Genomic DNA, 55,386 nt, shown 5'->3' with positions numbered 1-55,386 from the left:
GCTCGACGGCCGATCCAACGTTGATGAATTCGACGACCGCTCCATTCTCGTCATGTAGGGAAATCTCGCTCACGATGGCTTCGCCCGTTCCCGAGACGGTCTGCACCGCGCCGCCGTCCTCGAGCTGCGTGACGGCGACGGTCGCATTTTCCTTCTCGGCGATTAAGGCGTTGTACAGGTCGATGACCTCAGAGGGCGAGCCATCCTTGATCAGTCTTCCTCGGTCGAGCAATACAGCGCGGTCACAAAGTGCCTGGACAGCCGAATTGTCGTGCGAAACGATCAGCAAGGTGGTGCCTTGCTCCTGGAATAACCGAATTCGTTCGAAGCATTTGTGTTGAAAATACGCATCACCGACCGACAAGGCCTCATCGACAATAAGAATCGCTGGACGGAAGGCGGTGGCCACACTGAATGCCACGCGCATCTGCATGCCACTGGAATATGTCCGGACAGCCTGGTCGAAATAGTCGCCGACCTCGGCGAAGGCTTCTATATCAGGCATCGCGGCGGCAATCTGCTGACGGTCGAATCCCATGAGGCCGGCGGAATGGAAAACGTTTTCCCTGCCCGTCAGTTCAGGATTGAAACCCATGCCCAATTCAAGAATCGCGGCGATGCGACCGACCACCTCGACGCTCCCTTCCGTGGGCGGCAGTGTTCCGGTGATCATCTTCAGCAGCGTGCTCTTACCAGCACCGTTCTGGCCGATAATGCCGACCGCTTCGCCAGGCGAGACTGAAAACGAGACTTCGCGTACCACCCAATGCTGAGACGCGGGACGGGACACCAGGCCGAACCACCGGGCGAACCGCTGGAACTCGCTGGTGTACTCATGGAACGCCTTACCGACGCGATTAACCTTCAGTACCGCGCTCATAGGACGTCCACCATTTCGGCATTGGCACGACGAAACAGGAACAGCGAAAGCGCCAGCAACAACAAGGATCCCACCGCAATATACGCCAGGTGCTCAAGATGGGGCGATGTTCCGTAGAGCAACACGTCCTGGAATCCAGAAGCGATGAAATACATTGGGTTCAGGTGGATGATGTGTTGGAACTGCTCCGGCAGGATCGCGGGCATGTAGACGATCGGCGTCATCCAGAACCAGAGTTGCAGGACGACGACCATGACCTGTCCGATATCGCGGACAAAGACGTTCAAGATGCCCAGGATCAGACCGAGGCCCACTGAAAACGCGAGGTTAATGGGGATCAGCACAAGCAGCCACAGCATATTGGCGCTCGGCATGTGGCCGACAAGCAGGAATACGCCAACAGCGGCAAGCAGCAAGAGGAGGTTGTTCACGAGCGCTGAGCCAGCGACTATGAGAGGCAAGCTGATGCGCGGGAAGACTATTTTTTTGAGCAAGTTGCCGTTGTCGACAAAGATCGTGAGGCAGCGGCTCACTGTCTCCGCGAAAAGCGACCATGCCACCATCCCAGAGATCAGGTAGATAACGTATGCGTATTTGTTGTCGGTGCCCGGAAGACGGCTGCCCATGATTCGCGAAAGTACGACGGCATAGATCGCAACCTGTGCAAGTGGCTGCAGGATCATCCACAGCCCTCCCAGCTTGCTGCGCGCGAAGCGCATCTTGAGGTCGTTGCGGATGGACGAAAAGATGAAATGGCGGTAAAGCCATACCGCGCGAAGAAGATTTTGCATGGGCTAGACCCCCGGCCAATCAAGGGACGCTTCGTTGACACCCGCACCGGATGTGAAATACACATTCTCACTTGGCACGGATTTGCAAGTGCGCGCCCCTGGGCTGCCTGGATTTTCCGCGAAAAGACGTGATGTCAGCGTGGGGCCCCATGCTCCACGCCTGTCAACGGCACGCAAATCAGTGTTCCAACGCATGCGCGAGTTCCGCCCGCAGGTCATTGACATCCTCCACGCCAACCGAAAGACGGATCAGGCCGTCACTGATGCCAAGGCGCTTGCGGTTAGCGACCGGCACCGATGCGTGGGTCATCAGCGCGGGATGCTCGATCAGGCTCTCCACACCACCGAGCGACTCGGCCAGCGCGAACAGTTCGCAGCGTTCGAGCATGCGGCGTGCCTTGCGCAGCCCTCCCTTTAACTGGACCGAAACGATGCCGCCGAAGCCTTCCATCTGACGACGCGCGAGGACATGCTGCGGGTGCGACTTCAGCCCTGGGTATATCACGCGCTCGACGGCCGAGTGCTTCTCGAGCCAGCGAGCCAGTTCCAGTGCGGAGGCGCAATGCGCCTGCATTCGTAGTGAAAGCGTTTTCAGGCCGCGCAGAGCAAGGAACGAGTCGAACGGACCGGAGACCGCGCCGACGGAGTTCTGCAGGAAAGCCATCTGCTCGGCGAGTTCCTGAGTCGCCGCTACCACTATCCCGCCGACCATATCGGAATGACCATTGAGGTATTTGGTCGCCGAATGCAGTACCAAGTCTGCGCCTAATTCGATCGGCCGCTGGACGATCGGTGAGCAAAAAGTGTTGTCGACCACCAGGAGCAGGCCATGCTTCCTGGCGAACGCCGCCACTTTCGCGAGGTCCACCAACTTCAACATCGGGTTGGTTGGCGTTTCCGCCCAGATCATTCGCGTATTCGGCTTCAGGGCAGCCCGCAGGGCCGCGCCATCGTTCAGGTCAATGAAGTCGAAATCCAGCCCCGCCGTGCGGCGGCGAACCCTTTCAAAAAGACGATACGTGCCGCCGTACAGATCGTCCATGGCGATGACATGGCTGCCGGAGTCCAACAGGTCCAGCACGGTCGCTGCCGCGGCCAGGCCCGACGCGAACGCGAAGCCCCCCACGCCACCCTCGAGATCGGTCACGCAGCGCTCGTAAGCGCCCCGCGTCGGGTTCTGGGTGCGCGAGTATTCGTATCCCTTGTGGCGCCCAGGACTCTCCTGAACGTATGTGGAGGTCGCATAGATCGGCGTCATGATCGCGCCGGTGGAAGGGTCGGGGGCCTGCCCTGCGTGGATAACGCGGGTCGCCAACGCCAATTTTCCGCCTTTCGCTGTCTTCTTCATCAGTCCGTCCGTCCGGGGCCGCCCGAGCAGCCAAAGCCCCGTATCTTACCGCCCGCCCCCCATGAAACCTATTGGTCCCAGGGTCCGCGTTCACGATACCGTGGCACGGAACGCTGGCGCCAATCTCAACGCTATTGAGATGAAGGCGAAGCCAACCCAGCCATTCGCTTTGTGCACTAACCCGTTCCAAGGCATTATCTCGCGCTCGACGCTGCCGGCCTCGAAGCCGTATTCAAGGAGTTGACCCATGATCCCGCCGTCCGACGGCAACTGCATTCTCGTGACAGGCGGCGCCGGCTTCATCGGTGGCAATTTCGTTCTGGCGGTCCGTGCGTCCGGACGGATGGTCGTGAATCTGGACAAGCTCACCTATGCCGGCAACCTCGACACACTGGCTACCCTGAGGGGAGACGTGGGCCATGTTTTCGTTCAGGGTGACATCGGCGATCGCAGCCTCGTAGGGCGCCTCCTTGCCCAATACCGCCCTGTCGCCCTGATCAATTTCGCCGCGGAGTCACACGTAGATCGCTCGATCGACGGCCCGGCTGCCTTCATCGATACGAACGTGGTCGGTACCCTTGCCCTGCTGGAGGCCACGCGGGATTACTGGCGCAGCCTCGACGAACACGCCGCCGCCGCCTTCCGGTTCCTTCATGTGTCCACCGACGAGGTCTATGGGTCGCTCGGCGCTACGGGTCGATTCACCGAGGAAACCGCGTATGCGCCCAATTCGCCGTACGCGGCATCGAAGGCTGCCTCAGACCATCTGGTCCGGGCGTTCTTCCATACGTACGGCCTCCCCGTGCTGACTACGAATTGCTCGAACAATTACGGCCCGTTCCAGTTTCCGGAAAAGCTGATTCCGCTGGTGTTGAACCGTGCGCTGGCGGGCGAATCGCTTCCCGTCTACGGAGATGGCGGCAACGTTCGGGACTGGCTCCATGTCGCCGATCATTGCGATGCCCTGCTGACAGTGCTTGCCCGAGGCATCCCCGGCCGGACATACAATATCGGCGGGCATGCCGAAAGGCGAAACATCGACGTGGTCCGGCACATCTGCACCCTGCTCGACCGACTCGCGCCACGCTCAGAGGGACGGCATGAGTCACTGATCGAGTTCGTCACTGATCGGCCAGGCCACGACCGCCGTTACGCCGTCGACACCACGCGGATCCAGAGGGAACTAGGCTGGACACCCGGTCACAGCTTCGAATCCGGGATCGAGGCCACCGTGAAGTGGTACCTCGCCCATCGCGATTGGACGCAGCGCGTACTGAATGGAAGCTACCGGATGGAGCGCCTGGGCGCATGATCACGAAAAAGGGAATCATACTCGCCGGCGGTTCCGGAAGCCGTCTCTTTCCGGTGACCCGGGCGCTCAGCAAGCAGCTTCTGCCCGTCTACGACAAACCAATGATCTATTACCCCCTGGCGACGCTAATGCTGGCGGGCATCCGTGACATCCTCGTTATCAACACACCACATGAGCGCCCCCTGTTCGAGCGATTGCTAGGTAACGGCTCGCAATGGGGTGTCCGCATCAACTACGCGGAACAACAGAACCCGGATGGACTGGCACAAGCCTTCCTGATTGGACGCGAATTTATCGCTGGCGATCCGTGCTGCCTCATTTTGGGCGATAACATCTTTCATGGGGACGGCATGATCAGCCACCTGACCAGGGCGGCGACCGCCGGCATGGGCGCAACCGTGTTCGGTTACTGGGTGGGAGACCCCGAGCGCTACGGTGTGGCTGAATTCGATTCGGAAGGTCGCATAGTGGGAATCGAAGAGAAGCCCGAGAAGCCGAAGTCGAACTACGCGGTCACCGGCCTCTATTTCTATGATGGACGAGTTTCGGAGTTCGCTGCGAGGCTACGGCCCTCTGCACGCGGGGAACTCGAGATCACCGACCTCAACCGGCTCTATCTCGAAGAGGGCTCACTTCGCCTTGAACGACTGGGGCGGGGATTCGCCTGGCTAGACACAGGCACGCACGACTCCCTGATGGAAGCGGGAATGTACATTCAAACTCTCGAAAAGCGACAGGGGCTGAAGGTTTGCTGCGTGGAAGAGGTGGCGTTTCGCCAGGGCTGGATCGACGCAGGCCAGATGTGCGCATTAGCCGATAGTCTCGGCAAAACCAGCTACGCCAGCTATCTGCGGGCTGTGGCCACTCAACCATCAAGATCATGAAAGTCCGTGCCACGTCGCTCGACGACGTCCTGATCATCGAGCCCCGCGTTCATGTGGATGAGCGCGGCTATTTCTTCGAGAGCCACCATGCGGAACGTTACCGCCTGGCTGGTATCGACGCCGCCTTTGTACAGACCAACGTCTCGCAATCCTCGCGCGGAACATTGCGTGGGTTGCATTACCAACATCCCCATGCACAGGGAAAATTGGTGACCGTGATAACAGGTGAGGTCTACGATGTCGCCGTGGATATCCGACGGGGATCGCCAACGTTTGGAAGCTGGACCGCCGTGATGCTCACAGGTGAAAATCACCTGCAACTGTGGATTCCGCCAGGCTTTGCTCACGGATTCTGCGTGGTATCGGACGCCGCTACCTTCATGTACCAGTGCACAACTCTCTACGATCCCGTGGCGGACGCCGCCATTGCCTGGGACGATGACGAACTCGCCATCGACTGGCCGGTTACCGATCCGCTACTGTCAACGAAAGATCGCACCGCCGCCAAGCTTCGGGACGTGGCCAGTGCGCGCCTCCCGGAATACCTGTCGTGACAATTGCACTGCTTGGCGCAGGTGGACAACTGGGAACGGCGCTGCGAAAAATCACAGGCCAGACACCGCATGAATGGGTATATGCAGACCGTCATGCGGATACCACGCGACTGTACGCAAGCACGACGCTCGATCTAACCGATGAAGTAGCCGTCTTTGCCTTCCTGGAACAAAACCGCCCGCGAATCGTGATTAATGCGGCAGCCTGGACGGCAGTTGACCGCGCCGAAACTGAAGAGGCGGCGGCGACCGCGGTGAACGGGGCGGTTCCTGGCACTATCGGCCGGTGGGCCAGGGAAAACTCGTCCCTTGTCATCCACATCTCGACCGACTATGTCTTCGATGGGAATGCGCGGACTCCATATCGCGAGAGCGATCCTACGGGACCATTGAACGCCTACGGTCGCAGCAAGCTCACCGGGGAAGCTGCTCTGCTCCAAAGCGGCGCCGCCCACCTCATCTTGCGTACCGCGTGGCTGTATTCTGCGACCCATCCGTCATTTCTTCGGACCATATTGCGTCTCGCAAACGACAATGCGCAATTGCGCATCGTCGCCGACCAACACGGCACGCCGACGTCCGCCGATACGCTCGCGCGGGCGATCATGCGCGCCGCTGAGCACTGGCTCGCGGCATCGACTGAAGCGCAGGCCTCGGTCGAGGGCACCTACCATGTCGTCGCCGACGGCGAGACCACCTGGCATGGATTTGCCACGGCCATCGTGGAAGGCGCATTCCAGCGTCGTTTCCTTGAACGGCGACCGACTGTGGTACCGATACTGGCCAGCGATTACCCTACTCCGGCCCGGCGGCCGAGCTACTCTGTACTGGATAACATGCGTTTCAAGACCGTTTTCTCGTGTGACCTGCCCCGCTGGGAGATAGGGCTCGAGGACACGCTGGATAACTTGCAACTTAAGAATGGATCGGAGTAATTCATGCTCATTCCCCTCATCCTGAGCGGCGGCAGCGGCACCCGCCTCTGGCCCGTGTCGCGGAAGAATCTGCCCAAGCAATTCTTGTCGCTCACGAGCGATGACACCTTGTTTCAGCAAACCGTAAAGCGCGCAATGCGCTTGCCCGATGCAATCGCTCCGATCGTGGTCGCGGCCGACGACCATCGCTTCCTGGTAGCCGAGCAACTCCAGGAGCTAGACCTCAAGGGAACCAGTATCCTGCTCGAGCCGGTCGCCAGGAATACCGCCCCCGCAATCGCCGCGGGCGCCCTGCAGGCGCTCAAGCGCCATCCGGAAGCCCTCATGCTGGTCCTTCCGGCCGATCACCTGATCGGCGACGACGCCATGTTCGCGGAGGCGGTGGAAAAAGCTCGCCCTGTCGCCGAAGAAGGCTGGTTGGTTACGTTCGGCATCCGCCCGGATCGTCCCGAGACCGGCTTCGGTTATATCAAGCGCGGCGACCATCTCAATGACGCCTCATTCAAAGTCGCCCAGTTCGTCGAGAAGCCGTCATTCGAAGTGGCCGAGCGCTACATTACCGCCGGCGATTTCGACTGGAATTCGGGTATGTTCCTGTTCCGCGCATCGCGCTATCTCGAGGAGCTGGGCCAGCATGCGCCGGAGATGCTCAGAGCAGCGACAGACGCATTCGAACGCGCAAATACCGATCTCGACTTCATTCGTCTGGAAACCGAAGCATTCACCAGCGCGCCAAACGATTCCATCGATTATGCCGTGATGGAGAAGACGTCACGCGCAGCCGTCGTGCCGGTGAGTTGCGGATGGAGCGACATCGGTTCCTGGGATGCGCTGTGGACGTCGGCGGACAAGGATGAGAATGGTAATCGCCTGGAGGGCGACGTCATCGCCATCGGCACCCAAGGCTCGCTGATCCGCTCGCACAAGCGGCACCTCGTTGCCACCGTCGGTCTCAGCGACGTTGTTATCGTTACGACCCCCGATGCAACCCTGGTGGCGCGACGTGATGCTTCTCAGGACGTGAAGAAGATAGTCGACCAGCTCAAGACCGCCGATCGCAGCGAACACGAACTGCACCGTGTGGTCCGCCGTCCATGGGGAAGCTACGATTCCCTTGAGGCTGGCGACCGGTTCCAGGTTAAGCGTATCGTAGTCAAACCAGGCGCCGCTCTCAGTCTGCAAATGCACCATCATCGCGCAGAACATTGGATCGTCGTTTCGGGCGTGGCCGAGGTGACCTGCGACGACAAAGTATTCCTCCTCGCCGAGAACGAAAGTACGTACTTGCCGCTTGGCAGCCGTCACCGTCTGCGCAATCCGGGCAAAGTCCCGGTTGAGCTCATTGAAGTGCAGTCCGGCAGCTATCTTGGCGAAGATGACATCGTTCGCTTTGACGACGTCTACGGCCGAGCCTGAGTTCCGGCTCGTGAGAAGAATGGGGTCTCGACTGCCTGAATCGAAACTCCTCTGACACGTAGACGCCTACGCGGCCGCAAGCATGAATGCCCTCGGAGATCCCGAGGGCATTTCTTCTTCAATGCGAGATCTCAGCCGAAGGTATCGCGTCGATGGGCTCACCGACGGCCTTGGTTTTTCGCTGGATCTTCTTGCGGAAGGCCTGCACCCGGTCGTCCACCATGGCCATTGGGAAGCTGATCGCGATAGAGACGATGATCTGGAGGGCTACCATTCCACGCAGGCTAGGCGTAAAAATTCCCTGTATGCGCAAATGATCGAACGCAAAAAGTACCGGAACGTGGCAAAGAAACAGGGGGTAAGAAAGCTTGCCCAGCCATACTTCGAGCCCCCGGTGGACAGGCTTTACGTCGGCGAGCGCCCATAGCCAGACAATGCCACCCAGTAAACCGACCAGCGTCTCGAAGGCATACGGTTGATCGATGGACGCAGGGAAAAATGAGAGCGCCACCAGGTGCGCTAGCGCAATGCCGCACACCGACAAGACGATTGTCCGGGACCTGCCATTCTCATCCGTTCGCATATCGAACACGATGGACCCGAGGATGAAGAAGAAGAGGGTACCCGGCAGCCACTTGTAGCCCCAGTCAAAAGCGCTCAGATATCCGAACGATGCCAGCGCAAATACTGCGTAGCTGGGTAAGATTAGCGAGTATTTCAACCGCGGGAAGACGACCAGGAGCGGGAGAAGCAGATAAAACTGAACTTCGCTGCCAAGAGACCATGTGGCGGGATTCATGATCGTCGGGTGAACGTTGAGCCATACGACGGTCAAATTGACCAGCCATGACTTGGCATCGAGATACAACTTGCCGTAATGCGTCAAGGCGGTGAACGCCAGGATCAGCACGAGCGACAGTGCATAGAGTGGATAGATACGGAAAAAGCGGTCGATGTAGAACCGCCAGGTATTCGCCAACGTATTTCCGAAGTTATGCCTGAATGAATACGTCATGACGTAGCCGGCGATCAGGTAGAACACCATGACTGACATGGCGCCGAAATGAAAGTTTGGTGTCAGCCCCATATGGCTGAAGGCCACGGCAAGAGCGAGTGCGAATCGGAGGATCCCGAGCATGGCGTTCTTTTTTCCACGAATAGGTGACGGCTGGCGATGATACCTTGTTCAACCAGCTGCCATTACGGGCCAACGACAAAACCCGGAAGTCCAGCGACCCCAGAGGGATGGTTGAAACGACGTCTCAATGGATCAGGGCAGAGAGCTCTTCGGTCTTAGCCACCATCAAGGCGTGGTTACCCCGCGACTCCACATTGAGCCTCAACAGCGGTTCCGTGTTGGATGACCGAAGATTGAAGCGCCAGTCGCCAAAGTCGGCACTGACCCCGTCCACGCGATTGATCGTCGGTTGCTCCGCCTTGTAGAAATCCATGACACGAGAGACGGTGCCAGGCGCGTCATCAACAACGAAGTTGATCTCACCACTGCACGGATAAGCCGCCATTCTCTCTGCGAGCATGTCCTTGAGGCTGGTCCCCAGCTTTGAGACACGCTCGGCAACCAGCAGCCAGGGAATCATGCCTGAATCACAATACGCGAACTCACGGAAATAATGGTGCGCGCTCATCTCGCCACCATAAATGGCATCCTCTGCCCGCATCCGCTCCTTGATGAACGCGTGACCCGTTTTGCTCTCGATCGGAATGCCACCAGCCCGTGTCACCATGTCGATCGTGTTCCAAGTCAGGCGCGGATCGTGGATGATCTTCGCGCCTGGGGATTTCTCCAACAATTGTGCCGCGAGCAACCCGACAATGTAGTACCCCTCGATGAATTCACCTTGCGCATCGAAGAGAAAGCACCGGTCGAAATCACCGTCCCAGGCGATGCCGAAATCGGCGCGGTGGGTGACCACCGCCCGGGCCGTCGCATCCCGGTTTTCGGGCAGAAGCGGGTTGGGAATGCCGTTCGGAAAACTGCCGTCCGGCTCGTGATTAACCCGCACGAATTCGAACGGAAGATGTGGAGCCAGCAGGTCGACAACTGCGCCAGCCCCACCATTACCCGCGTTCACTACGACCTTCAGCGGACGAAGGGTTTTCGTGTCGACGTAACCAAGAAGATGATTGATATAGGCGGACTTGTCGTGGTCTTGGATTACCTTACCACGCGTAGCGGCTACCTCTTCGAAGGCGTCCTCTTCGACCATCTTTTCGATGTCCCGCAAGCCGGTGTCCCCGCTGATCGGACGCGCGCCCTGGCGCACCAGCTTCATCCCATTGTAATCGATGGGATTATGGCTGGCTGTAACCATGATTCCACCAGCAACTTGTCGATTGAAAGTCTGGAAGTAGACCTCCTCCGTACCGCACAGGCCGATGTCGACCGCATCGCACCCTTCGTCGTTCAGGCCACGAATGATCGCCTTCGCGAATGCGGGGCTATCGCGGCGAATGTCATAGCCCACGACGACGGTGCCCATTTCGACCGTGCGAGCGAATGCACGACCAAGGCGGTAGGCGATGGTCTCGTTGAGCTCGTCAGGAACGCGACCGCGAATGTCGTATGCTTTAAAACATTTCATTGCTGGTGATCCGATAGCGTGCAGGTATCCATTGTCGGTCAGTGCGCCGCGTTGCTCAAGACGAATTGTGGCGATCCGACCCCTTGCCTCGCCTGAGTCACAGTCCGCTCCGGTAATGGCAAACTGAATGATCCCGCTTACGTATATCGGACGGCCGTGTTCCACGCGGTTACCCCGCATCCACCTCGCCAATCACCCGTGCGGGCACCCCCACAACGATTGCCCGCGCCGGCACGTCCCGCGTCACCACGGCGCCCGCGCCCACCATTGCATACTCGCCGATCACGACGCCGGGCAGGATGGTCGCCCCACCGCCGATAGAGGCTCGCCGCCGAATATACGTCTGCGCGAAGGTTTCCGGCATCGACCGCGAACGCGGAAACCAATCGTTGGTAAACGTCACATTGGGCCCAATGAATACATCGTCCTCGAGCCGCACCCCATCCCAAAGCTGCACCCCACTCTTCACGGTCACCCTGTCGCCCACCACCACGTCGTTCTCGACGAAGCAATGCGAACAGATATTGCAGTCCTCACCAATAACGGCCCCCGGAAGAATCACGACGAACTGCCAAACCCGCGTACGCCGACCGATGTGCAGGGTCTGCACATCGGCCAGCGCATGAATGAACGCCTCGTCGCTCACTCGACTGTAACCGACTTAGCCAGGTTCCGCGGCTGATCCACATCCGTGCCACGCTGGACCGCCACGTGGTACGCCAGCAACTGCATCGGTACGGTGAACACGGCCGGCGCGATCAGGTCGCCGCCGCCGTCCACGCGCACCATGGCGACGTGTTCGGTGCCGTCTTCCATTTCCGCCCGCTCATCCGCGAACACGATCAGCTCGCCGCCACGCGCGCGCACTTCCTGCAGGTTGGACTTCAACTTATCCAACAGCGGCCCATTCGGTGCCACCGCCACGATGGGCATGTTCTCGTCCACCAAGGCCAGGGGCCCGTGCTTCAGTTCGCCGGCGGGATAGGCCTCCGCGTGGATGTAGGAGATTTCCTTGAGCTTCAGCGACCCTTCCAGCGCCACCGGGAACTGCGCACCGCGCCCGAGGAACAGGGCGTGCTGCTTGTTGATGAAGTGATCGGCGATCTCCAGCACGGCGGGCTCGGTCTGCAGCGCATTCTCCAGATAACGCGGCAGCGACTGCAGCTCCTTGCAGTGTTCGAGGTAACGCGCATTGTCCAAGCCGCGCCGGCGGCCGAGATCCAGCGCCAACAACGCGAACGCGGCCAACTGCGTGGTGAAGGCTTTCGTCGAGGCCACGCCGATCTCCGGGCCTGCCCGGGTCATGAGGCGCAGGTCGGACTCGCGCACCACCGATGACTCGGGCACGTTGCAGATCGCGAACGTGGCGAGGTAACCGCGACGGCGCGACTCGCGCATGGCAGCCAGCGTGTCGGCGGTTTCGCCGGACTGTGATACCGCCACGAACAACGTGTTCTCGGGGACGACGACATCGCGGTAGCGGTACTCGCTGGCCACCTCGACCACAACGGGAATGCGCGCCAGCTGCTCGATCCAGTACTTCGCCACCATGCCGGCGTGGTAGCTGGTGCCACAGGCGACGATATGGATGCCACGGGTCTTGTCGAGGATGGGGTCGGCATCGATACCGAAGATGTTCGGCAGCACGCCGTGCGGCCCGATGCGGCCTTCGAGCGTATCGGCCACGGCGCGCGGCTGCTCGAAGATTTCCTTCTGCATGTAGTGGCGGTATTCGCCGCGCTCGACGGAGTCGGCGCTGATTTCGCTTTCGTGCGCCGTGCGGTCGACGGGGGTGCCGTCCAGCCCGAAGACGGCGACGCTGTCGCGAGTGATCTCGACGACGTCGTCCTCTTCCAGGTACATCATGCGGTTGGTCACCTTGATGAGCGCCTGCGCGTCGGAGCCCAGGAAGTGCTCCCCGATGCCGATGCCCACGAGCAACGGACAACCGCGCCGGGCACCGACGATGCGCTCCGGCTCGTCCAGGCTCATCACGGCGATGGCATAGGCACCTTCCAGCTCGCGTACCGCGGCAGTGACCGCCTCGCGCAGGGACTTGCCCGCCTGAACGTGCTCGTCGATCACGGCGCCCATGACCTCGGTGTCCGTCTCGGACAGGAAGGTGCGACCTTTCGCCTTGAGCGCGTCGCGCAGCGAGGCGTGGTTCTCGATGATGCCGTTGTGCACGATGGCGATGCGGCCCTGCACATGCGGATGCGCGTTCTTCTCGCTCGGCACGCCGTGCGTGGCCCAGCGGGTATGGGCAATGCCCGTACCGCCCGGGACCGGATCCGCATCGTAGAGGGCTTCCATCTCGCGCACCTTGCCCTTGGCGCGCACGCGGCGGATCTCGCCGCCGTCGGCGATGGCCATGCCGGCGGAATCGTATCCGCGGTACTCGAGGGCCTTCAGGCCCGCGATGAGGATGGGCGCGATATCACGCTGCGCGACAGCGGCGACGATTCCACACATGACGCTTCCCCTGTTCCTTAGTTGACTTTGCGACGCAGGTAATTCAGCAGGTCGATGCGGGTGATCAACCCCAGGAACTGCTCCCCGTCGACCACGATGGCGACATGACCCTTCTCGAAAACCGGCAGCAGCGCCTCGATGGGCGCCGTCACCTGGAGCATTTCCGGCGAGGCGATCATGGCGGTCGAGACCGGATCGCGGAATTTCGCACTGTCGGCGTGCACGTGCAGGAGCACGTCCGATTCGTCGAGGATGCCGACGAGCCGATCGTCTTCCATCACCGGAAGCTGCGACACGTCGTACAGCTTCATGCGGTTATAGGCTGTGATCAGCAGGTCCTGCGGCTTGACCACGACCGTGTCCCGCTGCGCATAGGGGCGCAGGATCAGGTCGCGCAGGTCGCCGTGCTGCTCGCGCTCCAGGAAGCCGTTGTCCAGCATCCAGTAGTCGTTGTACATCTTCGACAGGTACTTGTTGCCGGTGTCGCAGACGAGCGTGACCACGCGCTTCGGCGTGGTCTGCTCGCGGCAGTACTTGAGCGCCGCGGCCAGCAGCGTTCCGGTCGAGGAGCCGCCCAGGACGCCCTCCTTCGCCAGGAGTTCGCGTGCGGCGAGGAAGCTTTCCTTGTCGCTGATGGCGTAGGCTTTCTTCACCATCGAGAAGTCGCTGATCGAGGGCAGGAAGTCCTCGCCGATGCCTTCGACCATCCAGCTGCCCGATTTCTCCGAGAGGGTGCCCTCGTTGATGTATTGCGCGAGGATCGAACCGACCGGATCGGCCAGCACGATTTCCGTGCTCGGCGAATGCTCGCGCAGGTAGGCGGTGAGGCCACTCATGGTGCCTGACGAGCCGCAACCGACGACGATCGCGTCGACCTTGCCGCCGAGCTGTTCGAGGATTTCCGGCCCGGTGGTCTGGACGTGGGCCAGCGGATTGTCGGGGTTGCCGAACTGGTTGATGAAATACGCCCCAGGGGTTTCGCGCGCGATGCGCTCGGCCATGTCCTGGTAGTACTCGGGATGCCCCTTGGCCACGTCGGACCGCGTCAGGACAACTTCCGCGCCCATGGCCTTCAGGTTGAAGATCTTCTCGCGGCTCATCTTGTCGGGCACCACGAGCACCAGGCGGTAGCCCTTCTGCTGGGCGACCAGGGCGAGGCCCAGCCCCGTATTGCCCGCCGTGCCCTCGACCAGGGTGTCGCCCGGCTTGATCTTCCCGGCGCGCTCGGCGCCTTCGATCATCGAGCGGCCGATGCGGTCCTTGACCGAACCGCCGGGATTGGCGCTTTCCAGCTTCAGGAACAGTTCGCAACGGCCCGCATCCAGGTGTTGGGCGCGCACCATCGGGGTGCGGCCGATCAGTTCGAGGATGCTGTCGTGAACACTCATTGGAACTCCGTGGTTGATTCGGCGCGATCCCGCGATCGCGCCCGTTGGGCCACATGATAAAGGGTGCGCCACTGAACCGATGCCCGGCTTCTCGGCCGAGCCAAAACGGTGTATGGACCGGCTGGCGGACGGGTCGGTTCCGTAAACGGGCGCCGTCGGGCGCGGACAACGCGGAACATGTAGTGCTGTGGCGAAGTTTCCTCGCCGCCATGGCGGCTCCTACAGGGGGCGGTGTGGCGAAAAAAAACGGGCGCCCGAGGCGCCCGTTTTTCATCATGTTCGGCCCGGCCGGGCGTCAGTGTCGCGACTGCTGCCAGCGGTCCCACATTCGCTGGAGTTGCTCCTTGGCCTGCAGCTTCTCCCGCTTCATCTGGGTGAGAGTCTCGTCGCCCAGCGCCAGGCAGCCTCGGCCGGCGTCTTCGAGCTTGGAATCGAGCTCCTTGTGGCGGAAATAGAGACGGCGAGTCTCGGCATCGGCATGGATGAACTTCTCGACGTCGTCACGCTGCTGGTTTTCGAACATATCGATCTCCTCGCGGTGGGATCGGTCCGCTGCGGACCGGTCGTGAGGGGAGCCATGCGGGCACGATCCGCGCATCGGCGGTCGGGGAATGGCGATGCTATGTGCCTGGGTTGACGTACGCATGCTCCGGCAGGACCGCCACGTGTTTTTTCCGTGACGGGAGGTCCAAGCTACTCCGCTGTCGGGGACCTCGCAAGAGCGATTTTCCTCAAAAAATCGCTAAAAAATAGTTGCTGGCGCAACGGTTTACGTAGCAGGTGCCGCGCCTTGCGGGAGCCGCTTCAGCGGCGAAGCTATCGCCGCTGAAGCGGCTCCCACAAGGGCTTAGTGCCCGCCCTTCTTCGGCTTTTTCTCCGGCGTCGAGGCCGGGGCACCGCCGTCGGAGGAGTTGATGTCGCGCATGGCGCGGGCAGCCGCCTCCGCCAAAGCGGCCTGCTTCTTCGCCGCGTTGGCCACGCGAGCCTGGGCCGCTGCGACCTGGCGAGCCTTCTCGCCCTCGGCCTTGGCCTGCTCCAGCGCCTGCGAGTACTCCACACCCTGCTGCTGCAGGCGGGCGGCCTCTTCCTGGATCATCTGGTTCTGCGCGCGCTGCTGCTCGAGCTGACGGCGCGCCATTTCGGCGTCGAGGCGGCTTGCCTCGAGCAGGATGGCGTCGTGCTCGCGGTCCAGTTGGGCGCTTTTCACCTGGGCGTCCTGGTACTGGGCCATGGCCTTGGCGATGTCCACACGGCGTTCCGCGATGTAGAGGTAATGCCCGTGCAGCTTGTCCTTAGGCTTGAACTGCGCCATCTGGCCGATCGCCTCACGCGCGCGGGCCTGTTCGGCCTGCGCGTAGCCGCCCAGGGCCGGGTCGGCCGAGAGCTGGTCCAGGCTGGAAGTGAGGCGCCGGACGTCGAGGTCCTCGGTGGCGGCGATGGCCGATCCTGCGGAAACGGCAAGAACCAGGGCCGAAAGGAGGATGGTGGAGCGCTTCATCACTGGCCTCCCTGGTTGTTCAGCGGCTGGGTTTCGCCGCCGGCGGGCGGCGGCGTGGTTTCGACCGGCTCGGGCAGGACGGTTTCAGTCTCCTGCACGTTGTTCGGGATAGGCACGGTGTCGTTGGCGTGGTTGTCGATCATCTCCACGCGCATGCTGGAGTTTTCCTTGCTCTTGGCCGTGTTCTGGGCCCGGGCGGCACCCAGGCGGGCCTTCGCGCGCGCTAGTTCGCTGTCCGCCCTGGACTCGTCGGCCAGCAGGGCGGCCTCGTCGTACTTGCGGCTGGCCATGGCCGCCTGGGCCTGGCGGAATTTGCTCTGCGCGTAATCCAGGTCCACCGGCGCATAATCGGCGGCGCCCGCGTCGCGCGCTGCCTGCAGCTGGGCAAGCGCCTGGTTCATGGCGCCGTCCGGCGGCGGCACGCTGGCGCAGCCAGCGAGGGTGGCGATAGCCAGGGCCAGGGAGACCAGGCCAATGAGCCGACGGCCCCTGGACAGGGCCTTCGACGGCAAGATGTGCACCATCACTCGTTCCTCGTACAGATTTGCGAGATATTGTCGATATACAGGTCAGTGAGACCGTCTTCTCGATTGTAATGCGAACGCCCGGGGGTTTAGGTGGATATCGGTTATTTCCTGAAACTAATGGTGGACAAGGGCGCGTCGGACATGTTCCTGACGACCGGCGCCCCCGTGAACATCAAGGTGGAAGGCAAGCTCTACCCGCTCGGTAACACCGGCCTGCCCAGCGGCATGGTCAAGAAAATCGCCTACTCGCTGATGGACGAGGGCCAGGTGCCGCAGTTCGAGCGCGACCTCGAACTCAACATGGCCCTGGCCGTGAAGGAAGCCGGGCGCTTCCGCATCAACGTGTTCAAGCAGCGCGGCGAAATCGGCATGGTCATCCGTGCCATCAAGAGTGAGATTCCGTCGCTGGAGGAACTGCGCCTGCCGGCCATCTTCCGCGACCTCATCATGGAGCCGCGCGGGCTCATCCTCGTGGTGGGCGCCACCGGCTCGGGCAAGTCCACCACCCTGGCGGCCATGCTCGACCACCGCAACAGCAACAGCTCGGGGCACATCCTCACCATCGAGGACCCGATCGAGTACCTGCACCGGCACAAGCGGTCCATCGTGAATCAGCGTGAAGTGGGGCTCGACACCCACAGCTACCACGAGGCGCTGAAGAACGCGATGCGCGAGGCTCCCGACGTCATCATGATCGGCGAGATCCGCGACACCGACACCATGGAGGCAGCCATCTCGTTCTCGGAGACGGGCCACCTCTGCCTGGCCACGCTGCACTCGAACAACGCCGACCAGACGCTGGAACGCATCCTCAACTTCTTCCCGGAATCCGCACACAAGAACGTGCTGATGAACCTGGCCCTCAACCTGCGCGCGGTGATCAGCCAGCGCCTGGTCATCGGCAAGGACGGGCGCCGCATGCCGGCCACGGAAGTCCTGCTCAACACCCCGCTCATCCGCGACATGGTCCGCCGCGGCCAGATCCACGAGGTGAAGGACGCCATGGACCGCAGCCTCCAGGAAGGCATGCAGACTTTCGACCAGTCCCTGTATCGCCTTTACAAGGAGGGGCAGATCACGCTCGACGAATGCCTCAACAAGGCGGACTCGCGCGACGGCCTGGCGCTGAAGATTCGTTTGTCGGAAGGGGCTTCCGGAAGCGAGTTCGCGTCGAGCGACCCGTACGGCATCGGGGTCTGACACCAACCTGTGGGAGCCGCTGTAGGAGCCGCTATAGCGGCGAGAAGCCTACGAAGCCGTGAAGCGGTGAGGCAGGCTCCCTTCGCGAGAAGCAACGAAGCCATGAAGCGGCGAGGCAAGTCCCCCTCGCCGCTATAGCGGCTCCTACACGTTCTTCGGCGCGTCTGGCTGAACTTCGGGCGCGGCGCGTTGGAAAGCCTCCAGCCCCTGGCAGGCGTCCACCACCCGCCGGATGGTCGGGTACGGCGTGAGGTCCACACCCCAGCGCACGGCGTTGTAGTACTGCGGCACAAGGCAAGCATCCGCCAATCCGGGGGTATCGCCGAAGCTGAAGCGACCAGCCGTGCCATCGGCCAACAGCTTTTCCAGCCCGTCGAACCCATGCGCGATCCAGCGCCTCGACCACGCCTCCTTCGCCGCCTGGTCGGCACCGAACTCACTCTCCAACGCCTTCAGCACCCGCAGGTTGCCTAGCGGATGGATATCCGTACCTACGGCCTGCATGAGTTCGCGGACCTTCGCCCTTCCCTCCGCGTCCCGGGGCATCAGCGGAGGCTCGGGACGGGTCTCGTCGAGATACTCCATGATTGCCATCGACTGCCGAATCACCTTTTCATCGTCGACGAGGGTGGGAAGCTGCGCCTGCGGCGATACGCTGCGGTATGCCTCCTTGAGGTGCTGCCCTCCATCGTTGACCAGGTGCACCGGGCGGGCTTCGTACTCGAGCCCCTTGAGGTTCAACACGATGCGAACACGATAGGCGGCGCTGGAGCGCCAATAGGTGTACAGGGCAAGGGACATGCGGGCCTTCCTCCGGAGCGACGGAGGATTCTAGCGGCGCCCCGGAAGAAAGCCTTGCCGCGGTGCCGCGCGAGGCCGATTTGCGCCCATCCATCCCTGCCACGGACAATAGCGGTCTTCCGTCCCTGAGCTGGAGCCCATCGTGTCCGTCATCCGCATGCAAGACCTCGACCTGCGCGGCAAGCGCGTGCTGATCCGCGAAGACCTGAACGTTCCCGTCGAGGACGGAAAGATCACCTCGACCCAGCGTCTGGACGCCTCGCTGCCCACGATCGTGGCCGCACGCGACGCGGGTGCGAAGGTCATGGTGATCTCGCACCTCGGCCGGCCGAAGGAAGGCCAGTTCGACGAAGCATCGTCGCTGAAGCCGGTGGCCGAGTGGCTCGGTGCCAAGCTCGGCAAGGAAGTGCGCCTCGTGCGCGATTACCTCGACGGCGTGGACGTCGCCGATGGCGAGGTCGTGGTGCTAGAGAACTGCCGCATGAACGTCGGCGAAGGCAAGGACGACGAAGCGCTGGCGAAAAAATACGCCGCGCTCTGCGACGTCTTCGTCATGGATGCCTTCGGTACGGCACACCGCGCGCAGGCCTCCACGCACGGGGTGATCCGCTTCGCTCCCATCGCCGCCGCCGGCCCCCTGCTCGCGAAGGAACTCGACGCACTCGGGAAGGCGCTGGAAAATCCCGACCATCCGCTGCTCGCCATCGTCGCCGGCTCCAAGGTCTCGACCAAGCTCGAACTGCTGCAGAACCTCGTCAATCGGGTGGACCAGCTCATCGTGGGCGGCGGCATCGCCAACACCTTCATCCTCGCCGCGGGCCACAAGGTCGGCAAGTCGCTCGTGGAGGCGGATCTGCTCGACACGGCGAAGAAGATCATGGCCGATGCGAAGGCGCGCGGTGCCGAAGTGCCCGTGCCGACCGACGTCGTCGTCGCCACGGAATTCGCCGCGACCGCGAAGGCCACGGTGAAGCCGGTCGATCAGGTCGGCGACGACGAGATGATCCTCGACATCGGCCCCGACACCGCCAGGCGCTACGCGGACCTTATCGCGAAGGCGGGCACCGTCGTGTGGAACGGCCCGGTGGGCGTGTTCGAGTTCGACGCCTTCGGCAAGGGCACGGAAACGCTCGCGCGCGCCATTGCCTCGTCCAAGGCGTTCTCGATCGCAGGCGGCGGCGACACTCTGGCCGCCGTCGACAAGTACGGCATCGAGGACGGCGTCTCCTATATTTCCACGGGCGGCGGCGCGTTCCTGGAATTCCTCGAGGGCAAGGAACTGCCGGCCGTGGCCGCGCTGAAGGCACGGGCGGAAGCGAAGTAATGCTCGTCCTGTTCGACCTCGACGGCACACTCATCGATTCCGAACTCGGCATCCTCTCCGGCGTGCGCCATTCGTTGGCCAGCGTCGGGGCGGAAGCACCCGACGACAGCGTGCTGCGCTCCTGGATCGGTCCACCCCTGCGGGTGAGCTTCGGCGCTGTGCTCGACGGCGACAGCGAACGCGTGGAAGCCGCCGTCGAAGCCTATTCGCAGCGCTTCCGCGAGGTCGGCTGGTCCGAACACACCGTCTACGAAGGCGTCGGCGACATGGTCACTGCCCTTGCCGGCGCCGGCCACCGTCTTGCGGTGGTCACCAGCAAGACGCGCGCACACGCCGAACCGATCATCGGGCACCTGCCCTTCGGCCATTTGTTCGAACGGCTTTATGCCCCGCCGCCCAGCACGGCGCACAGCGAGAAAGCGGAAATGATCGCCGCTGCCCTAGCCGACTTCGGCCACCCGGCCGACGACACACTCATGATCGGCGACCGGCTCTTCGACATCGAGGGCGCGGTTGCCAACGACGTGCGCGGTGTCGGCGTGCTGTGGGGCTTCGGCGATCGGGAAGAGCTGGAAGGTGCCGGCGCGTGGAAGGTGGTGGAGGCGCCTGCCGAGATCGTGCTGCTGGCCGGGGAAGTCATCGCGGGGTGAGTCGGGTTTACGCGCGAGCGGTTACTCGCGCGGATGACCTACACGTCCGTTCGGCATTGGCCGATGTTCTGACGGGACGGTGTTGTCTAGTTTCGGTGGACGCGCATACGCGTACCTCCGGAGACACCTCATGAAGCCCGTGCTGGTCGTGTTCGCCGCCACGTGCGGCGTTATCGCAGCCGAGTCTGGTCACGCTTCTGCGTGTAACGGCGCGAAGGCACAAGCCGTTCCGCCATCGCAGTCCACAGCACCCAATGTCGGAACGTCGGGGATTCCGCCATCGACCAGCGGCTCAGCCGACGCGGGTAAAGACGCCTCGCAGACTTCGTGGGAGTCGCCATTGGCCCGTGATGTCTCGAATGCGCGTCGTGACAATCCATATGCCGCGCATACCTCCGCACAAACGAGCTATCCGGGACTAGCCGCTCGAGTTTTCACAAAGGCCACCATCTTCGCGCTGACAGCGACCGGAAAGGTTTCAGGCGCCGGACGCGATACCACTGGCGACATCGGAAAGCCCCCTATTGGCATTCACAACGGTCTTCGACGACCAGCCATACAGGGACGGATCAAGTAGCTGTGTCTCCGCTTGCAAGCACCATCAACGAAGCACGCCAACGCGTTGTGTGCATACGTCGCGTTTTCTGGCGGGTATTCCTTCCATTCGCCGTCACGCGCCTGCTGATCCTCGTCGTCTTCTCGTCAGCACCAGTCTTCTTCAACACCCCGACAGGTCAACGGGCCCCGGACGGGACTGCTGTGGTTAAGCTGACTGGCGCACAGATCCAAGAGTCAGTTACCCGCCTCGCGATCGTCAACGATGCCGCGTGGTATCACTCCATTGCACGGGATGGATATGAGAAGCGACCCTTCGACACAAGTCGACAAACGAACTGGGCGTTTTTCCCACTTCATCCGATGATATGGCGGTCGGTGGCGGCAGCCACTGGCGAGTGGATATGGTCGGGCGTTCTCACCGCCAACGTTTTCTTCTTCTTGGGGCTTGTACTTCTCTGGCAACTCGCCATCAGGTTCACGAATGACGCTCGCCATGCGGACGGTGCGGTGCTGTTCGCATGCATTTGGCCAACCAGCTATTTCATGTCGCTGCCTCTATCCGAGTCCCTGTTCTTTTTGACCGTCTGCGCATCGCTCCTGGCGGCATCGGCAGGAAAATTGAGGGCCGCGGGCGTGTTGGGAGCCTTCGCTTCCGCGGCCCGCTTCAATGGAATATTTCTATTGCCGGCCATAGCCGCTGGCTGGCTCAAGGGTGAACGCCGTTTAATGGACCTGACGGGCCTCGCGTTCATCGGTGGTGGTCTGTTGATGTACATGACCTACCTCTGGTTCGTTACAGGGAATCCACTGGCATTCAAAGATATCCAGGTGTCTTGGGATCGCCACTTGAGTGCTCCATGGTCCACGCTGCTCGACTACCTCGGGCAACCACATAAGATTGCGAAGCCGTGGAACTTCCAGACATTGAATTTTTCAATGGCGATCCTCGCGATTTTCAGCATAGTCAGTTGCTGGCGACGTGGCTGGCACGAGTTGGCGCTATTCACTGCCTTGACGCTGTTGGCTCCGCTATCCACTGGTACGCTCACATCACTTGCGAGGTACCTGAGCGTGGCACCAGGCATCTTCCTCGCCCTCGCCGCATGGACAGAGCGCTTCCCAAGACTTGGCCAGTGGCTGATAGGCGGCTTCTGCTTCGCCTTTGCCCTCATGTGCGTACTTTTCGCGCAGGGCGTCAACGTCGCTGGTGCCTAACGGCGCCTACAAGGCTTCGCGTTTACCTCCACACATTCGAACGCATGCACCTGATCCAAGCACATCAAATTTCTCCTTAGTCTCTCCGAACGCCGAAGTGGCGTGCTTCAACTGAATTTGGAGAATTAATTTAATGTACTCGAGAAAAATCCTTGGGGCTGCATTGCTTATAGCGACTGCTTGCGTCTCTCTACCAGAAGCGGAGGCAGCGGTTCTCAAAGGTGGCGAATCATTGGGACCTGGCCAGCGACTCTATTCGGAAGACGGGCGCTACTTTGCGACATTGCAAACCGATGGCAACTTCGTGGTCTACCGTGCTGACGGACAAGTTATCTGGGCAACCTACACTCATGGGCGGGGCGTGGTCCGCGCCACGATGCAAACGGATGGAAATTTCGTTCTTTACGATAGCAACGGACATGCCACTTGGTCGACCAGGACCAATGGGCCATGGCACATGTTCACCGTTAGCGAGCACGGCCAAGCGATGATCTTGACTCCTAAAGACTGGTGGCAATCCAAAACCGGCAACAATCACTTCGCTCAAGGTACCCTATGGCTTTACTTTCAAACCGGGCGAAATCCATCGAACCGGAGGACCGCACACCCTCGCGTTCCAACATGACGGAAACATGGTGCTTTCGCGTCATGGCCAACCCATATGGATATCGAATACCGGTGGCGCGCAATTGGCCCAGATCAATTATGGCTTACGGATTTCCCAAGGAAATGAAATACGGTTCCAAGCCAGAGCGCGTTACAAAGGTCTGCCATCGCCCGGTACGGCGCTCGAATTCAAGCTCGGATATCTTGCACTGTTCCCCAACGGCAATCTCGTCGCTTATCGCGCCGTACCAGTTTGGGCGACCAAGGAGTATGACCGACAACCGGGTTTCTTAGGCGACGGCCCGTACTGCGTAGGCAATCCCCACGCTTGCGGCAAAAAGCTCCACGAAAAGCTCCACCACGGCACCTGACGCAAAGAGGCCCCCTTTCGGGGGCCTCTCGCTATCGCTTGTCCAACGCCTTACTTGATGACGCTCTTCACCGCATCCACCACCGCCGTGGTCGTGATGCCGAAGTGCTCGTACAGCTTGTCGATCGGTGCGGAAGCGCCGAAGGTGGTCATGCCCACGGCCTTACCGTCGAGGCCGATGTACTTCGCCCAGAAGTCTTCGCTGGCCGCTTCCACCGCCACGCGCGCACGGCACCAGGAGGGAAGCACACCCTCGCGGTATTCGATCGGCTGCGCATCGAATTCCTCCGTGCAGGGCATGGAAACGACGCGGACGGGTACGCCCTGGTCACCGAGAGCGTGAGCGGCCTCGACGGCGATGCCCACTTCCGAACCCGTGGCGATGATGATCGCCTTGAACTTCTCGCTCGGTTCGAAGAGGACGTAGCCGCCCTTTTCGATGTCCGCGACCTGCTGCTCGGTGCGCGGGTTGTGCTTGAGGTTCTGGCGCGAGAACACGAGGCAGGACGGATTGCCGGCGCGCTCGATGGCCTTCTTCCACGACACCGCGGATTCGACGGCATCGGCGGGACGCCACACGCGATTGTTCGGAATGAGGCGCAGCGAGCCCAGGTGCTCCACCGGCTGGTGGGTGGGACCGTCTTCGCCGAGACCGATCGAATCGTGCGTGTACACGTGGATGGCATGCGCGGGAATCAGCGCCGACATGCGCACGGCGTTGCGCGCGTAATCGGAGAACACCAGGAAGGTGGCGTCGTACGGAATGAACCCGCCGTGCAGCGCAAGGCCATTGGAAATGGCGCTCATGCCGAACTCGCGCACGCCAAAGTGGATGTAGTTGCCTTCGCCACCCGCGGTGGCAACGTTCTTCGAGCCCTTCCAGATGGTGAGGTTCGACGGAGCCAGGTCGGCGGAGCCGCCGATCAGTTCCGGCAGCAAGGGGCCGAATGCATCCAGCGCCATCTGCGACGCTTTGCGCGACGCTACCACCGGGCCCTCGGCCTGCATCTTCTTGATGTAGGCATCCACGCCGTCCTTCCAATTCGACGGCAACTCGCCGGCGAGACGACGCTTGAATTCGGCGGCGAGTTCCGGATGCGCCTTCGCATAGGCTTCGAACTTCTCGTTCCAGGCGTTTTCGGCCTTGGTGCCGGCGTCCTTCGCGTTCCAGGAGTCGTACATCTCCCGGGGAATCTCGAACGGACCGTACTTCCAGCCCAGCTTTTCGCGCGCGGCCTTCACCTCGTCCGGACCGAGCGGCGCGCCATGCGACGACTCCTTGCCTTCCTTGTTCGGCGCGCCAAAACCGATCACCGTCTTGCAGATCACCAGCGACGGCTTTTCGCTCTGCGACGTGGCAGCCGCGATCGCCTTCTTGATGGCGTCCGCGTCGTGGCCGTCGACCGGCTTGCCGTCGTCGCCCAGCACCACGTTCCAGCCGTAGGCGCGGAAACGTGCCGGCGTATCGTCGGTGAACCAGTCGTGCACTTCGCCATCGATCGAGATGCCGTTGTCGTCGTAAATGGCGACGAGCTTGCCGAGCTTCAGCGTGCCCGCAAGCGACGACACTTCATGGGAAATGCCTTCCATCAGGCACCCGTCGCCGATGAACACATACGTGTGGTGATCGACGATGTCGTGACCCGGACGGTTGAAGCGCGCAGCGAGGATCTTCTCGGCGAGCGCGAAACCGACGGCGTTCGCCAGGCCCTGACCGAGGGGACCGGTGGTCGTCTCGACGCCGGGCGTGTGGTGGTATTCCGGATGACCCGCGGTGCGATAACCGAGCTGACGGAAATGCTTGAGGTCCTCGATGCCCAGGTCGTAGCCGGTGAGGTGCAACAGTGCGTACTGCAACATCGAGCCGTGGCCGTTCGAAAGCACGAAGCGGTCGCGATTCGGCCAATGCGGATTCGAGGGGTTGTGGTGCAGGAAATCGCCCCAGAGCACTTCGGCGATGTCGGCCATGCCCATCGGCATGCCCGGATGACCGGATTTGGCGGCTTCCACACCATCCATGGCCAGGGCGCGGATCGCATTGGCGCGTTCGCGGCGTGTCGTCATCGGCGTTCTCCAGTAAGGGGCGGCGGAAAAAACGCGATTGTCGCGCATTGCCTGCCTGCTTGTCGTGGACGAACCGACCGCGCCTTTGAAGTTAACCCCGCCTTAATGTTTTGACCCCGTTTTTTGAATCTCTTCAGGTTGCAGGGACTCTAATCGACCACGGTCATCGACTTCCCCCTCCCCTTCAATGGTCGGTGGCCGCCCCGAAAAAAAGAGGAACATTCCCATGAAAAAGGCAGCTCTTGCCCTTGCAGTCTCTTGCGTCTCGCTTTCGGCCATTCCGGCCTTCGCCCAGGACAGCAACCCCGCCGTGAGCGGCAACTATCAGCCCAGCCAGGCCGTCGGTAGCGGCAACTGGTTCATTGGCGCCAACGTCGGCCGTACGAACGGCAGCGACACCGGCGGCTTCGGCAGCGACACCAATGGTTTCAACTTCCTGCACGGCGAGAAGGGCCGCCGTACGGGCTACGGCCTGCTCGGCGGTTATCGCTGGAAGGTCGGTCCCGACCTCGGCCTCGGCGTCGAGGCCGGCTACGCGGACCTCGGCAATTACCGCGTAAAGAACGTTTTCGAGTCCGACCAGGACGTCAACCAGAAGTCCACGCGTAACGCCCTGCGCGGCTGGATGGTCGGCGTGAACGGCAAGATCAACCTCGTGCCTCAGTGGTACATCAGCGCGCACGGCGGTTACTTCCGCGCCAACGACAACAACCAGAACTACAACAACAGCGTGGGCCAGGACCTCGGCTTCTCCAGCGGCGGTCGTGCGGATCGCGGCAGCTGGTACGCCGGCCTCGGCACCGGTTGGGACGTGAACGAGCACTTCGGCGTCGGCGTCTCGTACGACTACTTCCACGCTGATGCCGGCAAGGTGCGCAACAATGCCACCGGCGAAGTCTCGCGCGGCCTGAAGCGGTCCACCGGCATCGTCTCGCTCGCGGGCGAGTACCGGTTCTAAATCGTTAAATCCAACGGTTGAGCCACGGCACCACCCCTGCCGTGGCTTAATCGTTTCTTAATACTGAACTTATCGGTATTGAATCTTTCCCACCCCGCCCAATCTATCCCTTCACGCACGGCACCCCCGCTCGTGCGCCAGCGCGCAAGGCATTCCCCCAATGGCCGTGCGCGCCGCGAAGAACAATAAGCAGGAGAGATCCACCATGAAGAAGACCCTTATCGCCCTCGCCCTTGTTGCCGCCGGCGCTGCCGCGGCGCCCGCTTTCGCGCAGGACGCCAATGGCGCGGGCGGTTGGTTCATCAACGGCAACGTCGGTCGCACGTCGGTCGACAAGGGCCGCTACGACGGGCACGACACGGGATATGCCCTCAATGGCGGTTACCGTTGGGCCGTCAGCCCGTGGGCTGCGCTCGGTGTCGAAGCCGGTTACAACGACCTGGGCAACATCAACGCCAAGAACTTCTTCAACGGCGATCGCGTGGTCGACCGCAGGAAGTCGGAACTGCACGGCTGGACGGCCGGCGTGAACGGTCATTTCAACATCGATCCGCAGTGGTATATCAGCGCACGTGCGGGTATCTACGGCTGGAAGGGCCACGGCACCAGCAACAACGACATCGACCGCCGCGACCTCGACAAGACCAGCTGGTACGCCGGTGCGGGCGTGGGCTACGACTTCAGCAACAACTGGAGCCTGGGCATCAACTACGACCACTACGACGCGAAGAAGGACGGCCTCGACCTGTCGACCAACATGACGTCGATCTCGGCGGAATACCGCTTCTAAGCAACATCGGGAATGTGGGAGCCGCTACAGCGGCGAGAAGCCCACGGAGTGAAGAAGCGGCGAGGGGATTGCCCCTCGCCGCTTTTTTATGTGGGCCCGCTGTAACGGCGAGGCAGATTGTCCTCGCCGCTATAGCGGCTCCTACAGGAGGCCGGCGCTTAGCGCTTCTTCCACTGGCCCAGCGCAGCGGCGCCGTTTTCCTGGGCACGCGCGTAAACCGCTTTCTGCGCTTCCGCCACGTTCTTCTGCTGGTCCTTCGACCAGATATTCAGCGCCTCCGCCACCAGTGCACGGCCGTACGAGAAGCTGACCGGCCACGGGTGCGGTCCCATCTGGTTGATCAGGTTCAGGTGCTCGGTAGCCTGCTCGTCGCTCTGGCCGCCGGAGAGGAACACGATGCCCGGCAGCGTGGCCGGCACGCACGACTTGAGCACGCGAACCGTGGCGTCGGCGACGTCTTCCGCGGAAACCTGTGCGTCCTTCGGAGCATATTTGCCCGGGATCACCATGCTCACCTTCAGGATGGTGCCCTCGAGCATCACGTTCTGCTCGTACAGCGCGTTGAACAGGCTGCGCAGCACCGCTTCGTGCACTTCATAGCTCACGTCGATGTCGTGCTTGCTTTCCGGATCGTCCATCAGGACTTCCGGCTCGACCATCGGCACGAGGCCGGCTTCCTGGCACAGCGCCGCGTAACGCGCCAGCGCATGCATGTTCGCCTCGATGGCGGTGGAGCTGGGATTGTCCTCGGTGATCTTGATCACCGCGCGCCACTTGGCGAACTGGGCGCCGAGCTGCGCATATTCCTTCAGGCGGTCGCGCAGGCCGTCGAGGCCCTCGGTCACCACGTCGCCCGGGAAGCCGGCGAGCGGCACCGGACCCTTGTCCACCTTGATGCCGGGAATGATGCCGGCCTTCTTCATGGCCTCGACCAGCGGCACGCCGTCCTTGGTCTTCTGGCGAATCGTCTCGTCGAACAGGATGGCGCCCGAGATGTGCTCACCCAGGTTCGGGGTGGTCAGCAGCAGCTCGCGATAGGCGCGGCGGTTTTCCTCGGTGTTCTCGACGCCGGCGGCTTCGAACCGCTTCTTGATCGTGCCGGTCGATTCGTCGACGGCAATGATGCCCTTGCCCGTGGCCACCATCGCCTGCGCGATCTGTTCGAGGTTTTCGATGCTCATGACAACTCCGTGGAAGTAGTGGTATGCCCCGCGAGGCAACGTGGTACGAATGCAAAAACCGGCGGAGTATAGGGGAATACCCCGCGAAAGCCGTTGTGCGGCGCGATCAACTGGTCTGGTCGTAGCCCGACAGCTTGCACTGGTCGAGTACCTTCTTCTTCGCAGCGGGATCGTCCGGAAGGTTGAAGCCCGCGACGTAGTACGTCTGCACGGGCACGGCGGTGCCGTTCTGCGAACCCTTCACGTAAACCAGCTGCTTGACGATGCTCACACCCACCTGGCCGAGATCCCCATCCGGCACGACTTTCTCGATCCGGGGATTCTGCGTGCGCCCGTCGGAGCCGATCATGTAGCTGACGGCGGCGCAACCGGGCTGGTTGAGGTTCTTCCCGGTATTGGGCACATCCACGTCGAGCGACTTATTGGTGAGGTACCAGTAGCCGGTCAGGCGTTCCGGCGAAACGCGGCGGAGGGTCTGCGCCGTGGCGGTGCCTGCGGCGAGAACGAGGACGGCGGCGATGGCGCCGGTACGGAGGCTGATGCGGATCATGACGCCCTCAGGGATGGTCGAGGGCACCGAGTTTACTCCGCCGGGGGGATACGGCGCGTGTGAATTCCTGCGGTCACTGTGGGAGCCGCTTCAGCGGCTCCCACACAGGCATCGATTCCGCCCCTCAAAGATCCCGCAAGCTGTCCGCGATACCGTCCTCGCCGATCATCAGCAGCTTCAGCGTGTTGGTGCCACCACCCCGGCCGATGTGGTCGCCGTGCGTCAGGATCACGCGGTCGCCCTTGGTGAGCTTGCCCAGCGCGAACAGGTGCTGGAGCGCGGCGCGGGCCGTGTGCGCGGGGTCGAGGTTGCTCTGCTCGAAATCCACGGGCTGCACGTCGCGCAGTACCAGCATGCGCCGGCGGGCCATGCCCGAAGGCGACATCGCGTAGATGGGCACGGCGAAACGGTAGCGCGACAGCCACTGCGCGGTGGCGCCGGATTCGGTCAGCGCGACGATGGCGCGAACACCCACCTGGGCTGCGAGCAGCATCGCCGCGAGTGCGATCGCCTGGTCCGAACGGTCCAGCGAATGCGTGCCGGGGCGCAGGTCGTCGCGCGGCTCGAACTGGCGCTCCGCGCCCAGGCAGATGCGGCGCATGGCGGCCACCGCCTTGTCCGGGTGCGCGCCGGCGGCGGTTTCCTGGGAGAGCATCACAGCGTCGGTGCCGTCGATGACGGCGTTCGCCACGTCCAGCACCTCGGCGCGGGTCGGGATCGGGGCGGTGACCATGGACTGGAGCATCTGTGTGGCAGTGATCACCGAGCGGTTGCGCATGACCGACTCGCGGATGATCTTCTTCTGCAGGCCGGGCAGTTCGGCATCGCCGATCTCCACGCCAAGGTCGCCGCGAGCGACCATCACCACGTCGGATGCGTCGATGATCTCGCCGAGCACGGGAATGGCATCGGCGCGTTCGATCTTGGCGACGATGGCGGCGTCGCCGCCAGCCTCGCGCAGCAGGCGCCGGGCTTCATTGAGGTCGTCGGCCGAGCGCACGAAGGACACCGCCAGGAAGTCCGCCCCCATTTCGGCGGCGAGCTTGATGTCGTTACGGTCCTTGTCGGACAGCGCGGCCACGCTAAGGCCACCGCCCTGGCGATTCAGGCCCTTGCGGTCGGAGAGGCGGCCGCCGATGGCGACGCGGCAACGGATCTCGCTGCCCACCACTTCCACCACGGAAAGGGCCACCAGGCCATCGTCGAGCAGGAGGATGTCGCCCGCCGACACGTCTTTCGGCAGGTCGTAATAGCTGACGCCGACGCGTGACTGATTGCCCGGAGGCGCGTCGGGACGGCAGTCGAGCACGAAGCTGTCGCCGGTCATGAGGTCGACCGGACCGCCGGCGAATTTCTCGATGCGGATCTTCGGGCCTTGCAGGTCCGCCAGGATGCCCACCTCGCGGCCGACGGCATCGGCCGCGGCGCGCACCGCGGCGGCGCGGGCGCGGTGATCGTCGGGCTGACCGTGCGAAAGATTGAGGCGAACGACGTCCACGCCCTCTTCGAGGATCTTCTCGAGCATGCCCGGTGCGTCCGTGGCGGGCCCGAGGGTGGCGACGATCTTGGTGCGGCGTACCTGGATATCGGTCATCGATGTCTACCTTGTATGGAATGCGGCGCGGATCAGTCCAGCGTGGAATTGAGCAGGTCGGCGAGGCGCTTGCCGGCTTCCCGCAGGCGCGTTTCCGCCACGGGGAGGTTCTTCGCCACGTAGGCGTCGTCGATGCGATGCCCTTCCGGATAGAAGCCGCGGCCGGCCACGATGTTGCAGGATTCCTCGGCCCACTGCGCGTATGGGTTGTCGAGCGGGGCGATGGGGCGCGGCAGCTTCACCTTCCCCTCGGCGGCCAGGCGGTCGGCGTAGGCCTGCCATTTGAGGTCGCGGGTGTAGAGCATCTGCGAGTCCCAGACGCGATGCAGGTTCGTGCCCTTGCCGTCGAACTGGACCTGGTACTCGTTGCCGCCCTTGTCGTCGCGATTCCCGGCGTGCAGTGGCTGGTGCACGTCGCCCACGAAGTGCACGACGAACTTCAGCGCCTCGGCACGCTCCGCATCGGAGTGGTGGCGGTCACGCAGGATGGCCACGTATTTCTCGAGGCCTCCGACGACACAGCGGCCATCTGCGCAGTCGCGCGGCGGCACGTAATGGCATTTGTCATCGCGGATGTTGACGTAGTGGAGCGGCCCGGTGGCCTTGCCCAGCGCCTCCTTGCCCGGCATGTCGCGCAGATGGTCGGGCCAGCTCGCGATGTCGGGGAGGGAATCGGAGCCGTCCACCCGGAGCAACCGCGTCACTTCCGCCTTGGCGCCCGGGTCGAGCTGTCGCCAGGCCAGTTCGGCCACGATGCGGTGCCCGATGTCGCCCCAGGCCTGGACGGTGCTGGCGAAGGCGGGAATGGCCAAGGCCAGCAAGACGGCGATGCTGCGGCGCTTCAGGACGGCTCTCATGGGACAGTAAACGTTTCCGGGCGGTGGAACGGTCAAGTGTGCCACAGCCGGGCTGAGACACGGATGACACGTCGCGGCGGCGCAGCAAGCCGGCCCACGGGACCTTGGGCTACCATGGACGTTTGAGACACCCGTCCCCATTTCGTCAGCACATCCTTCCGGAGGCTATCCATGACCATCAAGGTCGCCATCAACGGTTACGGTCGTATCGGTCGCAACATCCTGCGTTCGCTCTACGAAGCGAAGAAGAACGGGCAGGACATCCAGATCGTCGCGGTCAACGACCTCGGCAACGCCGAGACCAATGCCCATCTGACGCAGTACGACACGGCCCACGGCCGGTTCCCGGGCGAGGTGTCGGTGGACGGGGGCGACCTGATCGTCAACGGCGACCGCATCAAGGTGTTCGCCGAGCGCGATCCGTCGAAGCTGCCGTGGGGCGACCATGGCGTGGACGTGGTGATGGAATCCACCGGCTTCTTCACCTCGAAGGCGAAGGCCAGCGCGCACATCGCCGGCGGCGCCAAGAAGGTCATCATCTCCGCCCCGGGCGACAAGGACGTGGACGGCACCTTCGTGTACGGCGTGAACCACGACAAGCTGACCTCGGCGCACCAGGTGATCTCCAACGCCTCGTGCACCACCAACTGCCTGGCCCCGCTGGCCAAGGTGCTGCACGAAAAGATCGGCATCGTGCACGGCCTGATGACCACCATCCATGCCTACACGAACGACCAGGTGCTGACCGACGTCTACCACTCGGACCTGCGCCGCGCCCGCAGCGCCACGCACAGCCAGATCCCGACCAAGACGGGTGCCGCCGCCGCCGTGGGCCTCGTGCTGCCGGAACTCAACGGCAAGCTCGACGGCTTCGCCATGCGCGTGCCGACCATCAACGTCTCGGTGGTCGACCTCACCTTCACGGCCGCGCGCGCGACCACGAAGGAAGAAATCGACGCCGCGATCAACGAAGCCGCGAACGGGGCGCTCAAGGGCATCCTGTCGGTGAACACGCAGCCGCTGGTGTCCATCGACTTCAACCACAATCCGCATTCGTCCATCTACGACGCCACGCAGACGCGCGTCATGGAAGGCACGCTGGTGAAGGTGCTGTCCTGGTACGACAACGAGTGGGGTTTCTCGAATCGCATGCTCGACATGGCCAAGGCGCTCATGACGGCGAAGTAAGCCGTCGCGACAATCGAATAAGCACGGCCATCGGGGGGTCCGCAGTCATGCGGGCCCCTTTTTGCTTTCACGGAGGAAGTGCATGCTTCGTCGATCCATCCTCATTGCCTGCGCAGGCCTTTCGGTCGCCGTCACGGCGGCAGCCCACTGCGTGCCATCCGGCCTCACACCGGCCGACATCGCGCACCACGGCCTCTTGGATCCGTCGATATCCGCCGAACGACGGCAGCGGCTTGCCGACCGACTGCTGTGCTCGGCCCTCGCGGGACACGCGGCCAGCCAGGAACTGGCCGGCACGCTTTACCTGCAGGGGCGCGCCCGCCGCGGCAACATGTTCCCCCGGGACATTCCACGCGCACGGCGCCTGCTGACGGCGGCCGCCGATCGTGGGCGGCAGCGGGCCATGCGTGCACTCGCGGAGCTGGAACTGGCCGACGGGCATGCCCACGAGGCAGCGCTCTGGTCTCGCGTAGAGCAGGAACTGTACGGGGGATCCAAGGTGGCATCGTCTGACGCACACCCGGGTACCGGCAGGTCAGCGACCCGCGATCATCGCCTGGACGCCGAAGTGAGCCTCAAGGTACAGGCCATACTCGAGGCGCTGGCTGCGGACTCGCAACCGCGCACTGAGTGAGCGAAAGATACGTCATGGGCAGGCGCCCACATCGTGCGGACGCCTGCAGACGCGCGATCAAGCCTTCGCGATCGTCTGCTCGATGGCGCCGAAGACCGACTTGCCGTCCGCATCGGTGACGTCGATGCGCACGATATCGCCGAAGGAGAGGAATGGCGTCGATGCCTTGCCATCGCGCAGCGTCTCCACTGTGCGCTGCTCGGCCAGGCACGATGCGCCCTTCGACGTGTCTTCGTTGGCGATGGTGCCGGAGCCCACCAGCGTACCGGCGGTAAGCGGGCGGGTTTTCGCCACGTGCGCCACCAGCTGTGCGAAGTTGAACTGCATGTCGACGCCACATTCCGCTTCGCCGAACCATGCACCGTTGATCCAGGTGCGCATGGGCAGGTGCAGCTTCTCGTCACGCCATGCGTCGCCGAGCTCGTCGGGCGTAACGAACACCGGCGACAACGCCGAACGCGGCTTGGACTGGAGGAAGCCGAAACCCTTCGCCAGCTCGGCAGGGATCAGCCCGCGGAGCGAAACGTCGTTGACCAGGCCCACGAGCTGGATGTGGGCAGCGGCTTGCGCGGGCGTCACGCCCATCGGCACGTCGTCGGTCACCACCAGCACTTCGGCCTCGAGGTCGATGCCGAACTCTTCGCTGGGCACCACCACGGGATCGCGCGGTCCGAGGAAGCCCGCACTCGTGGCCTGGTACATCAGCGGGTCGGTATAGAACGACGCCGGCACCTCGGCCCCGCGCGCCCGGCGTACCCGTTCCACGTGAGGAAGGTAGGCACTGCCGTCCACGAACTCGTAGGCCCGCGGCAACGGCGCGGCGAGTTTTGCCACGTCGAGGTCGAAGGCGCCCTCCGCCTCGCCTGCGTTCAGGCTTTCCGACAGCGCATTGAGGCGCGGCGCCACCACGTGCCAGTCGTCCAGTGCCGCCTGCAGCGTGGGTGCGATACCGGTGGCCTTCACGGCGCGGGCGAGGTCGCGGCTGACGACGACGAGCGTGCCGTCGCGGCCGCCTTCCTTGAGTGACGCGAGTTTCATGCGGTTCCCTTGGTTTTCACTTGGCCGACGGATCGAAGTGCTTCTTCAATCCGCGCCAGCATTCGTAGTAGTCGTCCTGCAGCGTCTTCGACGCGAGGGCCTGCCGGCTCGGCCGGATGACCTTGCGGGTCTCGAACATGAACGCCATGGTGCCCACAATGTGGTCGGGACGCGAGGTGTCGGCATCGGACGCTTTCTCGAAACTGGCCGAGTCGGGGCCATGGCCGCTCATGCAATTGTGCAGGCTGGACCCGCCCGGCACGAAGCCGCCGGCCTTCGCGTCGTAGGCGCCGTCGATCAGGCCCATGAACTCGCTCGCCACGTTCCGGTGGAAGTACGGAGGCCGGAACGTATGCTCGGCCACGAGCCAGCGCGGCGGGAAGATCGCGAAATCCATGTTCGCCACACCCGGCGTGTCGCTGGCCGAGGTGAGCACGGTGAAGATCGACGGATCGGGATGATCGACGGCGATTGAACCGATGGTGTTGAACCGGCGCAGGTCGTACTTGTAGGGCACGTAGTTGCCGTGCCACGCCACCACGTCGAGCGGCGAGTGGTCGATACGCGCCGCCCAGAGCGCACCCTGGAACTTGGCCACGAGGGCAAACTCGCCGTCGACATCCTCATAAGCGGCTACCGGCACGAGGAAGTCGCGCGCATGCGCCAGGCCGTTCGCGCCGATGGGACCGAGGTCCGGCAGGTGCAGGGGCGCGCCGAAGTTCTCGGCCACGTAGCCGCGAGCCTCGCCGTCGGGCAATTCGACGAGGAAACGGATGCCGCGCGGAACGACCGCGATTTCCAGCGGCGCCACGTCCAGCACGCCCAGTTCGGTACGAATGCGCAGCCCGCCCTGCTGCGGAACGATCAGCAGTTCGCCGTCGGCGTCGTAGAAATAGCGCCCTTCCATCGAACGGTTCGCGGCGTACAGGTGGATGCCGACGCCCGCCTGCTCGGCGCCGCCGCCGTTGCCGCCCATCGTGAACAACCCGTCGAGGAAATCGCGGGGCTCGGACGGCATCGGCAGCGGATCCCAGCGGAGCTGGTTGGGCGTGGCCGGGCCCTCGTCGAAACGGTTGTGGAAGGTGCCGTGTTCCATCGCCGCGAAGGGCGAATGTTGCGCGGCCGGCCGAATGCGATACAGCCAGCTGCGCAGGTTGCGGTGGCGCGGCGCGGTGAACGCACTGCCCGACAGCTGCTCGGCGTAGAGGCCCCTGGCCACGCGCTGTGGCGAGTTCTGCCCGGTAGGCAGCACGCCTTCCACGGCTTCGGTGGCGAACTCGTTACCGAAGCCGGTCTGGTACCCGCGCGTATCGTCGGAATGGCTCATCGTGGCGGTCCTGGGTCGATGGCGGCCTGTAATGATGCGTCAGAGCACGCCGCGGCGCATCTGGTCGCGCTCGATCGACTCGAACAGCGCCTTGAAGTTGCCGTTGCCGAAGCCCTCGTTGCCCTTGCGCTGGATGATCTCGAAGAAGATCGGCCCGATGTTGTTCTGCGTGAAGATCTGCAGCAGCAGCTTCTTCTTGGTCTCGTCGTCGGCGTCGATCAGGATCTTGCTGGCCTGCAGGCGCGGCACGTCTTCGCCGTGGTCGGGCACGCGCGCTTCGATCACTTCGTAATACGTGTCCGGCGTATCCAGGAACGCGACGTCCTGCGCACGCATGGCTTCCACCGACTCGTAGATGTTGTCGGTGAACAACGCGATGTGCTGGATACCCTCGCCGTTGTACTCGCGCAGGTATTCGTTGATCTGCGACTTCTCGTCGGAGGACTCATTGAGCGGAATGCGCACCAGGCCGTCCGGCGCGGTCATCGCCTTGGACACGAGGCCGGTCTTCGCGCCCTTGATGTCGAAGTAGCGGATCTCGCGGAAGTTGAACAGGCGCTCATAGTATTCCGACCACTTCTCCATATTGCCGAAGTGCAGGTTATGCGTGAGGTGGTCGATGAAGGTGAGGCCGAAACCCTTCGGATGACGGTCGACGCCCGGCAGCCATTCGAACGCCGCGTCGTAGACCTCGCCCTTGGGGCCATAGGTGTCGATCAGGTACAGCGCCGCGCCGCCGATGCCTTCGATGGTGGGCACCTCGAGCGCCAGCGTTTCAGGCCTGAAGCCGATCTTCTGCGCACCGTTCGACAACGCCGTGGCCTGCACGTCCGTGGCCGGACGGTTGAAGCGGATGGCGAAGCCGCAGGCGCACGGGCCGTGCTTGGCGACGAAGTCGGACGCGAACGAATCCGGTTCCTCGTTCACCAGGAAATTGCAGTCGCCCTGGCGGTAGAGGGTGATGTTCTTCGTCTTATGCTTCGCCACCGCCGTGAAGCCGAGCTTCGGGAACAGCGCGTGGAGCATGGCGGGGTCGGGCGCGGCGAACTCGACGAACTCGAAACCGTCGACTCCTTGGGGATTTTCGAAGGTGGTGACCTGCATGCCGATATTGGGCTGGGCGCTCATGGGCGATACTCCTGGCGACGGGGGTGGCTTCACGCCGTATACCCTTGATTTATAGTTTCACTTGTAACCATTTGCAAGGACCAGTGCAGCATGACATCCGACGCCGTTCCCGCCCATGCCCCTCTGGAGTTAGAAAACTTCCTGCCCTATCGGCTCTCGATCCTGTCGAACACGGTGAGCCAGTCGATCGCCGAGGAGTACACGGACCGTTTTCAGCTCAGCATGACGGAATGGCGTGTCATGGCCGTGCTGGCCCGTTTCGCCGATCTCTCGGCCCGCGAGGTCGCCGAGCGCACGCGCATGGACAAGGTGGCCGTGAGCCGGGCTCTCGCCCGGCTGGTGGAAGCGGGCCGGGTGGACCGCAGCATCCACGACGGAGACAAGCGCCGGTCGGTGCTCAAGCTGTCCGAGGCCGGCTGGGCCATTCACGACGAAGTGGCGCCACTGGCCCGCGAGCACGAACGCGAGCTTCTGGCGCGGCTGGACGTGACCGAGCGGGAGCAGTTGAACCGAATTCTGGACAAGCTCATGTCGCCGTAAGGCTGCAAAAGCCAACTGTGGGAGCCGCTTCAGCGGCGATGCCGCGGCAGCGGGCACGGTTCCGCGAACCCATCGCCGCTGAAGCGGCTCCCACATGAAGCAGCCGTTCCGATGAAGAGTTATTTCACCCCGTGCATCAACCGGTTGATCAGCGGTGCGATCAGGAACAGCACGATGCCAGCACCCACCAGCAGTTCGAAGCTGAAGGTGAAGCCTGAGAGCGCCGAGCCCACCGTCATGCCGGTTTCGCCGCTGATGTGTCCGGCGAGCAAACCGGAGAGGTTGTTGCCGATGGCGGTGGAGAGGAACCAGCCACCCATCGCCAGGCCCACCACGCGGATGGGCGCCAGCTTCGTGACCATCGACAGGCCGATAGGCGACAGGCACAGCTCGCCGATGGTCTGCAGCACGTAGCACGCGGCCAGCGGCCAGAACGGAATCAGGCCCTGCCCGTCCACGAGGCTCTTCAGCGCATACATCAGCACCAGGAAGCCCAGGGCATTGAAGATGAGGCCGAGGCCGAACTTGCGTGGGATCGACGGCTCCTTGCGGAACCTGGCGGACCAGTCCCACGCGAGCGCCACCACCGGCGCGAAGACGAGGATGGCCGCCGAATTCACCGACTGGAACCAACCGGTCGGGAATTCCCAGCCGAACATCTGACGGTCGACGATGTTCTGCGCCAGGAAGTTGAACGAGCTGCCGGCCTGTTCGAAGAACATCCAGAACAGCACGTTGAACGCGAAGAGCAACAGCATGGCGATCACGCGATGGATCTGGATGCGATCGTGCCGCACGGCCTCGACGACCAGCATCACCGCCACGCCGATGAACAGCACACCCAGCAGCCATGCGATGAACACCGCGCCGGCCTGCGCCATCAGGAGGTACACCAGCGGAATGGCGACGAGGATGCCGACGATCACCGCGATGAGGTTCTTGCCTTCATTCCGCTCCGGCGGCGGCACGCCCACGCCGAGCAATTGCTTCTTGCCGAACAGGAACCAGAAGAAGCAGATGGCCATGCCGATGCCGGTGGCGGCGAACACCACCTTGTAGTTCTGCTGCAGCGGCGTATCGGTGATTACCGAGGCCAGCCATCCGGTGACCAGCGGCGCGAGGAAACCACCGAGGTTGATACCCATGTAGAAGATGGTGAAACCGCGATCGCGGCGATCGTCGCCCACCGGATAGATCTGCCCGACCAGCGATGAGATGTTCGGCTTGAAAAGCCCGTTGCCCACGATGACCGTCGCCAGGCCGGCAAGGAACACCTGCTGGTTGGGCACCATCACCATGAACAATCCGCTGCCCATCACCACCGCCCCGAGAAGGATGGAGCGCTGGTAGCCGAGGATGCGGTCGGCCACCCAACCGCCGAAAATGGCCGAGGCATAGACAAGCGCGAGGTAGGCGCCATAGGTGCGGCTGGCGTAACCCTGGCCCGACTGGTCGCCCTGGAAAAACTCGGCGACGATGTACAGGGTGAGGGCCCAGCGCATGCCGTAGAAGGCGAAGCGCTCCCAGAATTCGGTCATGAACAGCATCCACAGGGGACGCGGGTGACCCATGGTCTGCGGGTAGTCGGGCACGGGCCGGGCGGCGGCTGGGGCGGTCGGTGTCATGGCTTCCCTTGAGGACGGTTCGTGCAAGGTGTTTAGCTGGACCGGCCCGAGGCGTCAAATTGTGGGAGCCGCTTCAGCGGCGATGGGTGCTCGCAGCAAGCTTGCCCGCTGCCGCGGGATCGCCGGCATAGCCGGCTCCTACAAAGGCTTGGCTTACGTGCCGAGGATCGTCCGCACTTCGATCAACTCCGGAAAGAACGACTGCTCCAACGCCTTGCGCAGGAAGGCCACGCCGGACGAACCGCCGGTGCCCTGCCGGAAGCCGATGATGCGTTCCACCGTCTTCATGTGGCGGAAGCGCCAAAGCTGGAACGCCTCCTCGATGTCCACCAGTTCCTCGCTCAGGTGGTATTCCGACCAGTACTGCGCGGTGTCTTCGTAGATTCGCTTGAACACCGGCAGCAAGGCGGCCTGGCTCGTCCAGGGCTGGGTCACGTCGCGCTCGATCAGCTCCACCGGCACCGGGTGGCCCCGCCGGGCCAGGTAGCGCAGGAACTCGTCGTACAGGCCCGGCGCTTCGAACGTTGCCCGCAGGCGCTCGTGGGCCACGGGGTCGTGTTCGAACACACGGAGCATGTCGGCGTGCTTGTTGCCGAGCAGGAACTCCACCATGCGGTACTGCAAGGACTGGAAGCCGGACGAAGGCCCCAGCACGTCGCGGAATTGCAGGTACTCCGCCGGCGTCAGCGTTTCCAGCACGCCCCACTGCTCGTAAAGCTGGCGCTGCACTTGCTTGACGCGGGCAAGGATCTTCAGCGTGGCATTCACGTCGTCGGCCCGCAGGCGCGCCAGTGCGGCCTCCAGTTCGTGGATCATGAGCTTCAGCCAAAGCTCCGACGTCTGGTGCTGGATGATGAACAGCATCTCGTCGTGGTGCGCGGGCTCGCTGCGCAGGTGCTGCGCCGTGAGCACCTGGTCGAGCTTCAGGTACTCCCCATAGGTAAGGCGCCCGTCGAGATCGGTGCGGATGCCGGGTTCCAGGTCGCGCTGTGGATGGGCCATGGGTCGGTTTCACATTGAGGGGTTGACAAGGCCCGAAAGCCGCGCCGCAAAGCCATTACCGGGGCAATGACGGGAATAGTCATGCTGCGCCGTACCTTGCCGGGTGATAATACCCCTGATATCTAGTCCGGCTCGCAAGAACCTAAAGCCGTGTCGCGCCCCGCTGGATGGGCCTGGCCGCTTCCCCACTCGTGCGTGTCGTTTCTAACCATCCCCTGGGAGCGAGTCGTGTCCATCGCCGCCAAGTTCGAAATCGAATACCTGCAATACCTTGACCAGGACGGCAAGGAAACCGGTAAGGAACTCCCCGAATTCGCCAAGGACCTCGACCACATGGTCGAGCTCTACAAGCTCATGGTGTCCACGCGCGTGTTCGATGCCAAGTCGATCGCACTGCAGCGCACCGGCAAGCTGGGCACCTACGCATCCTGCCTGGGCCACGAGGCCGCGCACGTGGGCATCGGCAGCGCCATGCGCCGCGAAGACTCGCTGGCCGTGTCGTATCGCGAATACGGCGCACAGCTGTATCGCGGCGTGAAGCCGCGCGAGGTCTACACCTACTGGGGCGGCGACGAGCGCGGCAACGATTTTGCCGATGCGCCCGCGCACGACTTCGCATGGTGCGTGCCCATCGGTACGCAATGCCTGCACGCCGCGGGTTCCGCGCTGGCCTTCAAGATCCGCAAGGAACCGCGCGTGGCCGTATGCACCATCGGTGACGGCGGCTCGTCCAAGGGCGACTTCTACGGCGCGATCAACGTCGCCGGCGCGCAGCAGCTGCCGCTGGTGGCCGTGATCGTGAACAACCAGTGGGCCATCTCGGTACCGCGCCGCATCCAGAGCGGTTCCGGCACGCTGGCCCAGAAGGGTATCGCGGCCGGCCTGCACTGCATCCAGGTGGACGGCAACGACATCATCGCCGTGCGCAAGGCGATGGAAGACGCGCTCGAGCGTGCCCGCTCCGGCAATGGCGGCAGCGTCATCGAGGCCGTCACGTACCGCCTCGGCGACCACACCACCGCCGACGATGCCCGCCGTTACCGCGGCGAGCAGGAAGTGAAGGACGCCTGGGAACGCGACCCCGTGCCGCGCCTGCGCAAGTGGCTCGAAGCCAAGGGCCAGTGGGACGATGCGAAGGAAGAGGCCTGGAAGGCCGAGTGCGACGACTGGATGGACAACGAGGTGAACGCGTACCTCGAATCGAAGGTGCAGCCGGCCACGGCCATGTTCGATTACCTGTACGCCGAACTCCCGGCCGACCTCGAAAAGCAGCGTGAACTCGCCGCTTCCCTCGATCGCAAGTAAGGACTTCTTCCCATGGCACAAATCACTCTCATCGAAGCGGTGACCCAGGCGCTCGCGTATGAAATGCGCAACGACGATCGCGTCGTCGTGCTGGGCGAGGACGTCGGCGTCAACGGCGGCGTCTTCCGCGCCACGCAGGGCCTGCAGGAGCAGTTCGGCGAAGAACGCGTGATCGACACGCCGCTGGACGAAACCACCATCGCCGGCATCACTGTCGGCCTTGCCGTCCAGGGCATGCGCCCCGTGGCCGAGGCCCAGTTCGAAGGCTTCATCTACGCGATGATGGAACACATCGCCTGCCACGCCGCGCGCATGCGCAACCGTACGCGCGGCCGCATGACCGTGCCGGCCGTGTGGCGCGCGCCCTGGGGCGGCGGCATTCGTGCACCGGAGCATCACTCCGAGGCCAACGAACACCTGTTCACCAACATCCCGGGCCTGCGCGTCGTGATGCCTTCGTCGCCCGCCCGTGCCTACGGCCTGCTGCTCGCCGCCATCCGCGATCCGGACCCGGTGATCTTCTTCGAGCCCAAGCGCATCTATCGCCAGTACAAGGAAGAAGTGCCCGACGACGGCGAGGCCCTGCCGCTGGACGTGTGCTTCGTGCTGCGCGACGGCACCGACGTCACCCTGGTGACCTGGGGCGCGCAGGTGAAGGAATGCCTCGAGGCTGCCGACGCTCTGGCCGAAAAGGGCATCAGCGCCGAAGTGATCGACGTGGCCACCCTGACCCCGCTCGACTTCGACACCATCGCCGAGTCGGTGACCAAGACCGGCCGCTGCGTCATCGTGCACGAAGCCCCGAAGACCGCCGGCTTCGGCGCCGAGATCGCCGCCCGCCTGTCCGAGGAGTGCCTCTACAGCCTGCTCGCGCCGGTGGAACGCGTCACCGGTTTCGATACGCACATTCCGCTGTTCCGCCTGGAAATGAAGTACCTGCCCAGCGTCGAACGCATCGTCGAAGCCGCCGAGCGTACGCTCGCCGCCTCCTGAGGAAACCCTAGACATGGCCGACATCAAGACCTTTTACCTGCCGGACCTCGGCGAGGGCCTTCCCGACGCGACCGTCGTCGAGTGGCACGTCAAGGAAGGCGACACCATCAAGCTCGACGCCCCGCTGGTGTCGATGGAAACCGCGAAGGCCGTCGTCGACGTGCCCTCGCCCTACTCCGGCACCGTGAAGAAGCTGCACGGCGCCGCTGGCGACATCATCGAAACGGGTGCCGCGCTGGCCGACTTCGAGATCGACCCGAACGCGCGCCAGCGCGCCGAAGCCGAATCCACCGGCCATCACCACGGCCCGAAGAAGGGCGTGGGCAGCCAGGCGCCGGACGATGCCAGCAAGGTCATCGCCTCCGACGACGGCGGCGAGATCGAGTCCGGCAACGGCGGCGACCGTGAAGACGAAGGCACCGTGGTCGGCGCCATGATCAGCGGCAATGCCGTGCACACCGAGCAGGTGAGCAGCGCCGGTGGCGTGAAGGCCGTACCGGCCGTGCGTGCGCTGGCGAAGAAGCTCAAGGTCGATCTCACTCGCGTGCAGCCCACGGGCGCTGGCGGCGTGATCACCATGACCGACGTGAAGAACGCCGCCGCCAACGGCAGTGCCGCGCTCGGTGCCGCACCGGCCCGTCCGGCCTCTGCCCAGCACCTCGCGCCCACCCTGCCCGAACCGGGCCCGGCACCGCAGCGCACGGCCGTTTCGCAGGCCGGCAAGGCCGTCCGCACCGCGCCCCCGGGCAAGGACGCGATGGGCCAGCCGGAACAGCTGAAGGGCGTGCGTCGCAACATGGCCCGCGTCATGGCCGAGGCACACGCCAACGTCGTGCCGACCACGATCGTCGACGACGCCGACCTGCACGCCTGGATCGGCAAGCAGGACATCACGGCACGCCTGATCCGCGCGGTCGTCGTGGCCTGCAAGGCGGTTCCGGCGCTCAACGCCTGGTTCGACGGCAAGAACCTCAGCCGCACGCTGCATCCGCACGTGGACATCGGCATCGCCGTGGACACGGACGACGGCCTGTTCGTGCCGGCCCTGCGCAACGCCGACGTGCTCGACGGCGCCGGCATCCGGGCCGCGATCAAGCGCCTGCGCAGCTCGGTGGAAGACCGCACCATCCCGGCCTCGGAACTCGCGGGCTACACCATCAGCCTGTCGAATTTCGGCATGTTCGCCGGCCGTTACGCCACCCCGGTGGTCGTGCCGCCGACCGTGGCCATCGTCGGCGCCGGCAAGCTCAGCCACGACGTGGTGGCGGTGATGGGCGGCATCGAAGTGCATCGCCGCATGCCGCTGTCGCTCACCTTCGACCACCGCGCCGCCACGGGCGGGGAAGCCGCGCGCTTCCTGAAGGCGATGATCGACGACCTGGGTTTGCCTAACTAAAAGGCATCGCCGATAAATCGGCTCCCACACAGGGCAACCGTGCCTTGTGTGGGAGCCGCTTCAGCGGCGATGGGTGCTCGCCCCGGTGGTACCCTACACCGATGCTCAACAACGACACCCTCCGCAGCATCCGCTACATGCTCGACCTCGGCGACGTCCACGTCGTCGAGATCATGAAGCTCGCCGGTTTTCCCGCCACGCGCGAACAGGTGGAGCCGTGGCTTCGCAAGGAAGACGAACCCGGTTTCGCCGAGATGCCCGACGCCGCCATGGCGCACTTCCTCGACGGCCTCATCGTGCACCGTCGCGGCCGCGACGAAAGCCAGCCGCCCCGCCCCGTCGAAACGCGGGTGAACAACAACGTGGTGCTGAAGAAGCTGCGCGTGGCCTTCGAACTGAAGGAAGACGACATCCTGGCGATCATGACCGAGGCCGGCTTCCGCGTGTCGCGCGGCGAGATCAACGCCCTCTTCCGCCAGCCGAAGCACAGCAACTTCCGCCTGTGCGGCGACCAGTTCCTGCGCAACTTCCTGAAGGGTCTCACGCAGCGGCTGCGCGGCGCATAAGCCTGTCGTCCCAGCGCAGGCAGGGATCCAGCGACTCTGCGCACGACCGAGCCGGAAGGCTCTGGATTCCAGCCTTCGCAGGAATGACGGGTGCACGCAACGCTCACGCAAATCCCGCGCCCGCAGGGCTACGATGCGGCCTCCTGCCCTTCGGAGGTTGCCTCATGCACCACAGCAGACTGTGCGCACTCGTTCTCGATTGCCAGGACGCCGATCTCGCCACCGCCGCCGAATTCTGGAGCAAGGCCCTCGGCAAACCCATCAAGAGCACGGACGAAGAAGGCGACGGCAAGTACGCGACGCTGGAAACCGCACCGGACGAACTCCAGATCCTGCTGCAACGCGTCGACCACCCAAGCCGCGTGCACCTCGACATCGAGGCCGACGACCAGGACGCCGAAGCCGACCGGCTCGAAAAGTTGGGCGCGAAGCGCATCGGCTTCGTGAAACGGTGGTGGGTCATGGAAGCTCCGACCGGCCACCGCTTCTGCATCGTACGCAAGCAGGCCGAGCAGTTCGGCCCGCACCTGAATACCTGGGACTGAGTCCGAGGTTTCGTGTGGGAGCCGCTTCAGCGGCGATGGGTACTCGCGGACAGGCTTGCCCGCTGCCGCGGGATCGCCGCTGAAGCGGCTCCCACAACGATGCGCCTGCTTTTACGGCGCGCGCTTTTTCCAGACCAGCTGGCGGATGACGAGCGCCACGATGAGCACCGCCACGAATGCCCCGTAGCCATAAAGCGCAGGCACTACCTGTTGCCAGATGGCGCCGCTCTTCGGGCCAAACTGGTCCGCGGCGGGGAGTTCCACGGCGTCATAGGACATCAACGCCGCCTGGAACGCCGCGACCGTGGCGGCGAGCAGCGCCAGCAGATCGAATCCACGGCGCGACGCATTCCGGATGAGCGACTTCGGGTACGCCCAGTAGGCCCACCCGAGCACGATCAACCACGGGGCCAGCAGCAGGATCGAGAGATAGCGCATGTCAGGCCTTCCGGCTCGCTGTTTTCGTGGCGGCTTCCTCGGCCGTGGCGGCCGCCAGGGCGTCGAGGGCTTCGCGCAGGCGTACCAGGGATGCCGCACGGGCTCCCTCGTCGGCATGCGACACGCCGTGAGCGACGGCCTTGCCGTCGATCAGAAGCGCGAGCTGGTCGCCCTGCGGCTCCACCACCGCCTGGGCGCCGCCCAGGCTGGACAAGGCCTGGCGCAAGGTGCCCGCGGCCTTCGGATCCGCGAACGGCACCGAGAGCAGCAGTTCCTCGCCATCCGTGCCGAAGAGGCGGAAGCGGAAGCTGCCGTCGCTGTCGCGGAAGCTGGCGAAGCGCGGCGGCTTGGCTTTCGATGCCGCCGGCGTCGCGGCGGGCGCCTGGTGCGTGGCCAGCTTGTGGCGTGCGCTGCGCAGGCCTACTGCCTCGCGAAGCGCCTCCACGAGCGGGCCGGCGATGGCACGCGCCTTCGCGGCACCGGCGAGGAGGATGTCCTCCATCTGCCCCGGGCTCGCCATCAGCGCGTCGTAACGTTCGCGCATCGGGGCCACTTCGGCATCGACGCGATCGAACAGCACCTGCTTGGCTTCGCCCCAGGCCATGCCGCCGCGCAGCGCCTCGGCGAATGCCGCGGTTTCCGCCGGCGAGGCAAACGCCTTGTAGATGGTGAACAGCGCGGAATCCTCGGTGTCCTTCGGCTCGCCCGGTGCGCGCGAGTCGGTGACGATCTTCATGATCGCATCGCGCAGCGCCTTCGGGCCGCCTTCGAACAGCGGAATGGTGTTGTCGTAACTCTTCGACATCTTGCGTCCGTCGAGGCCCGGCAGCGTGGCCACCTGTTCCTCGATCAGCGCTTCGGGCATCACGAAGAACTCATGGCCGTACGTGTGGTTGAAGCGCTGCGCGATGTCGCGCGCCATCTCGATGTGCTGGATCTGGTCGCGTCCCACCGGCACCTTGTTCGCGTTGAAGGCGAGGATGTCGGCGGCCATCAGCACGGGATACATGTAGAGACCGGCCGTGATGCCCGCGTCGGCGTCTTCCTGGTTCTCGACGTTGCGGTCCACCGCCGCCTTATAGGCATGGGCGCGATTGAGGAGCCCCTTCGACGTGACGCAGGTGAGCAGCCACATCAGTTCCGGCACTTCCGGCACGTCGGACTGGCGATAGAAGGTGGTCCGTTCCGGATCCAGGCCCGCGGCCAGCCAGCTGGCCGTGATCATGAGACGCGAGGCCTCCACGCGGTCGGCGTCGTCGCTCTTGATCAGGGCGTGGTAGTCGGCCATGAAGTAGAACGCGTCGACGTTCGGATCCCGGCTGGCCTGGATGGCCGGCCGGATGGCGCCGACGTAGTTGCCGAGGTGCGGCGTGCCGGTGGTGGTGATGCCGGTAAGGACGCGGGTGTGCATGGGAAGCATGGGCCTGACGGACGGAAACCGACCGAGTGTAGCCCGCGCGGCGGCCGGGCGGCGACCCTGCCGTGTGGCAGGATGCCGCGTCAGCGCATCAGGGTGGACTTGCCGAACAGGGACTCCACCAGGTCCACCGCCAGCTTCGCGGTCTGGTTGCGTTTGTCGAACGCGGGGTTCAGTTCGACGATGTCGAGCGAGCCGACGCGGCCGGTGTCCGCGATCATCTCCATGCACAACTGCGCTTCGCGGTAGTTGGGGCCGCCACGCACAGTGGTACCCACGCCCGGGGCAATCGACGGATCGAGGAAATCGACGTCGAAGCTGACGTGCAAGTGCGTGTCTTCGTCGACCCCGGCCAGCGCTTCTTCCATCGCGGCCTTGATGCCGATCTCGTCGATGTAGCGCATGTCGTAGATGTCGAGGCCCACCTCGTGCACGAAGCGCTTTTCGCCCTCGTCCACCGAGCGGATGCCGATCTGGCGGAACACGTCGGGCGTCGTGGCCGGCACCGTACCGCCGATGTGTGTGAGCGCATCGGGGCCGTAGCCGCAGAGGCAGGCCACCGGCATGCCATGGATATTCCCCGACGGCGTGATCTGGCTGGTGTTGAAGTCCGCATGGGCGTCGAGCCAGAGCACGCGGAGCTTCTTGCCCGTCTCCCGGCAATGCCGGGCCACGGCGGAGATCGAGCCGATGGCGAGGCAGTGATCGCCGCCCAGCATCACCGGCAGGTGGCCCTCGCCCAACGCGGCATGGATCGCGTCGTGCACGGCCGTGTTCCATGCCACGACCGCCTCGAGGTGCCTATAGCCGTCCGTCGGCGGCTGCCACGGGTTGAGCGGACCGGACAGGTTGCCGCGATCCACGACGTGCATGCCTCGCTTCGCCAGGCGCTCCGCGAGGCGGGCGACACGCAGGGCCTCCGGGCCCATCGAACTGCCACGGTGACCGGCACCGATGTCGGTGGGGACGCCGACGAGGGCGACCGAGCGGGTGGTTGGACTCATGACGGGATACTCAGGGAGAAGGATGTTCTTGCACGAGCGGGCGGCCTTCGGCGCGCCAGGCATCCGCACTGCCCTCGAGGAGCTTCACGTTCGTGTAGCCGAGCGACTGGGCCCGATGCGACGCCATGCGCTGGGCCATCGCGTCCCGGGAGACGTCCTGCGCCCCGGCCATACAGGACCAGAGCACGACGGCGAACAGGAACGATGCACGGATGCGACTCATCGGCGAAGTTTACACCGCCTCCCGATACGGCCACGTTGCAGCGCGACAGAGGGGCGGCGAGTTGGCACCATAGGTCAACCTTTCCATAGACCCCGACCATGATCCGACTGGACGACGTGCAGGCCTTCGTGCAGGCCGTGGACGCAGGCAGTTTCTCGGCCGCGGCACGCCTTTCCAGCGTGACGCCCGCCATGGTCAGCAGCGCGGTGCAGCGGCTCGAAAAGGAACTGGGTGTCCGGCTCTTCATCCGGTCCACGCGAAGCATGCGCTTGTCCGACGACGGCGAGCGCTACCTGCCGCACGCGCGCGCGATGCTGGATTCGCTCGCAGGCGGCGCGAGGGCGCTGGCGGAAAGCCGCGGCGAAATAAGCGGACCGCTACGCCTGGCGGTGCCGTCCGACCTCGGCCGGAACGTCCTCCTGCCATGGCTCGACGACTTCCAGGAGGCGCACCCAGGCGTGTCCCTGCAACTGCGGATCAGCGATCGCACCACCGATCTGCACCGCCACCCCATCGACGCCGCCGTGCGTTACGGCACGCTCGACGACTCCGGCCTGGTGGCCCAGCCACTGCTTCCCGATAACCGCCGGGTGCTTTGTGCCTCCCCCGATTACCTCGCCCGGCATGGAAGGCCCACGCACCCCGACCAGCTCCGCGATCACAACTGCCTCTGTTTCGTCTGGGGCGAGCAGGTGCACGACCGCTGGAATTTCGAGCTTCCGGATGGCCTCAGCACAGTGAGGGTCATTGGCAATCGCATCAGCGACGACGGGGAGGTCACGCGCCGTTGGGGGCTCGCGGGTCGTGGCGTCGTGTACAAATCGCATGCCGACGTGGCCGCCGACCTGAAAGAAGGACGCCTCGTCGACCTCTTTCCCGGCATGGGCGAACGCTCGCCGTTGAACCTCGTTACAGCACACCGCACACAGTTGACGCTCGCGGTGCAGCAGCTGCGCGACTTCCTGCGCGAGCGGCTCGTCGATTGGGTGGGGTAACCAGATTCCCGCCCCGCCACAGGTTCACTGCTTGTCCTGATCGACGCATTCGCGCCGTACTGGATAGTCCAATGGTGCCGGCACCCGGATTCGAACTGGGGACCTACCGCTTACAAGGCGGTTGCTCTACCAACTGAGCTATGCCGGCGAAGGTTGGGGAGTTTATCAGAAGCAGCCCGTGCTTCGCGCCGCGATGCCGGGGGTGCGGATGCCCCGGCGGATGTCGGTGGCCGCCTCGTCGGGGACCACCACGTCGAGCCACCACACGGGCGTGGTTTCCGTGCGCTCGCTCATGCGGGCCGGGAACCCCGCGGCGATCACTTCGTCTCGGCGCTTGCGGGCGTTGGCGGGGTCGTGGAACAACCCCAGCGCTACCGAGTTCTGCAATTCGCCCGCGGCGGTGACGACGAAATAATCCTTGATGCCCTTCGCTTCCAGCCGCCGGGCCTGGGCCAGCGCCAACTCGCGCGTGGCCTGCGCCGGCAGGAAGACGCGCCATCCGTGCGACTCGCTGGTCTGCTCCTGGCGCTGCCTGCTGCGCACGGTGCGCGAGGCGATCGCGGTACGTGCAGCGCGCAAGTCCACCTGGTTCGGGAAAGGCCCCAGCGCGAGGCAGCGGTAGCTGCGACGCGGGCTCGTCGGGACGGTGGCGGCTGCAACCGGCGACACCTCGGCCGAAGCCTTCTGCTGCGGCGTGGTGGGCTTCGGCAGGGGCGCTGCCGTGACGGGTGCGGCTGGCGTGGACGCGACGGGGGGAGGCGGAAGCGGCGCCAACGAAGTCGACGACGGCGTCGCTGCGGGTGCTGTCGAGGAAGCGGCGGCCGGCGATTCCGGCACTTCGGTCAAGAGCTTCAGCTTCGGCACGCCGCCGTCGTTCGGATCCATTGCGTGCGTGCCCGAATCGCCCAACAGCAGCCACGCGGCCACGGCGATGTTCAGGGCGATCAATAGAACGAAGAGCAAACGCAGAAGCATGATGGCCTTGGGTCATCCGATGGGGCCTGCTCGCGTTCCCCTGTAAGAACCGGCAGCGTCCGGATTCTAGGCGATATTTCTCGCCGGAGCATGCGTCCTGGCCCACACCGCCAACCCGCGCAGCACGGCATCGGGAACGAGCTCTACCGTGCGCACGAGCAAGGGCGCGAGCACGTCGGCATCCCCCCCCCCCAGCGTGACCGACGGTGCGCCACCGAGTTGCGGCGCCACCCGATCGACGAAACGATCCACGAGCGCGGCGCACGCCTGCCAGCAACCCGACGCCAACCCGTCGGCGGTATTGTCGGCAAGGTCGCGCACCGAGCCCGGATGTTCCGGGCGGACCTGCGCCGTGGCCCCGAGCACCGACTGCTGCATCAACAGCGGACCCGGTGCGATCCAGCCGCCCAGGTGGCGGCCCTCGGCATCCAGCGCATCGAGCGTGAGCGCGGTGCCCACGCTGGCCAGCACGGAAGGCGCGCGGCCGGAGGCGAAGGTGTCCACCATGGCAAGGAAGCGGTCCACGCCGAGGCGATGGGGTTCGGCATAGGCGTTGGTGACACCGCAGGCCCGGGCCGGCGTGCGCACCCAGGTCGTTTCCAGGTCGAACGCGCTGCCCACGGCGACGGCCACCGCCGTCTCGCGGGCGGCGTCCACGACGGACGCCCCGACGACGCGCTGCGGCATGGGCCAGCCGCTCCAGAGCGCGGCGAGTTCATGCGCGATGTCGGCATCCCACGCGAAGGCGCCACGGTGAACGAAGTCGTCGCCGTCGAGCAGCGCGAACTTGAGCCGGGTGTTGCCGAGGTCGAGGAGCAGGATCATGGCGCCGCCTTGCGAACCGACACTTCCGCGCTGTCGACGGTGGCGCGTTCGCCGTTCGCTCGCCGTACGCGCAGCGCGCCGCGTTCGTCCACGCCTTCACCCGTGGCATCGTACTCGCCGCGCGGATCGATGATGCGCAACGGTTCGCCACGAAGCAGGTCGTTCGCCGCATAGTCCTCGGCGAAAGCCGCGAAGCCGTGGCGCTCGAAGGCGACCAGCCCTTCGGCGAGTTCCGTCACGACCGCGGTCGCGATGCGGTTGCGGCCCGGCGGATCGCCGCCCATCAGCGAGGCAAGGTCCGTGATCGGCTGGCCCGCCCTCTCGTGCAGGCTGTCCGGCAGGCGGATATTGAGTCCCACGCCGATCACGGCCGCGCAGGGTCCTGAGTATTCGCCCGACAACTCGACGAGCACGCCGGCGAGCTTCGCATTGCCTGCCAGCACATCGTTCGGCCATTTCAGGCCCGGCGTGCGGATGCCCAGTTCAGCCAGCCCGCGCAGCAGCATCACGCCCACCGCCAGCGACAGGCCCGAGAGCGACGCGAAACCACCGTCGAAGCGCTTCAGCACCGAGAGATACAGGTTCATGCCCGGCGGCGAGAGCCAGGTGCGGCCACGACGACCCCGGCCGGCGGATTGTGCCTCGGCCAGCACGAACGACAGATCGTCGAGCACGGGAATGCGCCGCGCGAGCTCGCTCGACGTGGAATCGATGTCCCAATGCACCTCGAGCATGCCGACACGGGCCGCGGTGCCCGGGGCAAGTCCCGCGCGGATGGCCTGGGCGTCGAGCAGTTCGGTGCGCCACGGCAGGCGATAGCCGCCGCCGACCCGGGCTTCCACCGGCACGCCCTTGAGGCGCAGCGCCTCGATCTGCTTCCAGACGGCCGCGCGCGTGACCCCGGCCTGGCGGGCCAGGGCCGCGCCGGACACGGCATCGCCGCCGGCAAGGGCTTCGAGGAGATCGCGTGCGAGCATGGCTACCGTCCGGCCGTCAGGCGGCCGTTGTCGAGGTGGGGAAGAGCCGGGACATCCGTGGATTCTAGGGCAGCGGCACGGTTTTCGCCCGTTCCCGCAGCACCGGCATCCCCGGCAACGTCCAGCACTGGCACGCCCGTGAAAATTCTGCGAGGATCGGCCGTCCCCCTTTACGTCCCGAAGGGGCCCAGGGTTTACCGATGAACGCCAGACCGTACATCTTCGGATGTCTGTGCCTCGTCGGTGCCGCCGGCACCGCCGCCGCTTCCGACATCGACCCGTCCACTGGCCTGCTCGCTCCCAGCGCGGCCGGTTCGTCGTCGTTCGAAGGCAGCTCGCGCGCGTCGCAGAGCGGTCGCGAAACCAGTGGCGGCGACGCGGCATCCCCGCGTCCCGCAAGTTCGCGTCGCGGCACCACCCCTCCGCCGGTAACGTCGCCCGTCGATGTCGACGACGGCACGCACGGCGATTCCTTGCCGCTGCGTCCGGGCGTGCCGAACTGGCAGTCGCTGCTTCCCGGCTCGATGCTCTGAGCGTTCCCGGCCGTACTTCGTGGGCGTCTTCCAGTCGCTGATCGCGCGCTTTCGCGCTCCCGTCCCACCCATCGACGACACGCTGTGGCGCCAGGCGATGGCCCGCGTGCCGCTGGCTCGGGCGCTCGACGCGCCGCGTGCGCATTACCTGCGTCAGCTGGCTGCCGCCTTCCTGCACACGAAACGGTTCCAGGCACTGGGCGGCGCCGAGCTGGACGATTTCTGGCGCCTTGCCATCGCGATGCAGGCAAGCCTTCCAGCCTTGCCGCAGGGGCCGAAGGCGTTCAAGGGATGGACGAACGTGCTCGTGTATCCCGGCGAGTTCAACGTGCGCCGCAGCCACCACGACGCACCGACCGGTGTCGTCACCGACAGTGACGACACGCTGATCGGCGAGGCATGGGACCGCGGCCCCATGGTCCTGTCACTTGCCGATGTGGCACTCGATCTCGAAGCGCCGTGGGACGGATTCAATGTGGTCGTGCACGAGATGGCGCACAAGCTCGACATGCTCGCCGCTCCGGCGAACGGCGTGCCTCCGCTTCCGTCATCGATGAATCGCAGGCAGTGGATCGAAACGATGCAGCGTGGGTTCGACACGCTGTCCAAGACGGTCGACCGCGGCCGGCGCACGGCCATCGATCCGTATGCCGCCGAAGCGCCGGAGGAATATTTCGCGGTGACGAGCGAACTGCATTTCTCGCAGCCGGCACTGTTGCGCGAGGCGGAACCGGAGGTGGCAAAGTTGTTGGAAGCGTTCTACGGTCCGTCGCCGGCACCATAGAGGTGCACTGCTCTTGTGGGAGCCGCTTCAGCGGCGATGGGTGCTCGCGAGAAGGTTGCCCGCTGCCGCGGGATCGCCGGCACAGCCGGCTCCCACAAAAAACTCCTAGGGCGGCGGCAGCTTCACGCTGAAGCGCGCGCCACCCAGTTCCTCGGAGCGGTCCACGTGCAGTTCGCCCTGGTAGGCCTTGATGATGTCCTGCACGATGGAGAGGCCGATGCCGTGCCCTTGCACGCGCTCGTCGCCGCGCACGCCACGCTGGAGGATCTTTTCGATCTTGTCGTCGGGAATGCCGGGGCCGTCGTCTTCCACCACCAGTTCCAGACCGCTGCGACCGCGCATCTTCCCGAGCGACCGCGCCGACAGCAGCACGCGATGCGACGCCCACTTGAAGGCGTTTTCCAGGAGATTGCCCATGAGCTCGAGCAGGTCGCCCTGCTCGCCCGGGAACGTCACGCCTTCCTCGATCTCGAACTCGCACAACACGTTCTTCGCGGCGTAGACCTTCTCGAGGCTCTGCACGAGATCTTCCGCATGTCCCGCGATGGGCTCGACCGACGCGATGGTGCGGCGTCCGGATGTCGCGGCGCGCGACAGCTGGTAGGCCACGATCTCGTCCATGCGGCGCACCTGGTCGAGGATGTCGCCGCGCAACTTTTCGGCGTCGCCGCCCGATTCCAGCTGCGAACGGACCACGGCGAGCGGCGTCTTCAGGCTGTGCGCCAGGTCCGCCAGCGTGTCGCGGTAACGCGTGCGCTGTTCGCGCTCGCTGTCGATGAAGGCATTGAGCCGCCGCGTCAGCACGGTCAGTTCGACTGGATACGGCCCGTCGAGGTGGTCGCGCGTACCGCGCTCGATGTGCGCGAGGTCGCTGGATACGCGGCGCAGCGGCAGCAGGCTCCAGCGCAGCAGGAACAGCTGCAGCAGCATGAGCATCATGCCGAGCATCGCCAGCCACAGGAACTGCGTACGCCGGTAGGTGGCCACCTGCCGTTCGAACTGGTCCTCGGTCTGCGCCACCGCGAAGGTCAACGGCACGCTGCGCTTTTCCGTGCTGTCGAGCGACACGCCATAGCTGAAGACGTACAGCTTGCCGCTGCGTGTTTCCACCGGCTCGAAGGCGGTCTCGCCCGGCGACAGCATGCGCACGAAATCGAAGTCGCGGCCCAGCGCCGACGACGACTCCCAGCGGAACCCGTCGTTGCCGACGATGATGGCGTACAGGCCCGAGCCGGGGCGGGAAAAATCGGGATTCGGCTGGCTGTCCGGTGTGGTGACCTTGCCGGCACGCGTGATGTCGGTACCGGTGATGTACGCGATGGCGTAGTTGTGCAGCCGGTCGTGCATCGCCGACAGCTCGGACGCATAGTTCGCCTTGTTCTGGGCGAGACCGGTCAGGCCGAGGAAGGCGGCCAGCGCGAAACCCGTCGCCAGTGCCGCGCGCGCGGCCAGCGAGAGGGGCCGGCGTCGAATCGATGAAGCGGTGTCCATGCTTCGAGGTTACCTCGGGGCGGCGGGCCCGACGGCCGCGCCGCCCGGGGAATCAGTCTTCGTCCGCTTCGTTGCGCGGGATGGCGAAACGATAGCCGCGGCCGCGCACGGTTTCGATGGGCTTCAAGGCGCTTTCCGGATCGAGCTTGCGGCGCAGGCGTCCGATGAAGACCTCCAGCACGTTCGAATCGCGGTCGAAGTCCTGCTGGTAGATGTGCTCCGTGAGGTCCGCCTTCGAAACCAGCTCGCCGGCGTGCAGCATCAGGTATTCCAGCACCTTGTACTCGTAGCTGGTGAGGTCGACCTGGCGGCCCTCGACGGTGACCGTCTGCGCCGTGGTGTCCAGCTTGATGGGACCGCAGGCGAGCACCGGCTTCGACCAGCCGCTGGCGCGGCGCACCAGCGCGTTGATGCGCGCCAGCAGTTCTTCCACGTGGAAGGGCTTCACCAGGTAGTCGTCGGCACCGTACTTCAGGCCTTCGACCTTGTCCTGCCAGCTGCCGCGGGCGGTGAGGATCAGGATGGGATAGCGCTGGCCGTGCTCGCGCAGGGCCTTCACCAGGTCCATGCCCGAGAGCTTGGGCAGGCCCAGGTCGATGATCGCGAGATCGAACGGCACCTCGCGTCCCAGGTACAGGCCTTCCTCGCCATCCTGGGCGGCATCGACGGCGAAACCGTCGCGCTTCAGGCGCGCGGCGAGGGTCTCGCGCAGCGGGGCCTCGTCCTCTACGAGCAGGATTCGCATCAATGTTTCTCCTTGTTGTCCCCGGCACTGGCGTCCAGGGGCTTGGCGGTTTCGGTACGGACGGGCACCACCTTGACGTGGCCGTCGAGGGTGAGCACCTTGACCCGGTATTCGGTGATGCGGCCGCGCTCGACGAGCCGTGTATCCGCCGACAGCACTTTTCCCCCGGTGTCCTTCTGCACCTTGCTTACCGCCTGCTCAAGCGACATCGACTGGTAGGCCGACGCCACCGCAGGCAAGGCAAGGCAGAGCGCGGCGAAAAATAGCGGACGAAACGTGATTTTCATGTGGGGCGCGGGAAAGCCGGGGCAAGCCATTCGGCCGATCATGCCCAGCCCCGCCCCTGTCTCTTATACACATCTGACT

General features: G+C 64.2%; 54 protein-coding genes, 1 tRNA gene and 1 pseudogene (1 of these 56 only partly in view). 23 read left to right on the top strand and 33 right to left on the bottom strand.

Annotated features, from left to right (window positions below; genetic code table 11):
* The 3 genes from ACPYOD_RS08520 to ACPYOD_RS08510 all read right to left on the bottom strand — a co-directional run.
* Positions 1-880: the 5' portion of an ABC transporter ATP-binding protein gene (locus ACPYOD_RS08520; protein ID WP_481301306.1), read on the bottom strand. 344 nt of this gene lie to the left of the window's left edge; the window shows 880 of its 1,224 coding nt (coding positions 1-880); the start codon lies at positions 878-880; its stop codon lies beyond the left edge, outside the window.
* Positions 877-1,671 carry an ABC transporter permease gene (locus ACPYOD_RS08515; RefSeq protein ID WP_481301305.1) on the bottom strand — a complete coding sequence of 265 codons (795 nt, stop codon included), beginning with the start codon at positions 1,669-1,671 and terminating at the stop codon, positions 877-879. The genes ACPYOD_RS08520 and ACPYOD_RS08515 overlap by 4 nt, the downstream gene beginning before the upstream one ends.
* 178 nt (positions 1,672-1,849) lie before the next feature.
* Positions 1,850-3,019: a trans-sulfuration enzyme family protein gene (locus ACPYOD_RS08510; RefSeq protein WP_481301304.1), complete on the bottom strand. Its 1,170-nt coding sequence runs from the start codon at positions 3,017-3,019 to the stop codon at positions 1,850-1,852.
* A 247-nt stretch (positions 3,020-3,266) separates the two neighbouring features.
* On the opposite strand from ACPYOD_RS08510, the gene rfbB reads away from it, so the two are divergent.
* The 5 genes from rfbB to ACPYOD_RS08485 are packed head-to-tail and all read left to right on the top strand — an operon-like array spanning position 3,267 to position 8,120.
* A complete protein-coding gene (gene rfbB / locus ACPYOD_RS08505) occupies positions 3,267-4,331 on the top strand; it encodes a dTDP-glucose 4,6-dehydratase (RefSeq protein WP_481301303.1) in 1,065 nt (354 codons plus the stop codon).
* The gene (rfbA, locus tag ACPYOD_RS08500; RefSeq protein ID WP_481301302.1) at positions 4,328-5,215 is read left to right on the top strand and encodes a glucose-1-phosphate thymidylyltransferase RfbA; all 888 of its coding nucleotides are present in this window, start codon (positions 4,328-4,330) and stop codon (positions 5,213-5,215) included. Before rfbB ends, rfbA begins: the two co-directional genes overlap by 4 nt.
* Entirely contained in the window at positions 5,212-5,769 is a 558-nt protein-coding gene (gene rfbC, locus ACPYOD_RS08495; RefSeq protein WP_481301301.1) for a dTDP-4-dehydrorhamnose 3,5-epimerase, read from the top strand. Before rfbA ends, rfbC begins: the two co-directional genes overlap by 4 nt.
* On the top strand, positions 5,766-6,704 hold the full coding sequence (rfbD, locus tag ACPYOD_RS08490; protein WP_481301300.1) for a dTDP-4-dehydrorhamnose reductase: 939 nt from the start codon (positions 5,766-5,768) through the stop codon (positions 6,702-6,704). Before rfbC ends, rfbD begins: the two co-directional genes overlap by 4 nt.
* A gap of 3 nt (positions 6,705-6,707) precedes the next feature.
* The gene (locus ACPYOD_RS08485; RefSeq protein ID WP_481301299.1) at positions 6,708-8,120 is read left to right on the top strand and encodes a mannose-1-phosphate guanylyltransferase/mannose-6-phosphate isomerase; all 1,413 of its coding nucleotides are present in this window, start codon (positions 6,708-6,710) and stop codon (positions 8,118-8,120) included.
* Between the two features lie 118 nt (positions 8,121-8,238).
* Here ACPYOD_RS08485 and ACPYOD_RS08480 read toward each other — a convergent pair whose 3' ends face one another.
* From ACPYOD_RS08480 to ACPYOD_RS08445, 8 genes and pseudogenes are all read right to left on the bottom strand, one after another.
* Positions 8,239-9,258: an acyltransferase family protein gene (locus ACPYOD_RS08480; protein ID WP_481301298.1), complete on the bottom strand. Its 1,020-nt coding sequence runs from the start codon at positions 9,256-9,258 to the stop codon at positions 8,239-8,241.
* 124 nt (positions 9,259-9,382) lie between these two features.
* Positions 9,383-10,723, bottom strand: a complete 1,341-nt coding sequence (locus tag ACPYOD_RS08475; RefSeq protein ID WP_481301324.1) for a phosphohexomutase domain-containing protein — start codon at positions 10,721-10,723, stop codon at positions 9,383-9,385.
* A 181-nt stretch (positions 10,724-10,904) separates the two neighbouring features.
* A pseudogene (locus tag ACPYOD_RS08470) lies at positions 10,905-11,369 on the bottom strand (acyltransferase); the annotation flags it as partial.
* Positions 11,366-13,195: a glutamine--fructose-6-phosphate transaminase (isomerizing) gene (gene glmS, locus ACPYOD_RS08465; protein WP_481301297.1), complete on the bottom strand. Its 1,830-nt coding sequence runs from the start codon at positions 13,193-13,195 to the stop codon at positions 11,366-11,368. The pseudogene ACPYOD_RS08470 and the gene glmS, both read right to left, overlap by 4 nt.
* A gap of 17 nt (positions 13,196-13,212) precedes the next feature.
* Complete coding sequence (locus ACPYOD_RS08460) at positions 13,213-14,583, bottom strand: pyridoxal-phosphate dependent enzyme (protein WP_481301296.1); 1,371 nt, start codon at positions 14,581-14,583, stop codon at positions 13,213-13,215.
* A gap of 295 nt (positions 14,584-14,878) precedes the next feature.
* Positions 14,879-15,106: an HP1242/YdcH family protein gene (locus tag ACPYOD_RS08455; RefSeq protein WP_481301295.1), complete on the bottom strand. Its 228-nt coding sequence runs from the start codon at positions 15,104-15,106 to the stop codon at positions 14,879-14,881.
* 324 nt (positions 15,107-15,430) lie between these two features.
* On the bottom strand, positions 15,431-16,081 hold the full coding sequence (locus ACPYOD_RS08450; protein ID WP_481301294.1) for a DUF4398 domain-containing protein: 651 nt from the start codon (positions 16,079-16,081) through the stop codon (positions 15,431-15,433).
* Positions 16,081-16,605: a DUF4398 domain-containing protein gene (locus ACPYOD_RS08445; RefSeq protein ID WP_481301293.1), complete on the bottom strand. Its 525-nt coding sequence runs from the start codon at positions 16,603-16,605 to the stop codon at positions 16,081-16,083. The genes ACPYOD_RS08450 and ACPYOD_RS08445 overlap by 1 nt, the downstream gene beginning before the upstream one ends.
* 93 nt (positions 16,606-16,698) lie before the next feature.
* Between ACPYOD_RS08445 and ACPYOD_RS08440 the strand changes: the two genes are divergently transcribed.
* On the top strand, positions 16,699-17,808 hold the full coding sequence (locus ACPYOD_RS08440; RefSeq protein ID WP_481301292.1) for a PilT/PilU family type 4a pilus ATPase: 1,110 nt from the start codon (positions 16,699-16,701) through the stop codon (positions 17,806-17,808).
* A gap of 144 nt (positions 17,809-17,952) precedes the next feature.
* On the opposite strand, the gene maiA is transcribed toward ACPYOD_RS08440, so the two are convergent.
* A complete protein-coding gene (gene maiA / locus ACPYOD_RS08435; protein WP_481301291.1) occupies positions 17,953-18,609 on the bottom strand; it encodes a maleylacetoacetate isomerase in 657 nt (218 codons plus the stop codon).
* A 142-nt stretch (positions 18,610-18,751) separates the two neighbouring features.
* On the opposite strand from maiA, the gene ACPYOD_RS08430 reads away from it, so the two are divergent.
* The 4 genes from ACPYOD_RS08430 (at position 18,752) to ACPYOD_RS08415 (ending at position 23,333) form a co-directional block, all read left to right on the top strand.
* The gene (locus ACPYOD_RS08430; RefSeq protein ID WP_481301290.1) at positions 18,752-19,933 is read left to right on the top strand and encodes a phosphoglycerate kinase; all 1,182 of its coding nucleotides are present in this window, start codon (positions 18,752-18,754) and stop codon (positions 19,931-19,933) included.
* Positions 19,933-20,583, top strand: coding sequence for an HAD hydrolase-like protein (locus tag ACPYOD_RS08425; RefSeq protein WP_481301289.1), 651 nt, complete (start codon positions 19,933-19,935; stop codon positions 20,581-20,583). Before ACPYOD_RS08430 ends, ACPYOD_RS08425 begins: the two co-directional genes overlap by 1 nt.
* 579 nt (positions 20,584-21,162) lie before the next feature.
* The gene (locus ACPYOD_RS08420; protein ID WP_481301288.1) at positions 21,163-22,356 is read left to right on the top strand and encodes a hypothetical protein; all 1,194 of its coding nucleotides are present in this window, start codon (positions 21,163-21,165) and stop codon (positions 22,354-22,356) included.
* 632 nt (positions 22,357-22,988) lie between these two features.
* On the top strand, positions 22,989-23,333 hold the full coding sequence (locus tag ACPYOD_RS08415; protein ID WP_481301287.1) for a hypothetical protein: 345 nt from the start codon (positions 22,989-22,991) through the stop codon (positions 23,331-23,333).
* A 50-nt stretch (positions 23,334-23,383) separates the two neighbouring features.
* On the opposite strand, the gene tkt is transcribed toward ACPYOD_RS08415, so the two are convergent.
* On the bottom strand, positions 23,384-25,396 hold the full coding sequence (tkt, locus tag ACPYOD_RS08410) for a transketolase (RefSeq protein ID WP_481301286.1): 2,013 nt from the start codon (positions 25,394-25,396) through the stop codon (positions 23,384-23,386).
* Positions 25,397-25,622: 226 nt separating this feature from the next.
* On the opposite strand from tkt, the gene ACPYOD_RS08405 reads away from it, so the two are divergent.
* Both ACPYOD_RS08405 and ACPYOD_RS08400 read left to right on the top strand, forming a co-directional pair.
* Complete coding sequence (locus tag ACPYOD_RS08405) at positions 25,623-26,354, top strand: outer membrane protein (protein ID WP_481301285.1); 732 nt, start codon at positions 25,623-25,625, stop codon at positions 26,352-26,354.
* Between the two features lie 205 nt (positions 26,355-26,559).
* Entirely contained in the window at positions 26,560-27,144 is a 585-nt protein-coding gene (locus ACPYOD_RS08400) for a porin family protein (RefSeq protein WP_481301284.1), read from the top strand.
* 158 nt (positions 27,145-27,302) lie between these two features.
* On the opposite strand, the gene ACPYOD_RS08395 is transcribed toward ACPYOD_RS08400, so the two are convergent.
* The 4 genes from ACPYOD_RS08395 to ACPYOD_RS08380 form a co-directional block, all read right to left on the bottom strand.
* The gene (locus ACPYOD_RS08395) at positions 27,303-28,325 is read right to left on the bottom strand and encodes a class I fructose-bisphosphate aldolase (RefSeq protein WP_481301283.1); all 1,023 of its coding nucleotides are present in this window, start codon (positions 28,323-28,325) and stop codon (positions 27,303-27,305) included.
* 106 nt (positions 28,326-28,431) lie between these two features.
* Entirely contained in the window at positions 28,432-28,875 is a 444-nt protein-coding gene (locus ACPYOD_RS08390) for an energy transducer TonB (protein WP_481301282.1), read from the bottom strand.
* A 124-nt stretch (positions 28,876-28,999) separates the two neighbouring features.
* The gene (pyk, locus tag ACPYOD_RS08385; RefSeq protein ID WP_481301281.1) at positions 29,000-30,469 is read right to left on the bottom strand and encodes a pyruvate kinase; all 1,470 of its coding nucleotides are present in this window, start codon (positions 30,467-30,469) and stop codon (positions 29,000-29,002) included.
* Between the two features lie 32 nt (positions 30,470-30,501).
* A complete protein-coding gene (locus tag ACPYOD_RS08380; RefSeq protein ID WP_481301280.1) occupies positions 30,502-31,326 on the bottom strand; it encodes a S1/P1 nuclease in 825 nt (274 codons plus the stop codon).
* A 171-nt stretch (positions 31,327-31,497) separates the two neighbouring features.
* Between ACPYOD_RS08380 and gap the strand changes: the two genes are divergently transcribed.
* Both gap and ACPYOD_RS08370 read left to right on the top strand, forming a co-directional pair.
* On the top strand, positions 31,498-32,514 hold the full coding sequence (gene gap / locus ACPYOD_RS08375) for a type I glyceraldehyde-3-phosphate dehydrogenase (protein ID WP_481301279.1): 1,017 nt from the start codon (positions 31,498-31,500) through the stop codon (positions 32,512-32,514).
* Between the two features lie 82 nt (positions 32,515-32,596).
* The gene (locus tag ACPYOD_RS08370) at positions 32,597-33,148 is read left to right on the top strand and encodes a hypothetical protein (protein WP_481301278.1); all 552 of its coding nucleotides are present in this window, start codon (positions 32,597-32,599) and stop codon (positions 33,146-33,148) included.
* A gap of 57 nt (positions 33,149-33,205) precedes the next feature.
* Here the strand turns inward: ACPYOD_RS08370 and ACPYOD_RS08365 are convergent, their stop codons facing one another.
* From ACPYOD_RS08365 to hppD, 3 genes are read right to left on the bottom strand one after another with little or no spacing between them, the layout of a single operon-like run.
* Positions 33,206-34,186 carry a fumarylacetoacetate hydrolase family protein gene (locus tag ACPYOD_RS08365; protein WP_481301277.1) on the bottom strand — a complete coding sequence of 327 codons (981 nt, stop codon included), beginning with the start codon at positions 34,184-34,186 and terminating at the stop codon, positions 33,206-33,208.
* Between the two features lie 16 nt (positions 34,187-34,202).
* Positions 34,203-35,513 carry a homogentisate 1,2-dioxygenase gene (gene hmgA, locus ACPYOD_RS08360; protein WP_481301276.1) on the bottom strand — a complete coding sequence of 437 codons (1,311 nt, stop codon included), beginning with the start codon at positions 35,511-35,513 and terminating at the stop codon, positions 34,203-34,205.
* A 39-nt stretch (positions 35,514-35,552) separates the two neighbouring features.
* A complete protein-coding gene (gene hppD, locus ACPYOD_RS08355) occupies positions 35,553-36,641 on the bottom strand; it encodes a 4-hydroxyphenylpyruvate dioxygenase (protein ID WP_481301275.1) in 1,089 nt (362 codons plus the stop codon).
* Between the two features lie 90 nt (positions 36,642-36,731).
* On the opposite strand from hppD, the gene ACPYOD_RS08350 reads away from it, so the two are divergent.
* Complete coding sequence (locus ACPYOD_RS08350) at positions 36,732-37,181, top strand: MarR family winged helix-turn-helix transcriptional regulator (RefSeq protein ID WP_481301274.1); 450 nt, start codon at positions 36,732-36,734, stop codon at positions 37,179-37,181.
* A 119-nt stretch (positions 37,182-37,300) separates the two neighbouring features.
* Here the strand turns inward: ACPYOD_RS08350 and ACPYOD_RS08345 are convergent, their stop codons facing one another.
* Positions 37,301-38,806 carry a peptide MFS transporter gene (locus tag ACPYOD_RS08345; protein ID WP_481301273.1) on the bottom strand — a complete coding sequence of 502 codons (1,506 nt, stop codon included), beginning with the start codon at positions 38,804-38,806 and terminating at the stop codon, positions 37,301-37,303.
* 153 nt (positions 38,807-38,959) lie between these two features.
* The gene (locus ACPYOD_RS08340; RefSeq protein WP_481301272.1) at positions 38,960-39,808 is read right to left on the bottom strand and encodes a tryptophan 2,3-dioxygenase; all 849 of its coding nucleotides are present in this window, start codon (positions 39,806-39,808) and stop codon (positions 38,960-38,962) included.
* Positions 39,809-40,036: 228 nt separating this feature from the next.
* Between ACPYOD_RS08340 and pdhA the strand changes: the two genes are divergently transcribed.
* From pdhA to ACPYOD_RS08315, 5 genes are all read left to right on the top strand, one after another.
* The gene (gene pdhA / locus ACPYOD_RS08335; protein ID WP_481301271.1) at positions 40,037-41,113 is read left to right on the top strand and encodes a pyruvate dehydrogenase (acetyl-transferring) E1 component subunit alpha; all 1,077 of its coding nucleotides are present in this window, start codon (positions 40,037-40,039) and stop codon (positions 41,111-41,113) included.
* 12 nt (positions 41,114-41,125) lie between these two features.
* Positions 41,126-42,106, top strand: a complete 981-nt coding sequence (locus tag ACPYOD_RS08330) for an alpha-ketoacid dehydrogenase subunit beta (protein WP_481301270.1) — start codon at positions 41,126-41,128, stop codon at positions 42,104-42,106.
* A 13-nt stretch (positions 42,107-42,119) separates the two neighbouring features.
* A complete protein-coding gene (locus tag ACPYOD_RS08325) occupies positions 42,120-43,502 on the top strand; it encodes a dihydrolipoamide acetyltransferase family protein (RefSeq protein WP_481301269.1) in 1,383 nt (460 codons plus the stop codon).
* Positions 43,503-43,603: 101 nt separating this feature from the next.
* Complete coding sequence (locus ACPYOD_RS08320; RefSeq protein ID WP_166699503.1) at positions 43,604-44,068, top strand: YehS family protein; 465 nt, start codon at positions 43,604-43,606, stop codon at positions 44,066-44,068.
* Positions 44,069-44,232: 164 nt separating this feature from the next.
* Positions 44,233-44,613: a VOC family protein gene (locus ACPYOD_RS08315; RefSeq protein WP_481301268.1), complete on the top strand. Its 381-nt coding sequence runs from the start codon at positions 44,233-44,235 to the stop codon at positions 44,611-44,613.
* Positions 44,614-44,724: 111 nt separating this feature from the next.
* On the opposite strand, the gene ACPYOD_RS08310 is transcribed toward ACPYOD_RS08315, so the two are convergent.
* The 4 genes from ACPYOD_RS08310 to ACPYOD_RS08295 all read right to left on the bottom strand — a co-directional run bounded on the left by ACPYOD_RS08310 (position 44,725) and on the right by ACPYOD_RS08295 (position 47,695).
* Positions 44,725-45,051 (bottom strand): hypothetical protein, encoded by a 327-nt coding sequence (locus tag ACPYOD_RS08310; protein ID WP_481301267.1) that lies wholly within the window; start codon positions 45,049-45,051, stop codon positions 44,725-44,727.
* 1 nt (position 45,052) lies between these two features.
* Positions 45,053-46,462, bottom strand: a complete 1,410-nt coding sequence (locus ACPYOD_RS08305) for a tryptophan--tRNA ligase (protein ID WP_481301266.1) — start codon at positions 46,460-46,462, stop codon at positions 45,053-45,055.
* An 89-nt stretch (positions 46,463-46,551) separates the two neighbouring features.
* On the bottom strand, positions 46,552-47,472 hold the full coding sequence (gene rocF, locus ACPYOD_RS08300; protein ID WP_481301265.1) for an arginase: 921 nt from the start codon (positions 47,470-47,472) through the stop codon (positions 46,552-46,554).
* A gap of 10 nt (positions 47,473-47,482) precedes the next feature.
* Positions 47,483-47,695 (bottom strand): hypothetical protein, encoded by a 213-nt coding sequence (locus ACPYOD_RS08295; protein ID WP_481301264.1) that lies wholly within the window; start codon positions 47,693-47,695, stop codon positions 47,483-47,485.
* Between the two features lie 98 nt (positions 47,696-47,793).
* On the opposite strand from ACPYOD_RS08295, the gene ACPYOD_RS08290 reads away from it, so the two are divergent.
* Entirely contained in the window at positions 47,794-48,690 is an 897-nt protein-coding gene (locus ACPYOD_RS08290; protein WP_481301263.1) for a LysR family transcriptional regulator, read from the top strand.
* Positions 48,691-48,762: 72 nt separating this feature from the next.
* Here the strand turns inward: ACPYOD_RS08290 and ACPYOD_RS08285 are convergent.
* From ACPYOD_RS08285 to ACPYOD_RS08270, 4 genes are all read right to left on the bottom strand, one after another.
* Positions 48,763-48,838: transfer RNA gene (locus tag ACPYOD_RS08285), tRNA-Thr, on the bottom strand.
* A gap of 17 nt (positions 48,839-48,855) precedes the next feature.
* Positions 48,856-49,665, bottom strand: a complete 810-nt coding sequence (locus ACPYOD_RS08280) for an SPOR domain-containing protein (protein WP_481301262.1) — start codon at positions 49,663-49,665, stop codon at positions 48,856-48,858.
* A 66-nt stretch (positions 49,666-49,731) separates the two neighbouring features.
* Complete coding sequence (locus ACPYOD_RS08275; RefSeq protein WP_481301261.1) at positions 49,732-50,490, bottom strand: type III pantothenate kinase; 759 nt, start codon at positions 50,488-50,490, stop codon at positions 49,732-49,734.
* A complete protein-coding gene (locus ACPYOD_RS08270) occupies positions 50,487-51,467 on the bottom strand; it encodes a biotin--[acetyl-CoA-carboxylase] ligase (protein ID WP_481301260.1) in 981 nt (326 codons plus the stop codon). Before ACPYOD_RS08270 ends, ACPYOD_RS08275 begins: the two co-directional genes overlap by 4 nt.
* A 200-nt stretch (positions 51,468-51,667) precedes the next feature.
* Here ACPYOD_RS08270 and ACPYOD_RS08265 point away from each other — a divergent pair, with 200 nt between their 5' ends.
* Together ACPYOD_RS08265 and ACPYOD_RS08260 are read left to right on the top strand one after the other, a co-directional pair.
* On the top strand, positions 51,668-52,000 hold the full coding sequence (locus ACPYOD_RS08265; RefSeq protein WP_481301259.1) for a hypothetical protein: 333 nt from the start codon (positions 51,668-51,670) through the stop codon (positions 51,998-52,000).
* 19 nt (positions 52,001-52,019) lie between these two features.
* Positions 52,020-52,784 carry a M90 family metallopeptidase gene (locus ACPYOD_RS08260; protein ID WP_481301258.1) on the top strand — a complete coding sequence of 255 codons (765 nt, stop codon included), beginning with the start codon at positions 52,020-52,022 and terminating at the stop codon, positions 52,782-52,784.
* Between the two features lie 105 nt (positions 52,785-52,889).
* On the opposite strand, the gene ACPYOD_RS08255 is transcribed toward ACPYOD_RS08260, so the two are convergent.
* From ACPYOD_RS08255 to ACPYOD_RS08245, 3 genes are read right to left on the bottom strand one after another with little or no spacing between them, the layout of a single operon-like run.
* The gene (locus ACPYOD_RS08255; protein WP_481301257.1) at positions 52,890-54,275 is read right to left on the bottom strand and encodes an ATP-binding protein; all 1,386 of its coding nucleotides are present in this window, start codon (positions 54,273-54,275) and stop codon (positions 52,890-52,892) included.
* 52 nt (positions 54,276-54,327) lie between these two features.
* A complete protein-coding gene (locus ACPYOD_RS08250) occupies positions 54,328-55,020 on the bottom strand; it encodes a response regulator transcription factor (protein ID WP_072321955.1) in 693 nt (230 codons plus the stop codon).
* Entirely contained in the window at positions 55,020-55,307 is a 288-nt protein-coding gene (locus ACPYOD_RS08245; RefSeq protein ID WP_481301256.1) for a PepSY domain-containing protein, read from the bottom strand. Before ACPYOD_RS08245 ends, ACPYOD_RS08250 begins: the two co-directional genes overlap by 1 nt.
* Positions 55,308-55,386: the final 79 nt, after the last annotated feature.

Source organism: Luteibacter sp. HAY1-4A, from assembly GCF_056755355.1.
The sequence above is the reverse complement of the archived record's forward strand: the minus strand, read 5'-3'. Positions and strand labels throughout refer to the sequence as shown.

What these genes read in the sequence shown, in the direction of transcription:
- ACPYOD_RS08515 (WP_481301305.1), bottom strand. Translation starts at nt 1,671, where the DNA reads ATGCAAAATCTTCTTCGCGCGGTATGGCTTTACCGCCATTTCATCTTT.
- ACPYOD_RS08510 (WP_481301304.1), bottom strand. Translation starts at nt 3,019, where the DNA reads ATGAAGAAGACAGCGAAAGGCGGAAAATTGGCGTTGGCGACCCGCGTT.
- rfbB (WP_481301303.1), top strand. Translation starts at nt 3,267, where the DNA reads ATGATCCCGCCGTCCGACGGCAACTGCATTCTCGTGACAGGCGGCGCC.
- rfbA (WP_481301302.1), top strand. Translation starts at nt 4,328, where the DNA reads ATGATCACGAAAAAGGGAATCATACTCGCCGGCGGTTCCGGAAGCCGT.
- rfbC (WP_481301301.1), top strand. Translation starts at nt 5,212, where the DNA reads ATGAAAGTCCGTGCCACGTCGCTCGACGACGTCCTGATCATCGAGCCC.
- ACPYOD_RS08485 (WP_481301299.1), top strand. Translation starts at nt 6,708, where the DNA reads ATGCTCATTCCCCTCATCCTGAGCGGCGGCAGCGGCACCCGCCTCTGG.
- ACPYOD_RS08480 (WP_481301298.1), bottom strand. Translation starts at nt 9,258, where the DNA reads ATGCTCGGGATCCTCCGATTCGCACTCGCTCTTGCCGTGGCCTTCAGC.
- ACPYOD_RS08475 (WP_481301324.1), bottom strand. Translation starts at nt 10,723, where the DNA reads ATGAAATGTTTTAAAGCATACGACATTCGCGGTCGCGTTCCTGACGAG.
- glmS (WP_481301297.1), bottom strand. Translation starts at nt 13,195, where the DNA reads ATGTGTGGAATCGTCGCCGCTGTCGCGCAGCGTGATATCGCGCCCATC.
- ACPYOD_RS08460 (WP_481301296.1), bottom strand. Translation starts at nt 14,583, where the DNA reads ATGAGTGTTCACGACAGCATCCTCGAACTGATCGGCCGCACCCCGATG.
- ACPYOD_RS08455 (WP_481301295.1), bottom strand. Translation starts at nt 15,106, where the DNA reads ATGTTCGAAAACCAGCAGCGTGACGACGTCGAGAAGTTCATCCATGCC.
- ACPYOD_RS08450 (WP_481301294.1), bottom strand. Translation starts at nt 16,081, where the DNA reads ATGAAGCGCTCCACCATCCTCCTTTCGGCCCTGGTTCTTGCCGTTTCC.
- ACPYOD_RS08445 (WP_481301293.1), bottom strand. Translation starts at nt 16,605, where the DNA reads ATGGTGCACATCTTGCCGTCGAAGGCCCTGTCCAGGGGCCGTCGGCTC.
- maiA (WP_481301291.1), bottom strand. Translation starts at nt 18,609, where the DNA reads ATGTCCCTTGCCCTGTACACCTATTGGCGCTCCAGCGCCGCCTATCGT.
- ACPYOD_RS08425 (WP_481301289.1), top strand. Translation starts at nt 19,933, where the DNA reads ATGCTCGTCCTGTTCGACCTCGACGGCACACTCATCGATTCCGAACTC.
- ACPYOD_RS08415 (WP_481301287.1), top strand. Translation starts at nt 22,989, where the DNA reads ATGGTGCTTTCGCGTCATGGCCAACCCATATGGATATCGAATACCGGT.
- tkt (WP_481301286.1), bottom strand. Translation starts at nt 25,396, where the DNA reads ATGACGACACGCCGCGAACGCGCCAATGCGATCCGCGCCCTGGCCATG.
- ACPYOD_RS08405 (WP_481301285.1), top strand. Translation starts at nt 25,623, where the DNA reads ATGAAAAAGGCAGCTCTTGCCCTTGCAGTCTCTTGCGTCTCGCTTTCG.
- ACPYOD_RS08400 (WP_481301284.1), top strand. Translation starts at nt 26,560, where the DNA reads ATGAAGAAGACCCTTATCGCCCTCGCCCTTGTTGCCGCCGGCGCTGCC.
- ACPYOD_RS08395 (WP_481301283.1), bottom strand. Translation starts at nt 28,325, where the DNA reads ATGAGCATCGAAAACCTCGAACAGATCGCGCAGGCGATGGTGGCCACG.
- ACPYOD_RS08390 (WP_481301282.1), bottom strand. Translation starts at nt 28,875, where the DNA reads ATGATCCGCATCAGCCTCCGTACCGGCGCCATCGCCGCCGTCCTCGTT.
- pyk (WP_481301281.1), bottom strand. Translation starts at nt 30,469, where the DNA reads ATGACCGATATCCAGGTACGCCGCACCAAGATCGTCGCCACCCTCGGG.
- ACPYOD_RS08380 (WP_481301280.1), bottom strand. Translation starts at nt 31,326, where the DNA reads ATGAGAGCCGTCCTGAAGCGCCGCAGCATCGCCGTCTTGCTGGCCTTG.
- gap (WP_481301279.1), top strand. Translation starts at nt 31,498, where the DNA reads ATGACCATCAAGGTCGCCATCAACGGTTACGGTCGTATCGGTCGCAAC.
- ACPYOD_RS08370 (WP_481301278.1), top strand. Translation starts at nt 32,597, where the DNA reads ATGCTTCGTCGATCCATCCTCATTGCCTGCGCAGGCCTTTCGGTCGCC.
- ACPYOD_RS08365 (WP_481301277.1), bottom strand. Translation starts at nt 34,186, where the DNA reads ATGAAACTCGCGTCACTCAAGGAAGGCGGCCGCGACGGCACGCTCGTC.
- hmgA (WP_481301276.1), bottom strand. Translation starts at nt 35,513, where the DNA reads ATGAGCCATTCCGACGATACGCGCGGGTACCAGACCGGCTTCGGTAAC.
- hppD (WP_481301275.1), bottom strand. Translation starts at nt 36,641, where the DNA reads ATGAGCGCCCAGCCCAATATCGGCATGCAGGTCACCACCTTCGAAAAT.
- ACPYOD_RS08350 (WP_481301274.1), top strand. Translation starts at nt 36,732, where the DNA reads ATGACATCCGACGCCGTTCCCGCCCATGCCCCTCTGGAGTTAGAAAAC.
- ACPYOD_RS08345 (WP_481301273.1), bottom strand. Translation starts at nt 38,806, where the DNA reads ATGACACCGACCGCCCCAGCCGCCGCCCGGCCCGTGCCCGACTACCCG.
- ACPYOD_RS08340 (WP_481301272.1), bottom strand. Translation starts at nt 39,808, where the DNA reads ATGGCCCATCCACAGCGCGACCTGGAACCCGGCATCCGCACCGATCTC.
- ACPYOD_RS08330 (WP_481301270.1), top strand. Translation starts at nt 41,126, where the DNA reads ATGGCACAAATCACTCTCATCGAAGCGGTGACCCAGGCGCTCGCGTAT.
- ACPYOD_RS08325 (WP_481301269.1), top strand. Translation starts at nt 42,120, where the DNA reads ATGGCCGACATCAAGACCTTTTACCTGCCGGACCTCGGCGAGGGCCTT.
- ACPYOD_RS08320 (WP_166699503.1), top strand. Translation starts at nt 43,604, where the DNA reads ATGCTCAACAACGACACCCTCCGCAGCATCCGCTACATGCTCGACCTC.
- ACPYOD_RS08315 (WP_481301268.1), top strand. Translation starts at nt 44,233, where the DNA reads ATGCACCACAGCAGACTGTGCGCACTCGTTCTCGATTGCCAGGACGCC.
- ACPYOD_RS08310 (WP_481301267.1), bottom strand. Translation starts at nt 45,051, where the DNA reads ATGCGCTATCTCTCGATCCTGCTGCTGGCCCCGTGGTTGATCGTGCTC.
- ACPYOD_RS08305 (WP_481301266.1), bottom strand. Translation starts at nt 46,462, where the DNA reads ATGCACACCCGCGTCCTTACCGGCATCACCACCACCGGCACGCCGCAC.
- rocF (WP_481301265.1), bottom strand. Translation starts at nt 47,472, where the DNA reads ATGAGTCCAACCACCCGCTCGGTCGCCCTCGTCGGCGTCCCCACCGAC.
- ACPYOD_RS08295 (WP_481301264.1), bottom strand. Translation starts at nt 47,695, where the DNA reads ATGAGTCGCATCCGTGCATCGTTCCTGTTCGCCGTCGTGCTCTGGTCC.
- ACPYOD_RS08290 (WP_481301263.1), top strand. Translation starts at nt 47,794, where the DNA reads ATGATCCGACTGGACGACGTGCAGGCCTTCGTGCAGGCCGTGGACGCA.
- ACPYOD_RS08280 (WP_481301262.1), bottom strand. Translation starts at nt 49,665, where the DNA reads ATGCTTCTGCGTTTGCTCTTCGTTCTATTGATCGCCCTGAACATCGCC.
- ACPYOD_RS08275 (WP_481301261.1), bottom strand. Translation starts at nt 50,490, where the DNA reads ATGATCCTGCTCCTCGACCTCGGCAACACCCGGCTCAAGTTCGCGCTG.
- ACPYOD_RS08270 (WP_481301260.1), bottom strand. Translation starts at nt 51,467, where the DNA reads ATGCTCGCACGCGATCTCCTCGAAGCCCTTGCCGGCGGCGATGCCGTG.
- ACPYOD_RS08265 (WP_481301259.1), top strand. Translation starts at nt 51,668, where the DNA reads ATGAACGCCAGACCGTACATCTTCGGATGTCTGTGCCTCGTCGGTGCC.
- ACPYOD_RS08255 (WP_481301257.1), bottom strand. Translation starts at nt 54,275, where the DNA reads ATGGACACCGCTTCATCGATTCGACGCCGGCCCCTCTCGCTGGCCGCG.
- ACPYOD_RS08250 (WP_072321955.1), bottom strand. Translation starts at nt 55,020, where the DNA reads ATGCGAATCCTGCTCGTAGAGGACGAGGCCCCGCTGCGCGAGACCCTC.
- ACPYOD_RS08245 (WP_481301256.1), bottom strand. Translation starts at nt 55,307, where the DNA reads ATGAAAATCACGTTTCGTCCGCTATTTTTCGCCGCGCTCTGCCTTGCC.